This is a genomic window from Dyella marensis, from assembly GCF_900112865.1.
GTDB classification, from domain to species: Bacteria; Pseudomonadota; Gammaproteobacteria; order Xanthomonadales; family Rhodanobacteraceae; genus Dyella_D; species Dyella_D marensis_A.
In genome coordinates this window covers 1-52,184 of the sequence record NZ_FONH01000024.1, presented here as the reverse complement: position 1 = coordinate 52,184, position 52,184 = coordinate 1, and the positions used below count along the sequence as shown (strand labels likewise).

36 protein-coding genes are annotated in these 52,184 nt (G+C 66.9%); 18 read left to right on the top strand and 18 right to left on the bottom strand.

The annotated features are described in order from the left end of the window. Positions 1 to 253 precede the first annotated feature (253 nt). From BM172_RS19895 to BM172_RS19885, 3 genes are read left to right on the top strand one after another with little or no spacing between them, the layout of a single operon-like run. Positions 254 to 3,460 carry an efflux RND transporter permease subunit gene (locus BM172_RS19895; protein ID WP_026633940.1) on the top strand — a complete coding sequence of 1,069 codons (3,207 nt, stop codon included), beginning with the start codon at positions 254 to 256 and terminating at the stop codon, positions 3,458 to 3,460. Next, positions 3,450 to 4,670, top strand: a complete 1,221-nt coding sequence (locus BM172_RS19890) for an efflux RND transporter periplasmic adaptor subunit (protein WP_026633939.1) — start codon at positions 3,450 to 3,452, stop codon at positions 4,668 to 4,670. Before BM172_RS19895 ends, BM172_RS19890 begins: the two co-directional genes overlap by 11 nt. After that, positions 4,654 to 6,099 (top strand): efflux transporter outer membrane subunit, encoded by a 1,446-nt coding sequence (locus BM172_RS19885; RefSeq protein ID WP_026633938.1) that lies wholly within the window; start codon positions 4,654 to 4,656, stop codon positions 6,097 to 6,099. The genes BM172_RS19890 and BM172_RS19885 overlap by 17 nt, the downstream gene beginning before the upstream one ends. Positions 6,100 to 6,217: 118 nt before the next feature. Here the strand turns inward: BM172_RS19885 and tal are convergent, their stop codons facing one another. The 4 genes from tal to BM172_RS19865 form a co-directional block, all read right to left on the bottom strand. Next, a complete protein-coding gene (gene tal / locus BM172_RS19880) occupies positions 6,218 to 7,171 on the bottom strand; it encodes a transaldolase (RefSeq protein WP_026633937.1) in 954 nt (317 codons plus the stop codon). Positions 7,172 to 7,233: 62 nt separating this feature from the next. Then, positions 7,234 to 8,505 carry an NAD(P)/FAD-dependent oxidoreductase gene (locus BM172_RS19875; protein ID WP_026633936.1) on the bottom strand — a complete coding sequence of 424 codons (1,272 nt, stop codon included), beginning with the start codon at positions 8,503 to 8,505 and terminating at the stop codon, positions 7,234 to 7,236. Positions 8,506 to 8,822: 317 nt separating this feature from the next. Next, positions 8,823 to 11,006 (bottom strand): primosomal protein N', encoded by a 2,184-nt coding sequence (locus BM172_RS19870; protein WP_026633935.1) that lies wholly within the window; start codon positions 11,004 to 11,006, stop codon positions 8,823 to 8,825. A gap of 517 nt (positions 11,007 to 11,523) precedes the next feature. Then, on the bottom strand, positions 11,524 to 12,768 hold the full coding sequence (locus tag BM172_RS19865) for a DUF3667 domain-containing protein (protein WP_026633934.1): 1,245 nt from the start codon (positions 12,766 to 12,768) through the stop codon (positions 11,524 to 11,526). A 271-nt stretch (positions 12,769 to 13,039) separates the two neighbouring features. Here BM172_RS19865 and BM172_RS19860 point away from each other — a divergent pair, with 271 nt between their 5' ends. Together BM172_RS19860 and sppA are read left to right on the top strand one after the other, a co-directional pair. Continuing rightward, entirely contained in the window at positions 13,040 to 14,422 is a 1,383-nt protein-coding gene (locus tag BM172_RS19860; RefSeq protein WP_026633933.1) for an MATE family efflux transporter, read from the top strand. A gap of 53 nt (positions 14,423 to 14,475) precedes the next feature. Continuing rightward, the gene (sppA, locus tag BM172_RS19855) at positions 14,476 to 16,338 is read left to right on the top strand and encodes a signal peptide peptidase SppA (protein WP_026633932.1); all 1,863 of its coding nucleotides are present in this window, start codon (positions 14,476 to 14,478) and stop codon (positions 16,336 to 16,338) included. A 91-nt stretch (positions 16,339 to 16,429) separates the two neighbouring features. Here the strand turns inward: sppA and BM172_RS19850 are convergent, their stop codons facing one another. Then, entirely contained in the window at positions 16,430 to 17,281 is an 852-nt protein-coding gene (locus BM172_RS19850; RefSeq protein ID WP_231504136.1) for an ABC transporter ATP-binding protein, read from the bottom strand. A gap of 5 nt (positions 17,282 to 17,286) precedes the next feature. Further along, positions 17,287 to 17,502, bottom strand: coding sequence for a hypothetical protein (locus BM172_RS19845; protein ID WP_026633930.1), 216 nt, complete (start codon positions 17,500 to 17,502; stop codon positions 17,287 to 17,289). Between the two features lie 101 nt (positions 17,503 to 17,603). Between BM172_RS19845 and BM172_RS19840 the strand changes: the two genes are divergently transcribed. Further along, a complete protein-coding gene (locus BM172_RS19840; RefSeq protein ID WP_026633929.1) occupies positions 17,604 to 18,386 on the top strand; it encodes an SDR family oxidoreductase in 783 nt (260 codons plus the stop codon). Between the two features lie 131 nt (positions 18,387 to 18,517). Here the strand turns inward: BM172_RS19840 and BM172_RS19835 are convergent, their stop codons facing one another. Next, positions 18,518 to 19,147 carry a DUF4124 domain-containing protein gene (locus BM172_RS19835; RefSeq protein WP_026633928.1) on the bottom strand — a complete coding sequence of 210 codons (630 nt, stop codon included), beginning with the start codon at positions 19,145 to 19,147 and terminating at the stop codon, positions 18,518 to 18,520. A 35-nt stretch (positions 19,148 to 19,182) separates the two neighbouring features. Beyond that, complete coding sequence (locus BM172_RS19830; RefSeq protein WP_026633927.1) at positions 19,183 to 20,127, bottom strand: DegV family protein; 945 nt, start codon at positions 20,125 to 20,127, stop codon at positions 19,183 to 19,185. 414 nt (positions 20,128 to 20,541) lie between these two features. On the opposite strand from BM172_RS19830, the gene BM172_RS19825 reads away from it, so the two are divergent. Beyond that, a complete protein-coding gene (locus BM172_RS19825) occupies positions 20,542 to 21,327 on the top strand; it encodes an AMP nucleosidase (RefSeq protein ID WP_026633926.1) in 786 nt (261 codons plus the stop codon). A 403-nt stretch (positions 21,328 to 21,730) separates the two neighbouring features. On the opposite strand, the gene BM172_RS22335 is transcribed toward BM172_RS19825, so the two are convergent. Next, a complete protein-coding gene (locus tag BM172_RS22335; RefSeq protein ID WP_143096565.1) occupies positions 21,731 to 21,910 on the bottom strand; it encodes a hypothetical protein in 180 nt (59 codons plus the stop codon). 304 nt (positions 21,911 to 22,214) lie between these two features. Between BM172_RS22335 and BM172_RS19820 the strand changes: the two genes are divergently transcribed. From BM172_RS19820 to BM172_RS19805, 5 genes are all read left to right on the top strand, one after another. After that, the gene (locus BM172_RS19820; RefSeq protein ID WP_026633925.1) at positions 22,215 to 25,304 is read left to right on the top strand and encodes a TonB-dependent receptor; all 3,090 of its coding nucleotides are present in this window, start codon (positions 22,215 to 22,217) and stop codon (positions 25,302 to 25,304) included. Between the two features lie 838 nt (positions 25,305 to 26,142). Continuing rightward, positions 26,143 to 26,421, top strand: coding sequence for a hypothetical protein (locus BM172_RS19815; RefSeq protein WP_026633924.1), 279 nt, complete (start codon positions 26,143 to 26,145; stop codon positions 26,419 to 26,421). Between the two features lie 176 nt (positions 26,422 to 26,597). After that, positions 26,598 to 31,067, top strand: a complete 4,470-nt coding sequence (locus BM172_RS19810) for an RHS repeat-associated core domain-containing protein (protein ID WP_143096564.1) — start codon at positions 26,598 to 26,600, stop codon at positions 31,065 to 31,067. A gap of 9 nt (positions 31,068 to 31,076) precedes the next feature. After that, positions 31,077 to 31,544 carry a hypothetical protein gene (locus BM172_RS22330; RefSeq protein WP_143096563.1) on the top strand — a complete coding sequence of 156 codons (468 nt, stop codon included), beginning with the start codon at positions 31,077 to 31,079 and terminating at the stop codon, positions 31,542 to 31,544. Between the two features lie 150 nt (positions 31,545 to 31,694). Beyond that, entirely contained in the window at positions 31,695 to 32,339 is a 645-nt protein-coding gene (locus BM172_RS19805; protein ID WP_051548362.1) for a hypothetical protein, read from the top strand. A gap of 635 nt (positions 32,340 to 32,974) precedes the next feature. Here BM172_RS19805 and BM172_RS19800 read toward each other — a convergent pair. The 5 genes from BM172_RS19800 to BM172_RS19780 all read right to left on the bottom strand — a co-directional run bounded on the left by BM172_RS19800 (position 32,975) and on the right by BM172_RS19780 (position 40,629). After that, a complete protein-coding gene (locus BM172_RS19800) occupies positions 32,975 to 36,046 on the bottom strand; it encodes a TonB-dependent receptor (protein ID WP_051548361.1) in 3,072 nt (1,023 codons plus the stop codon). A 548-nt stretch (positions 36,047 to 36,594) separates the two neighbouring features. Next, entirely contained in the window at positions 36,595 to 37,518 is a 924-nt protein-coding gene (gene grxD / locus BM172_RS19795; RefSeq protein WP_026633922.1) for a Grx4 family monothiol glutaredoxin, read from the bottom strand. A gap of 312 nt (positions 37,519 to 37,830) precedes the next feature. After that, the gene (locus BM172_RS19790; RefSeq protein WP_026633921.1) at positions 37,831 to 38,688 is read right to left on the bottom strand and encodes a UDP-2,3-diacylglucosamine diphosphatase; all 858 of its coding nucleotides are present in this window, start codon (positions 38,686 to 38,688) and stop codon (positions 37,831 to 37,833) included. Between the two features lie 103 nt (positions 38,689 to 38,791). After that, positions 38,792 to 39,388, bottom strand: a complete 597-nt coding sequence (locus BM172_RS19785) for an SGNH/GDSL hydrolase family protein (RefSeq protein ID WP_090423622.1) — start codon at positions 39,386 to 39,388, stop codon at positions 38,792 to 38,794. 8 nt (positions 39,389 to 39,396) lie between these two features. Further along, the gene (locus BM172_RS19780; RefSeq protein WP_177218846.1) at positions 39,397 to 40,629 is read right to left on the bottom strand and encodes an aminotransferase class I/II-fold pyridoxal phosphate-dependent enzyme; all 1,233 of its coding nucleotides are present in this window, start codon (positions 40,627 to 40,629) and stop codon (positions 39,397 to 39,399) included. A 146-nt stretch (positions 40,630 to 40,775) separates the two neighbouring features. On the opposite strand from BM172_RS19780, the gene rsgA reads away from it, so the two are divergent. From rsgA to aceE, 5 genes are all read left to right on the top strand, one after another. Beyond that, positions 40,776 to 41,831 carry a ribosome small subunit-dependent GTPase A gene (gene rsgA / locus BM172_RS19775; protein WP_026633918.1) on the top strand — a complete coding sequence of 352 codons (1,056 nt, stop codon included), beginning with the start codon at positions 40,776 to 40,778 and terminating at the stop codon, positions 41,829 to 41,831. A gap of 53 nt (positions 41,832 to 41,884) precedes the next feature. Continuing rightward, complete coding sequence (locus tag BM172_RS19770; RefSeq protein ID WP_026633917.1) at positions 41,885 to 42,373, top strand: hypothetical protein; 489 nt, start codon at positions 41,885 to 41,887, stop codon at positions 42,371 to 42,373. After that, positions 42,370 to 43,644, top strand: coding sequence for a peptidase MATCAP family protein (locus tag BM172_RS19765; RefSeq protein ID WP_026633916.1), 1,275 nt, complete (start codon positions 42,370 to 42,372; stop codon positions 43,642 to 43,644). The genes BM172_RS19770 and BM172_RS19765 overlap by 4 nt, the downstream gene beginning before the upstream one ends. Positions 43,645 to 43,832: 188 nt before the next feature. Continuing rightward, positions 43,833 to 46,118 (top strand): NADP-dependent malic enzyme, encoded by a 2,286-nt coding sequence (locus tag BM172_RS19760; RefSeq protein WP_026633915.1) that lies wholly within the window; start codon positions 43,833 to 43,835, stop codon positions 46,116 to 46,118. 343 nt (positions 46,119 to 46,461) lie between these two features. Next, entirely contained in the window at positions 46,462 to 49,155 is a 2,694-nt protein-coding gene (gene aceE, locus BM172_RS19755; protein ID WP_026633914.1) for a pyruvate dehydrogenase (acetyl-transferring), homodimeric type, read from the top strand. Between the two features lie 74 nt (positions 49,156 to 49,229). On the opposite strand, the gene BM172_RS19750 is transcribed toward aceE, so the two are convergent. The 4 genes from BM172_RS19750 to BM172_RS22900 all read right to left on the bottom strand — a co-directional run bounded on the left by BM172_RS19750 (position 49,230) and on the right by BM172_RS22900 (position 51,614). Further along, positions 49,230 to 49,562 (bottom strand): hypothetical protein, encoded by a 333-nt coding sequence (locus BM172_RS19750; protein WP_026633913.1) that lies wholly within the window; start codon positions 49,560 to 49,562, stop codon positions 49,230 to 49,232. A gap of 90 nt (positions 49,563 to 49,652) precedes the next feature. Next, entirely contained in the window at positions 49,653 to 50,327 is a 675-nt protein-coding gene (locus tag BM172_RS19745) for a glutathione S-transferase family protein (RefSeq protein WP_026633912.1), read from the bottom strand. A gap of 24 nt (positions 50,328 to 50,351) precedes the next feature. Next, the gene (locus BM172_RS19740) at positions 50,352 to 51,443 is read right to left on the bottom strand and encodes an MFS transporter (RefSeq protein WP_245778731.1); all 1,092 of its coding nucleotides are present in this window, start codon (positions 51,441 to 51,443) and stop codon (positions 50,352 to 50,354) included. A 42-nt stretch (positions 51,444 to 51,485) separates the two neighbouring features. Further along, entirely contained in the window at positions 51,486 to 51,614 is a 129-nt protein-coding gene (locus BM172_RS22900) for a hypothetical protein (protein ID WP_281244987.1), read from the bottom strand. 136 nt (positions 51,615 to 51,750) lie between these two features. Here BM172_RS22900 and BM172_RS19735 point away from each other — a divergent pair, with 136 nt between their 5' ends. Then, complete coding sequence (locus BM172_RS19735) at positions 51,751 to 52,056, top strand: DUF3247 family protein (RefSeq protein ID WP_026633910.1); 306 nt, start codon at positions 51,751 to 51,753, stop codon at positions 52,054 to 52,056. Positions 52,057 to 52,184 lie beyond the last annotated feature (128 nt).

The window sequence follows — 52,184 nt, the reverse complement described above, 5'->3', positions numbered from 1 at the left end:
CTCCGGGAGAAGGTGGCGGCAGCCGGATGAGGGTACGGCCGGAGCGATGCACATCACCCTCGCGCTCCGCCCGCACCCTCACCCCACCCCCTCTCTCAGGGACTACCTTCGGGTCGCCGGGGGGAGAGGGGCTAAGTCCTCTTCAGCGTCGGATATTTCAATATGAAAATATCTTCATCCACCTGACCGGCCGCCCGGCCGGGGCGCCGTGTCAAAATTTCGCGACGCAACATTCGCGCTCGGAATCCCCCGCATGCTTGGCATCGTCCGGATCGCGCTCTCGCGGCCCTACACCTTCGTCGTCCTCGCCCTGCTGATCATGATCATCGGCCCGCTGTCCGCGCTGCGGACGCCGACCGATATCTTCCCGGACATCAAGATCCCGGTGATCAGCGTGGTGTGGCAGTACACCGGCCTGCCGCCGGACCAGATGGCCGGGCGCATCGCCTCGCCGTTCGAGCGCGTGCTCACCACCACGGTGAACGACGTCGAACACATCGAAGCGCAGTCGATCAACGGCTTCGGCGTGATCAAGATCTTCTTCCAGCCGACGGTCGACATCCGCACCGCCAACGCGCAGGTGACGGCGGTGGCGCAGACCCTGCTGCGCCAGCTGCCGCCGGGCATCACGCCGCCGCTGATCCTCAACTACAACGCCTCGACCGTGCCGATCATCCAGCTGGCGTTGTCGGGCAAGGGCTTGAGCGAACAGAACCTCGGCGACCTCGGCATCAATGCGGTGCGCCCGGTGCTCACGTCGGTGGCGGGCGCTTCCATTCCGTTTCCGTTCGGCGGCAAGTCGCGCCAGGTGCAGATCGATATCGATCCTGCCGCCCTGCAAGCGCGTGGCCTGTCGGCACAGGACGTGGCCAACGCGCTGGCCGCGCAGAATCTGATCGTGCCGGTGGGCACGCAGAAGATCGGCGAGTACGAATACACGCTGCAGCTCAACAACGCGCCGTCCGACATCCGCGCGCTGGGCGACCTGCCGGTCAAGACGGTCAACGGCACCACGGTGTACATCCGCGACGTGGCCCAGGTGCGCGACGGCAATCCGCCGCAGACCAATATCGTGCACGTCGACGGCAGCCGCTCGGTGCTGATGACGGTGATGAAGAACGGCTCGGCCTCCACGCTGGCGATCATCGAGGGCGTGAAGAAAAAGCTGCTCGACGCCAAGGAGTCCTTCCCCGACACCCTGCAGATCGCGCCGATCGGCGACCAGTCGCTGTTCGTGCGCGCCGCCATCGGCGGCGTGGCGAAGGAGGGCATCATCGCCGCGGCGCTGACCAGCCTGATGATCCTGCTGTTCCTGGGCAGCTGGCGTTCCACCGTGATCATCGCCACCTCGATCCCGCTGGCGATCCTCGGTTCGATCATCGCGCTGTCCGCGGTGGGCGAGACGCTCAATATCATGACGCTGGGTGGCCTGGCGCTGGCGGTGGGCATCCTGGTCGACGACGCCACGGTGACCATCGAGAACATCAACTGGCACCTGGAACACGGCAAGGACGTGGAGACCTCGATCATGGACGGCGCACGCCAGATCGTGACGCCGGCCTTTGTCTCGCTGCTGTGCATCTGCATCGTGTTCGTGCCGATGTTCTTCCTGGAAGGCGTGGCGCGCTTCCTGTTCGTGCCGATGGCCGAAGCGGTGATGTTCGCCATGATCTGCTCGTTCATCCTGTCGCGCACCCTGGTGCCGACGATGGCGAAGTACCTGCTCAAGCCGCATGCGCCGCACACCGACGAGCACGGCTCCGACGCCGCGCTGCCGCCGTCGCGCAATCCGCTGGTGCGCTTCCAGCGCGGCTTCGAGGCGCGCTTCGAGCGGGTGCGCGCGGCCTACCGCGACCTGCTGGCGATGGCACTGGAGCATCGCCGCGTATTCGTCGGCGGCTTCCTCGCCTTCGTGGTCGCCTCGTTCGCGCTGGTGCCGTTCCTGGGCCGCAACTTCTTCCCGTCGGTGGACGCCGGCCAGATCCTGATGCACGTGCGCGCACCGATCGGCACGCGCGTGGAGGAAAGCGCCACCATCTTCGCCAACGTGCAGGCGGCGATCCGCCGCATCGTGCCGCCGGAAGAGTTGGGCACGGTGGTCGACAACATCGGCCAGCCGATCAGCGGCATCAACACCGCCTACAACAACACCGGCACCATCGGTTCCTGGGACGGCGATATCCAGATCGCGCTCAACGAAGGCCACCGTCCCACCGCCGACTACGTGCGCCGCATGCGCGAGGAACTGCCGCGCCAGTTCCCGGGCGTGACGTTCTCGTTCCCGCCGGCGGACATCATCAGTCAGATCCTCAACTTCGGCTCGCCCGCGCCGATCGACCTGCAGGTCCGCGGCAACAACCTGCCGCAGAACTTCGTCTACGCCAACAAGCTGCTGCGCGAGATCCGCCGCGTGCCGGGCGTGGCCGACGCGCGCATCCAGCAGTCGCAGGCCAATCCCACCTTCGCCGTGGACGTGGACCGCACGCGCGCGCAGCTGCTGGGCGTGACCGAGCGTGACGTTACCAACAGCCTGGTGGTGAACCTGGCCGGCTCCAGCCAGGTGGCGCCGACTTTCTGGCTGAATCCGCAGAACCAGATCTCCTACCCGATCGTGATGCAGACGCCGCAGTACAAGCTCGATTCGCTGTCGGCACTGGAGAACATCCCGGTCACCTCCAGCGGCGGCGGCAGCTCGCAGCTGCTCGGTGGCCTGGCCACCATCCGGCGCGGCGCCAGCAGCGCGGTGGTGAGCCAGTACAACATCCAGCCGATGGTGGAGATCTTCGCCACCACGCAGGGGCGCGACCTCGGCGCCGTGGCCGCGGATATCCAGAACATCGTCGCCGCGCACGCCAAGGAACTGCCCAAGGGCTCCTCCACCGCGCTGCTGGGCCAGGTGCAGACCATGAACAACGCCTTCTCCGGCCTGATCCTCGGCCTGCTCGGCGCGGCGGTGCTGATCTACCTGCTGATCGTGGTGAATTTCCAGTCGTGGAGCGATCCGTTCGTGATCGTCACTGCGCTGCCCGCCGCGCTGGCCGGCATCGTGTGGATGCTGTTCGCCACCGGCACCACGCTGTCGGTGCCCGCGCTCACCGGCGCCATCATGTGCATGGGCGTGGCCACGGCGAACTCGATCCTGGTGGTGAGCTTCTGCCGCGAGCGCCTGGCCGAGCACGGCGACGCGCACCTGGCGGCGATGGAAGCCGGCTTCGTGCGCTTCCGTCCCGTGTTGATGACCGCGCTGGCCATGATCATCGGCATGGCGCCGATGGCGCTGGGCCTGGGCGAGGGCGGCGAGCAGAATGCCCCGCTGGGCCGCGCCGTGATCGGCGGCCTGATCTTCGCCACGGTCGCCACGCTGTTCTTCGTTCCCGTCGTCTTCCGCATCATCCACGCGCGGCATGGCCGCGCATCCGACCCGGCTTCGGTTTCCGGAGAGCCCGCTCATGTCGTCTGATCATTCCAACGCGTCTCCCCATACCCCTCGCCCCGTGCCGGCGCATCGCCTGCGCCGCGCCGGCATCATCGGTGCCGTCGTCGTCGTGGCGGTGGTCGCTACCGGCGTGGTCACCCGCGCCAACGACGCGCGCAAGCTGAAGGACTGGACCGACCGGCAGGCCGTGCCCACGGTCAGCGTGGTGCCGGTAGAGCGCAGCGCCGCGGGCGCCTCGCTCGACCTGCCGGGCCGCCTCGAAGCCTATGCGCGCGCACCGATCTACGCGCGCGTCAGCGGTTACCTGAAGTCCTGGAAAGTGGACATCGGCGCGCCGGTGAAGGCCGGCCAGCTGCTGGCCGAGATCGAGACGCCCGACCTGGACCAGCAGCTGCTGCAGGCCAAGGCGGACCTCGCCAGCGCCGAGGCGAACGCCGCGCTGGCCGCCACCACCGCCAAGCGCTGGCAGGCGATGCTCGGTTCGGATTCGGTGTCGCGCCAGGAGGTGGACGAGAAGACCGGCGACTTCACCGCCAAGCAGGCGATCGCCAAGGCGGCCCGGGCCAATGTCGATCGCATCGAGGCGCTCAAGGGCTTCACCCGCATCGTCGCGCCGTTCGACGGCATGGTCACCGCGCGCGAGACCGACGTCGGCGCGCTGATCAATGCCGGCAGCGGCAGCGGTCCGGAACTGTTCGTGGTGTCCGACGTGCGCAAGCTGCGCGTGTACGTGCGCGTGCCGCAGAACTACGCGCCGTCGATCAAGCCCGGCCAGGTCGCCACGCTGTCGCTGCCGGAATATCCGGGCCGCACGTTCCAGGCGCGCGTCGAAGCCTCCGCCGGCGCCGTCGCCGCCGAATCCGGCACCACCCTGATCCAGCTCGCCGTCGACAATGCCGACGGCAAGCTGATGCCCGGCAGCTTCGCCAGCGTGCGGCTGGACCGTCCCGGCGACGCCACCGCGCTACGCGTGCCGGCCAGCGCGCTGATCTTCGACGACAAGGGCATGCGGGTGGCGACGCTGGGCGCGGACCACAAGATCGTCTTCAAGCAGGTCACCATCCTGCGCGACTACGGCAAGACCGTGGAGATCGGCTCCGGCCTCGGCGCGGACGACCAGGTGATCGAAAGCCCGCCGGACGGCCTGGTCGACGGCGACACCGTGCGCACCGCCGCGAAGGACGACACCGAGCTGGCCAAGAACCGGGGGCGCGCCAATGAAAAGAAGGCCTGAGCGCGTCCTCGCGTTCGCGCTGGCGGCCGCGCTGGCCGGTTGTTCGCTGGCGCCGGCGTACAAGGTGCCGGAGACGCCGGTGGCCGGGCAGTACCAGGAACACGGCGAGGCCTACGGCAAGAGCTGGGTGGCGGCGCAGCCGTCCGACCAGCTGCCGCGCGACGGCTGGTGGACGCTGTACGGCGATGCGCGGCTGAGCGATCTGCAGCAGCGTCTGCTCAAGAACAACGCCGACCTCGCCGCCGCGCTGGCGCATTACCAGCAGGCGCAGGCGTTCAGCCGGCAGGCGCGTGCAGGGCTGTTCCCGCAGGTGGGCGTCAACGCCAATGCGCAGCGCGACCGCCAGTCGGATACGCGCCCGCTGCGCGGCGCCACCTCGCCGGCCAACTACGACAGCTACACGCTGGGCGCCGAGGTCGATTACGAAGTCGATCTGTGGGGCCGCGTGCGCAATACTGTCGAAGCGGGCAAGGACGATGCGCTGGCGGCGGCGGCGGATCTCGCTTCCGCGCGCCTGAGCCTGCAGGCGCAGCTGGCCGATAACTATCTGGTGCTGCGTGGCCTCGATCAGCAGATCCAGCTGCTGAAGGAAAGCATCGCCGCTTACCAGAAGGCACTGGAGCTGACGCAGACGCGGCACAGCGGCGGCATCGCTTCGGGTCTGGATGTGGCGCGTGCACAGACGCAGCTGTCCTCGACCAAGTCGCAGTGGTCGCAGACGCAGGCGCAGCGCGCGCTGGTCGAGCATGCGATCGCGTCGCTGGTGGGCGAGTCGGCGTCGAACTTCAACCTGCCGGCCGACATCGCGGTAGTGCCACTGCCGACCGTGCCGGTGAGCCTGCCGTCGACGCTGCTGCAGCGGCGTCCCGACGTCGCCGCCGCCGAGCGCCGCGTCGCCGCCGCGAACGCACGCATCGGCATCGCGCGTGCGGCGTACTTTCCCTCGCTGGGCTTGAGCGCGCAGGGCGGTTTTCAGAGCGACCGCTACGGCGGCCTGTTCACCGCGCCGAACCAGTTCTGGGCGATCGGCCCGACCGCGCTGCTGACCCTGTTCGACGGCGGCCGCCGCAAGGCCGGCGTCGAGGCCGCCAAGGCGGCGACCGAGGAAGCCGGCGCGCGCTATCGCGGCGTCGTGCTCAATGCGTTCCAGCAGGTGGAGGACAACCTCGCCCAGCTCGATCACTACGGCGCGGCGCGCAACGACCAGCAGGATGCGGCGGACGCGGCGAAGCGCTCGCTGGATATCGCGATGGACCGATATCGCCAGGGCGCGGTGGGTTATCTCGACGTGGTGCAGGCGCAGACGGCGTCGCTGGATGCGCAGCGCAGCCTGCTGGACCTGGATACGCGGCAGCTGCGGGCGAGTGTGCAGCTGGTGAGGGCGTTGGGTGGCGGGTGGACGGCGGAAGATCTGGCGTCGGCCAAATAACCCGGCGGCGTAGGTTGGGGTGAGCCGCAGGCGAACCCCAACATGACCACATCCAGCCGTTGCGCATTGTTGGGGTTCGCCTGCGGCTCACCCCAACCTACGCCGGGAGGCGCCGGTGTTAGAGCCTTGCCGCCAGCATCGCCTCCAGCTTGCGCTGGTCGGCGGCGAACTTGCGGATGCCGTCGGCGAGCTTCTCCGTCGCCATCGCATCTTCGTTATGGCCCCAGCGGAACGCGGCCTCGTCCAGCGGCTGCAGGCGCGCTTCGCGCTCGCCGTTGTCCTGCAGCGCACGCGGCAGCGGTTCGCTGGTCGCTTCCAGCTTCTCCAGCAGGTCCGGGCTGATGGTCAGGCGGTCGCAGCCCGCCAGCGCCTGGATCTGGCCGATGTTGCGGAAGCTCGCGCCCATCACCACGGTGTCGAAGCCGTGCTGCTTGTACCAGCTGTAGATGCGGCGCACCGACAGCACGCCCGGGTCTTCGGCCGGCGCATAGGTCTTGGTCGAGGTATTGGCCACGTACCAGTCCATGATGCGGCCGACGAACGGCGAGATCAGGTACACGCCGGCCTCGGCGCAGGCCACCGCCTGCTCGAACGAGAACAGCAGGGTGAGGTTGCACTGGATGCCGCGGCGCTCCAGCGCCTCGGCGGCGCGGATGCCTTCCCAGGTGGAGGCGATCTTGATCAGGATGCGCTCGCGCTGCACGCCGGCCGCGGCGTACAGGCCGATCAGGCGCTCGGCCTTGGTGATGGTGGCGTTGGTGTCGAACGACAGGCGCGCATCCACTTCGGTGGAGACGCGGCCGGGCACCAGCTCGGCGATCTTGCGGCCGGCGGCGACGGCGAGGTAGTCGCTGGCATCGACCAGTTGCTGCTCGCGCGAGGCGCTCTGGCCCTTGGCCCACTGCACGGCTTCGTCGATCAGCGGCGCGTAGGCCGGCAGCTCGGTCGCCTTCAGCAGCAGCGAGGGATTGGTGGTGGCGTCGACCGGGCGATAGCGGGCGATCGCGTCGATGTCGCCGGTGTCGGCGACCACGGTGGTGTACTGGCGCAGCTGTTCGAGTTGGTTGGACACGGCGGAATCCGTCAGAGGGAACGGTCTATTGTCGCCGCCCGGCGGCGCCGGGCAAAGCGCGCTCAGCTTTCGTCTGCAGGTTCGGAACCGGTGACGATGCGTGCATGGCGCTGGTAGGTCCAGTACGACCAGGCCCAGTCCAGCAGCACCACCAGGCGGTTGCGGAAGCCGATCAGGAAATACACGTGGGCCACCAGCCAGACCCACCAGGCCAGCACGCCGGACAGCTTCACCTTGCCGAACTGCGCCACCGCGGCCATGCGGCCGATGGTGGCCAGAGTGCCGTCGTCGCGGTAGCGGAACGGCCCCGGGGCGGCGCGGCCGCGGATGCGCTCGAGTATCGCGTCCGCCACGTAGCGGCCCATCTGCTTGGCCGCCGGGGCGATGCCGGGCACGGGCTTGCCGTCGGGCCGGGTGACGCTGGCCAGGTCGCCGACCACGAACACCTCCGCATGCCCCGGCACCGCCAGTTCCGGTGTCACCAGCACTCGGCCGGCGCGGTCCAGCGGCACGCCCAGCTGCTGGCCGAGCGGGGAGGCGGCGACGCCGGCCGCCCACAGCACGGTGCGCGAGGCCAGGGTCTCGTCGCCGAACTTGACGCTGTCGGGCCCGATCGCGGTGACCGCGGTGCCGGTGCGCACCTGCACGCCGAGCTTCTCCAGCTGGCGCTGCGCCTTCGCCGACAGCTCCGGCGCGAACGCCGGCAGCACGCGCGGCCCGGCTTCCACCAGCAGGATGTTGGCGGCGCGCGGATCGCTGCGGCGGAATTCGCGCGGCAGCGTGTGGCGCGCGATCTCCGCCAGCGTGCCGGCCAGCTCCACGCCGGTGGCGCCGCCGCCGACCACCACGAAGTTGAGCCAGGCCTGCCGCCGCGCCGGATCGTCCTCGCGCTCGGCATGCTCGAAGGCAAGCAGCACGCGGCGGCGGATCGCGAAGGCATCGTCCAGCGTCTTCAGGCCGGGCGCGTAGCGGGCCCAGTCGTCGTGGCCGAAGTAGGCGTGCGTGGCGCCGGTGGCGACGATCAGGTAGTCGTAGTCGAGCGGTCCCTGCGCCAGCCGGACGCGCTTGTCGGCCAGGTCGATGCCCTGCGCCTCGTCCATCAACACCGTGACGTTCTGCTGCTTGCGCAGGATCTGCCGCAGCGGCGCGGCGATCGACGGTGCGGACAGGCCCGCCGTGGCGACCTGGTAGAGCAGGGGCTGGAACAGGTGATGGTTGCGCCGGTCGACCAGGGTGACGCGGAGCGCGGGATCGTCGAGCCGGTGCGCGGCGGCCATGCCGCCGAAACCGCCGCCGAGGATGACGATGTGCGGCCGGGGATCGGGCTGGGACATCGGGGGGGCTCGTTGGGGAAGGGCGCCGCGTATTTTACCGGGCTGCTTGCGCTCAGTCCGGGAGAAGGTGGCGGCGGGTGGATGAGGGGGCGGGCGGAGCGGTGCACATCACTCTAGCGCTCCGCCCGTACCCTCACCCCTACCCCTCTCCCGGAGGGAGAGGGGATCACCTCTCCGTTCCAAATAGGAACCCTTCTCCCTCCGGGAGAAGGTGGCGGCAGCCGGATGAGGGTGCGGGCGGAGCGATGCACATCACTTCCGCGCTCCGCCCGTACCCTCACCCCCTCTCCCGGTGGGAGAGGGGCTTTACGCATCGCTCAGTACAGATCCACCGGATCCACATCCAACGACCACCGCACCCGCCGCGCCGACGGCAATGCCGACAAACCCCGCGCCCACGGCCGCAGCGCCGCATGCAGGACCGCGCGGCTACCCGCCTCGACCAGCAATTGCCCGCGATGCCGCCCCGCGCGCAGCGGCATCGGTGCGGGCATCGGGCCGGCGATGGCCAGTTCCGCCTGCGCCGCTGCCGGTAACAGCATGCCGTACGCCTCATGCAGGAACGCTTCCACATGCTCGCGCTGGTGCGCATCGGCGCGCAGCAGCACCTGGTGCATATACGGCGGTAGCTGCACCGAGCGGCGCTCGGCCAGCAGTTCCTTCGCCGCGGCGGCATAGCCCTGCGCCAGCAGCTGGCGCAGCAGCGGGTGGTCCGGATGGTGGGTCTGCAGGATCACCCGGCCCGGCTTGCTGGCGCGCCCGGCGCGGCCGGCCACCTGCACGATCAGCTGCGCCAGGCGCTCGCTGGCGCGGAAGTCCACGCTGTGCAGGCCCTCGTCCACGCCGACGATGGCGACCAGGGTCAGGTTGGGCAGGTCGTGGCCCTTGGCCAGCATCTGCGTGCCGACCAGGATGGCCGGGCCCTCACCGCGCAGGCGCTCGAGCAGTTCGTCGAAGGCGTCGCGGCGGCGCGTGGTCTCGCGGTCGATGCGCAGCACCGGCGTGTCCGGGAAGCGCGCCGCCAGCGCTTCTTCCAGGCGCTCGGTGCCCTGGCCTTGCGGCTTGAGGTCCGGCGCGTCGCAGGAAGGGCAGTGCTCGGGCAGGCGCGCGTGGTAGTCGCAGTGATGGCAGATCAGCTGGCGGCGGCCTGCGTGCAGGGTGAGCGGATGCTCGCAGCGTGGGCATTCGGCATGCCAGCCGCATTGATGGCACAGCAGCACCGGCGCGTAGCCGCGGCGGTTGCGGAACACCAGGGCCTGCTCGCCACGCGCGACGGCGTCGGCCACCGCGGCCAGCAGGGTGGGCGAGAGGCCGTGCTCCAGCCGCTGCGCGCGCATGTCGACGATCTGCACCTGCGGCGGCCGGATCGCGCCCGGCCGCGCGCGCAGGTGCAGCGCGCGGTAGCGGCCGGCTTCCACGTTGGCCAGCGATTCCAGCGATGGTGTGGCCGAGCCCAGCAGCACCGGCACGCCCAGCGCGCGGCCGCGCAGCAGGGCCAGGTCGCGCGCGTGGTAGCGGAAGCCTTCCTGCTGCTTGTAGGCGCCGTCGTGCTCCTCGTCGACCACGATCAGGCCGGCGCGCGGCAAGGGCGTGAACACCGCCGAGCGGGTGCCCAGGATCACCCGCGCCTCGCCGTCGCGCGCGCGCAGCCAGGCGCGCGCGCGGTCGCCCTCGGCCAGGTTGGAATGCAGCACCTCCACCGGCACACCCAGGCGTTCGCGCACGCGGCGCACGGTCTGCGGCGCCAGGCCGATTTCAGGCACCAGCAGCAGCGCCTGTTTGCCTTCGGCGATCACGCGTTCGATCAGGGCGAGATACACCTCGGTCTTGCCGCTGCCGGTGACGCCGTCGAGCAGGAAGGGCTGGAAGCGGCCCAGCTCCGCGCCGACCGCGTCCACCGCAGCGTGCTGCTCGGCGCTGAGCGCGGGCGCGGCGGTGACCGGTTGCGGCGCGGCGTCGGCTTCGCGGCGCACGCGTTCGATCAGCCCGGCGGCGGCCAGCCGGCGCGCGGCGTCGCGCCAGTCCGGCAGGCGCTCGTGCAATTCGGCGGCGCCCAGCGGCGCCGCCGCCAGGGTTTCCAGCAGGCGCCGGCTGCCGCCCTTGCGGCTGCCGGCGTCGAGCGCGCTGCGGCCGGCGACGGTCAGCGCCCACACTTCCTCGTGGGTATCCGGCAGCGGCTTGTCTTCGCGCAGGGCCAGCGGCAGCGCATTGGCGTAGGCCTCGCCGGGCGCGCCCAGCCAGTAGTCGGCGGCCCAGGCCAGGGTCTTCATCAGTTCTGCGTCGAGCAGCGGCGTGTCGTCGAGCAGGCGCAGCGCCTGCTTCAGGCGCGCGCCGCCCAGCGCGGACTCGACCTCCGTTTCCACCACCACGCCCACCGCCTTGCCGCGCCCGAACGGCACCAGCACCCGACTGCCCGGCCGCGCCTCGCCCGCCGCGGGCGGCAGGTAGTCGAACAGGGTCGGCAGGGGGACGGGCAGGGCGACGCGAAGAACGGAAGGCATGGCGATCCTCAAGGCCGGCCAGTGTAACGACCGTTCCGCTACTCCGCGGCGTAGGTTGGGGTGAGCCACAGGCGAACCCCAACAAACCTCCCACGTGGCCGCCATGTTGGGGTTCGCCTGCGGCTCACCCCAACCTACGCCTTCCCTGTCGGCCCCCTGCTTGCCCCCGGTCGAGAAGTACCCGGTAAGTGGCTCAGCAACCGGAAGAATTTGCCTTATCCACAAGAGCTGTGGATAAGTCTGTGGATGCGCCGGGGAAGGGTGCCCTCAAAGCCAGAAAAATAGGACTTTCCGACGAGCTGTCGAACTTTTAGCCAACTTGTAATGCTATTTGGATTCAATAAGTTACAGAGGCCGCTCGGCTGGTGTTCATCCAATTGACATAGCGATGGTCAATCTATTGACAGTCCTGTGATGCTGTGCAAAACCCTCGCTGGCCCGATTCTGGCAGGGCTCGATGCGTCGGCCACTGCCCGGTTTCGTCGTGATCTTGGTCACAGAATCCAAGGGCATCGCGCTAGTGCGCGACACCCAGCACCAGCGCGCTCATCAGGGCGAATCCGAGCAGCCACGTGTAGCACCAGCCGATCATCAGGTACTTCAGGACGGTCATCGGCCAGCCCTGCCGGTAGACCCGTTTCTGCATCAGCAGCAGGTACACCGGCGCCCATATCGCCAGGGCGAATTCCAGCCAGCCCAGCAGGTACCCGGCCCAGGCCGCATGCGGCGCGATCCAGGCCTTGAGCAGGGCCAGCAGCACCCACAGCAGCACGTTGGCGAACAGGAAGGCGTGGCTGTGCAGCGCCACGATCAAGTGCTCCATGAACAGCCGGCGCTTGAACAGGTAAAACAGCTTCAGCAGCAGGGCGAACGCTGGCATCAGCACGAACATGGTCTGTGGCAGCGCGCTGAAGATGCCAGCCTTCATGCGCTCGATGGCCTGGTCGCGCACTTCCGGGTTGGAACTCTTCAGGCCCTTCACGTTGGCGCGCAGGTTGGCCGCCGCGTGCGCCAGCCGCGCGTTCATGAATTCGGGCAGCCAGGAGATGCGGGCATTGGTCGGCTTGGCCAGCCAGTCTTCCGCTTCGATGTCTTCGTCCTTGGCCGGCTTCGATGCGACCGTGGAGGCAGCGGCCGGTGCGGATGCGACCGGCGCGGAGGCGGCTGCCGCCGGTGTCGCGGCCGACTTGCCCGCTGCCGGCGCATCCTCCGCCGCCAGGGTCGCGATGCGCCGGTCCGCCTGCTTGCGCAATTCCTTCTGGGCCTTGACCAGGCCGGCGTCGGCGCCGGGCACGTTGGCCACGGTCGAACGGGCCTGGTCCAGGCTGGCCAGCTGCTCGTCCAGCGCATGCCGGACTTCGTCCGGCGTATTCAGATCGTCGAACTGGTGCCGGTCCACATGCACGCCCGGCGCGAGGTCCTTGCCGTGCGAGACCAGCACGTCGACCGCGATATGCGTAAGAAAGAACGCCAGCAGGCACAGCACGAACATCAGCCGGAACGGCGGCACGTAGCGCTGGCGGCGGCCGGAGAAATATTCCAGGGTGAGGAAGCCCGGCTTGGTCACCAGCGGCGGCAAGGTGTGCAGCACGCGGCCGTCCACGTGGAGGAAGGTCTCCAGCGTGTCCTCGAACATGTGGTGCACCGGCTTGAGCACGGTGTGGATCGATTGCCCGCAGTCGTGGCAGTACTCGCCCTGCATGGGCGTTGTGCAATTGGCGCAGTGCACGCCCTCGTACGAGACGATTTCTTTCCCGCTCACCTTGACCCCTCCCCTCGCAAGCGGGCGATCTTGGCATAAGAGCTTGACCGATAGCAGCGCGCATCGGTCACCCCATGCCGGCCACGCCTTTGCTCGTCATCCCGGCGCAGGCCGGGATCCAGTGGCGATACCGTCGGGTTTTCGCGGTAACGCTCAAGAGCCATGCTTTTCGACGCCCTCGCCCGTGCGTAGCTTGTCGCCACTGGATCCCGGCCTGCGCCGGGATGACGGATCGAGAGCCTGTAGAATGCCCGGCCCTGGAGTCCCGCCTATGTTCCTTTCCCCTTCCGATCGCGCCCGCGTGGCGCACGAGATCGGCGCCACGGTTCGCCTCGCGCTGCCCCTCATCGCCGCCCAGCTGGCCGCGGTGGGCACCAACGTGGTCGATGCCGTGCTCGCCGGCCACTACAGCGCGCATGTGCTCGGCGCGGTGGCCGTCGGCGCCAGCATCTGGGCGCTGGCCATCGTCAGCGGCATCGGAATGATGATGGCGGTGCCGCCGTCGGTGTCGCAGCTGGACGGCGCCGGCCGCCGCGCCGAGGTCGGTGCGGTGTTCCGCCAGGCGCTGTGGCTGGCGGCGGGCATGGGCGTGCTGCTGTGGTTCGGCGTGCGCCATGCCGGTCCGCTGATCGACCTGATCGGCGTGGACCCGGGCCTGCGCCGGGACGTCGACGCCTTCCTGCACGCGATCAGCTGGGGCGCGCCGGCGCTGACCTGCTACTTCGCGCTGCGCGGCCTGTCCGAAGGCCTGTCGATGACCCTGCCGTCGATGTTCTTCGCCCTGGCCGGCCTGTGCGTGCTGGCGCCGCTGGGCTATGTGCTGATGTTCGGCAAGCTCGGCCTTGAGCCGCAGGGCGCGCGCGGCGTCGGCATGGCCACGGCGCTGGTGCTGTGGCTGGAGATGCTGGGCTTCGCGCTGTACATCGCGCGCCATCGCAACTACCGCGGCCTGAACCTGGGCCAGCGCTTCGACCTGCCCGACCCGCGCCGCATCCGCGAGCTGCTCTCGATCGGCCTGCCGATGGCGATCACCCTGCTGGCCGAGGGCGGCCTGTTCGTGGCGGTGGCGCTGGCGCTGGGCACCCTGGGCGAGACCGTGGTGGCCAGCCACCAGGTGGCGCTGAACATCGCCTCGGTGTTCTTCATGATCCCGCTGGGCCTGGCCATGGCGATCACCGTGCGCGTGGGCAACGCGGTCGGCCGCGGTGACGCGCAGGGCGTGCGCTATGCCGGCTTCTGCGGCATCGGCCTGGCCCTGCTGACCCAGGTCGTCTCGGCCAGCCTGATGCTCGGCCTGCCGCATTTGATCGCCTCGCTGTACACGCGCGACGCGGCGGTGATCGCGCTGGCCACCCAGCTGATCGTGCTGGCCGGCGTGTTCCAGTTCTCCGACGGCATCCAGGTCGCCTCCAACGGCGCGCTGCGCGGCCTCAAGGACACCCGCGTGCCGATGGCGATGACGCTGTTCGCCTACTGGATGATCGGCATGCCGTTCGGCTGGTGGCTGGCGTTCCGCCAGGGGCTGGGCGCGCGCGGCATGTGGATGGGCCTGGTGGCGGGCCTGAGCGTGGCCGCGCTGCTGCTGTTCACCCGCTTCTGGCGCAATTCGGCGACCGAGCGCTGGCGTCGCCAGACCAGCACTTCTCCCACATGACCTGTAAGGGACGACGGGTTACGCTGCCGCCGTCTTCTCGAGGATAAGTACGAATGACGGAGCGTGGCACCAACGGTTTCTGGGCGTTCCTGCGCGTGTTCGGGCGCGGGATCAACATGGTCAGGCTGGTCATCCTCAACCTGGTCTTCTTCGCCTTCTTCGGCCTGTTCCTGTTGCTCCTGCTGGCTTTCTGGGCCGGCAGCCACATGGAGCTGGGCATCCAGAACGACACCGTGCTGGTGCTCAAGCCGCAGGGCGAGCTGGTCGAGCAGTTCAGCATCGAGCCGCTGGAGCGTGCGGTGCAGAGCCTGTCCGGCAATGCGCCCAAGCAGGTGCAGGTGCGCGATCTGGTCGGCGCGATCGACGCCGCCACCACCGACAACCGCATCAGCCGCATCCTGCTCGAGCCGCAGGACCTGCACGGCGGCGGCTTCGCCTCGCTGCGCGAAGTGGCCGATGCGCTCGACCGCTTCCGCGCGGCCGGCAAGCCGGTGGTGGTGTGGGCAGCCAGCATGGACCAGGGCCAGTACTACCTGGCCGCGCACGCCGACCGCATCCTGCTCGATCCGATGGGCGGCGTGGTGCTGACCGGCCTGGCCAACTACCGCCTGTTCTACAAGGACCTGCTCGACCGCCTGGGCGTGGACGTGCACCTGTTCCGCGTCGGCCAGTTCAAGAGCGCGGCCGAGCCATACATCCTCGACCACGCCTCGCCCGAATCGAAGGAAGCCGACGCCTACTGGATGGGCGGCCTGTGGGACCGCTACATCGACGAGGTGGCCAAGCTGCGCAAGCTCCAGCCGGCCGCGCTGCGCGCCGCCGTCGACGGCCTGCCGGAGGCGATCGCCGGCACCAAGGGCGACCTCGGCCAGCTGGCCTTCAACGAACACCTGGTCGACGGCCTCGCCACGCGCGACGACCTCGAGAACATGATGCGCAAGGAAGGCGTCCCCGCCGGCCGCAAGGGCGAAGGCTTCCGCCAGGTCGACCTGCGCCGCTACGGGGCCGGCCTGTCGGTCGAGAACCTGATGGAGCCGGGCGTGGCGGTGGTGGTGGCCGAAGGCGAGATCGTCGGCGGCAAACAGCCGCAGGGCACCGTCGGCGGCGAATCCACCGCGGCGCTGATCCGCGCCGCGCGCGAGGACCGCCGCACCAAGGCGCTGGTGCTGCGCGTGAACTCGCCGGGCGGCGAGGTGTATGCGGCCGAGCAGATCCGCCGCGAAGTCGCGCTGACCAAGGACGCCGGCATCCCGGTGGTGGTCTCGATGGGCAACGTGGCCGCCAGCGGCGGCTACTGGATCTCGATGAATGCCGATCGCATCTTCGCCGAGCCGAACACCATCACCGGCTCGATCGGCATCTTCGGCATGTACTTCACCGTGCCGGGCACGCTGGACAAGCTCGGCGTGAAGACCGATGGCGTCGGTACCGGCCCGCTGGCCGGCGCGTTCAGCATCACCCGTCCGCTGGACCCGAAGGTCGGCACGCTGATCCAGGCGATCATCGACAAGGGCTACCGCGATTTCGTCGGCGGCGTGGCCAAGGCGCGCGGCAAGGAATACGACGCCATCGACACCATCGCCCAGGGCCGCGTGTGGACCGGCCAGCAGGCGCAGGAGCGCGGCCTGGTCGACCAGCTCGGCGGCCTGCGCGAAGCCATCGCCGACGCCGCGCAGCGCGCCAAGCTGGGCAAGACCCCGGCGGTGCACTACGTCGAGGCGCCGGTAAGCGCGATCACGCAGATGATGATCAACGCCAGCGACAGCTCGGCCAGCATCGCCCTGCGTGCCTACGGCGTGCAGCTGCCGTCGTGGGTGGCCCAGCTGCCGGCGATGGCGCCGGAACTGAAGCTGCTGAAGAACGCGCAGTCGGGCAAGCCGAACGTGTACGCCTACTGCTTCTGCGAACCGCGTTGAGCGGGGAATAGGGAATCGGGAATAGGGAATAGGAAAAGCAGGCTTCGCTAGCGCGCGATGTTCGCTCTTCCTATTCCCGACTCTCTATTCCCTATTCCCTCACAGAGGCACTGAAGTAATCCCCTTCGCGCCCCACCCGCACGCGCATGCCGAACGCCTCGCTCAGCGCGTCATCGGTGAGCACGCCGGCCTTGTCGCCGTGGCGCAGCGCCTTGCCCTCGCGCAGCAGCAGCACGCGGCCGATCTCCGGCACGATTTCCTCGATGTGGTGGGTCACCAGCAACAGCGTGGTGCCGCCGCGCGCCAGCGTGCGCAGGCTTTCCAGGAAATGGCGGCGGGTGGCCAGGTCCAGGCCGGCGCTGGGTTCGTCCAGCAGCAGCGCGCGCGGACGGTGCACCAAGGCACGGGCGATCAGCACGCGGCGCGCCTCGCCGGTGGAAAGCGTGGCCAGCTCGCGGCCGCGCAGGTGCGCGATGCCCATCTGCGCCAGCGCCTCCTGTGCGCGCTCGCGCATCGCCGGCGTCGGGCGATGGTCGGGGCCCAGGCCGCGCGCGGCGAAGAAGCCGGAGACCACCGCGTCGAATACTTCCAGCGGCGTGTCGGTGGTGTAGTCCAGCTGCAATGCGGGCGAGACGATGCCGAGCAGGCTGCGCAGCTCGGCCACGTGCCAGCGCTCGCGGCCGAACACGCGCACGCTGGGGCGGCCGTCCTGGCGCGCCAGCGGATAGAGCTGGCGGGTGATCAGCTTCACCAGGGTCGACTTGCCCGAGCCGTTGGCACCGAGGATCGCAGTGTGTTCCCCGGCGCCGACGCGCAGGCTCAGCGCTTCCAGGATCAGGCGCTCGCCGCGCAGCACGCTGGCCTGGTCCAGTTCCAGCACCGGGGCGTCGAGTACGGGCAGGCCGTGCGGAGGAAATCCGACGGCGACGGATTCGCGCTGCACGTCGCTCACTGCTCCGCCGCGTCGATCTGCTTGCGCTGCTCGTCGGCCTGCTTGTCGACCACTTTCTGCACGTCCTTGGCCTTCTGTTCCTGCTTCTTCAGGTCGTCGAAGGGCGTGGCGACGCGCGGCGCGGGCGCGGCTTCGGCTTTCGGGGTCGGCGGCTTGCCTGAGCAGGCGGCGAGGGCGAGCAGGCTGAGCGGGAGGATGAGCCAGCGTTTCATGGTGGATGCTCCGGAGGGACCTGCCCGGAGTGTCCTGCGCGATGGGCGAGGCGGCAACCTCGGGCTGGCCCGGGCGTGACGCAGGTTCTAAGCTCGCCGGCATGAACAACCGCATCGACGCCTGGCAGCTGCAAGGCCATACCGCATTGATCACGGGCGCCAGCAAGGGCATCGGCTACGCCGTCGCGCGTGAGCTGGCCGGGCTCGGCGCCAACCTGCTGCTGGTGGCGCGCGACGACGATCACCTGGAGCAGGTGCGGGTCGAGCTGGCCGACGACTTCGACCACATCGAGGTGCTGGCCTTCGCCGCCGACCTGAGCATGCAGGAGGACCGGCTGGCGGTGTTCGACTGGATCGCCGACCTCGGCGCGCCGCTGTCCCTGCTGGTCAACAACGCCGGCGGCAATACGCCGGCGGCGGTGCTGGAATACAGCGAGCGCGACTACCGCGCGATCTTCGAACTGAACCTGTTTTCCGCTTTCGAGATGTGCCGCCTGGCGCATCCGCAGCTGGTGCAGCACGCCAACGCGGCGATCGTGAACGTAGGTTCCGTCTCCGGCATCACCCATGTGCGCACCGGCGCGGCCTACGGCATGAGCAAGGCCGCGCTGCACCAGCTGACGCGCAACCTCGCGGCGGAATGGGCCACCGACGGCATCCGCGTCAATGCGGTGGCGCCGTGGTACATCCGCACGCAGCGTTCGGAGCCGGCGCTGGCGGACGACGAATACCTCGACGAAGTGCTCGACCACACCCCGCTGCGCCGCATCGGCGAGCCGGAGGAAGTGGCCGCGGCGATCGCCTTCCTGTGCCTGCCGGCGGCCAGCTACATCACCGGGCAGGTGCTGGCGGTGGATGGCGGGTTTCTCAATTACGGGTTCTGAAGGCCGGGCCGCGTGGCCGGCGCACCGTACCGGCGTAGGTTGGGGTGAGCCGCAGGCGAACCCCAACAGAGGCATGGACGGAGCGCCTGTTGGGGTTCGCCTGCGGCTCACCCCAACCTACGGTGAGTGATTCAGCGGCAATTCGTCAGCTGCCCGCGCAGCTCCTCGTCCCGCCGCTCCAGCGGCGGCCGGTCGCTCTTGAAAGCGCGGCGCAGCTTGCGCGCGTTGTCGTCGTAGTCGTCCTGCAGCGCGTGGCAGGTTTCGGCGAAGGTCAGCGGGCGGCACTGGTCCTGCACCCAGACGTAGTTGTTCGATACCAGCCCGGAAGTGACCTTGCCGCGGTTGAGCTCCGGCGCCGATACACCGCCGGCCCCGCCGCGCGCCAGCGGCACCTGGGTCATGCCGACCATGCCGAACGGCGCCAGATAGGGCTGCGGATTGCCGTTGCGGCTGATGTAGAACTTGCCGTCGGTGGCGTTGGTGCAGGCATACAGTCCGGGCAGGGGCGCCGAGGGTTCCGGCGGCGGTGCGGGCGGCGGCGAGGGCGGGCTGGGATCGCGCTCGTCGCTGGCGGGGCGCGGCGGCGGCGGCGCGGCCGGCGCGGGATCGGCCAGCTCGACGATGTCCTGCCGCTGCGAGCGGGCGCAGGGCCGGTCCTGGAAGGTCACCCGTCCATCGGCGCCGGTGCATTTGTACACGGTGGCGGCGCCGGCGGCCGGGGCGGCCAGCGTCAGCAACAGCAGCAGGAAGAAGGAGCGCATCGGCAGGATTCTATGCGCGCGGATGCGGGGCCGACTCAGAACTCCGCCTCATGTTCCTCGGCGGCGAAGCCCAGGGTGATCGCGCCCTCGCCGACATTGACCATGCCGGTGATGCTCATCGGCGCCTCCATCAGCTCCACGCCGTGCTCCGCGCAGGCGGCGCGCAGGCCGGCGTAGCCGGGCAGGCGCTGCAGTTCGGCCAGGTCGCCGCCGTAGCTGACGCACATCACCGGCACCAGCAGCCCCGCGCGCACGCGCTGCACCGCGTAGCCGAACAGCGTCTCCGCGCCGTGCTCGAAGCCGCGCACCTTGCCCACCGGCCCGGTCTCGCCGCGGAAACAGCGCAGCAGCGGCTTGATGTCCAGCGCCGAGCCCAGCACCGCGCTGAACAGGCCCACGCTGCGGTCGCCCTTCTTCTTGGCGCGGGCGCGCAGGTAGTACAGGTCGCGCGGCAGCATGTAGCCGTAGGAATGGTTGGCGATATAGGTGACGCGCTCGCGGATCGCCGGTGGCGTCTCGCCGGCCTTGACCAGGCGGGCGGCCTCGACGATGGCCGGCGCGGTGCCGGCGAACAGGTTGCGGGTGTCGATCACGCGCATCAGGAACTGGCCGGAGAGGCCGCCCTTCTCGCGCGCCTCGCGGTAGTGCTTGAGCACCGCGAAGCTGGCCTTGTTGACGTGGTCGTTGATCGGGCTGCGCGTGGCGGTAACGGTGAGGCAGAACACGCAGTCCTGCTCCAGCACCAGCTTCTCCAGGAACAGCTTCTGCACTTCCTCGACGGAGCAGGGCTCGGTCTCGGCCGAATGGCCGCGGTCGCCCAGCTTGCGGTCGATGAAGCGGCGGACCTCTTCCGTGCCGCGGTCGTCCAGGAAGGTCTCGCTGTCGACCCGTACGGTGATCGGCATCACCGTGACGCGGTTTGCCTCCAGGAAACCCTGCGGAATATCGCAGGACGCATCGATGGCCAGGCCCATGCGCATCTCGTCACCCCCCAAGAGCCTGTTTATGACCTTCCCGTAGCCCGCGCCGATCCCGGCCCTTCGGGTTGCCGTTGAATGGCCACCAGGCGGTAGCGCGCGGCTTGCCCTGGCAGCCAGCCAGGCCTGCGCCACGCACTACCACCTGGCGGCCATTCAACAACAACGCGGGCCACGGGAAGGTCATAAACAGGCTCTCGGCTGGACTGCGGCGGCAACATACCATGGCCCGCCGCGCCACTGACGACCCCATCACAGAATCGACAGGCCGGCGTCAGTCATGCGGCAGTGCGCCATACAGCTGACCGGCAGGCGCTTGCCGCTAGAATGGTTGGAATCATTCGGCCATTCGCCGGCGTGGCGTCGCCGGTAACGCGGCGCGGGAGGCTCCCGCGCGCATCGACCTCGAAGGGTCCCATGAAAGACAAACAGGAAATCGTCTCCAACTGGCTGCCGCGCTACACCGGCACGTCGCTGGAGCAGTTCGGCGACTACGTGCTGCTCACCAATTTCGGCCACTACGTGGACCTGTTCGCGCAGTGGCATGGCGTGGAAGTGCAGGGACGCGACCGTCCCATGCCCAACGCCACCGCCGACGGCATCACCCTGATCAACTTCGGCATGGGCAGCCCCAATGCCGCCACCGTGATGGACCTGCTCAGCGCGATCTCGCCCAAGGCGGCGCTGTTCCTGGGCAAGTGCGGCGGCCTGAAGAAGAAGAACGCGATCGGCGACCTGGTGCTGCCGATCGCCGCGATCCGTGGCGAAGGCACCTCCAACGACTACCTGCCGCCGGAAGTACCGGCACTGCCGGCGTTCCAGCTGCAGCGTGGCGTGTCCACCATGATCCGCGACCTCGGCTACGACTACTGGACCGGCACGGTGTACACCACCAACCGCCGCGTGTGGGAGCACGACGAGCACTTCAAGGACTACCTGCGCCGCACGCGTTGCATGGCGGTGGACATGGAGACCGCGACCATCTTCGCCGCGGGCTTCCACAACGAGATCCCCTGCGGCGCGCTGCTGCTGGTGTCGGACCAGCCGATGATCCCGGAAGGGGTGAAGACCGAAGCCAGCGACCGCAGCGTGACGGCGCAGTTCGTGGAGCGCCACATCCGCATCGGCATCGAGGCGCTGAAGCTGGTGCGCCGCAACGGGCGCAGCGTGAAGCATCTGCGCTTTGAGGAAAATGTCGAGTGAGTGCGGCCAGCCTTTGACTCTCTCAGTGAAAGTCGCGAGCGCACACATCTCCCTCTCCCCTCCGGGGAGAGGGGGCGCGCATGAAAAAAGAAGGGCCGCAGCGCGGCCCTAGTGGGGAGATCCAACATTATCGGCATGCGGCATCGTCCTGATGCCCGCATGCGCTTTGTGATGAGTCCATGCCGTCGTGGCTCCGCCGCACCATGGGCGGCGGAGCTCGGGCGAAGCGTGTCTTGTTGCGTTGAATGCCGTTCCGAATGCGTGCGAAACGGTGGAGTGGTGGCCGGCTGGGTGATAAATGGCGGCGATCAAATGCCGGACTTGTATTTTTATGCAATGGCAGTGCCGCACTGTCAAGCGCGATTAATTGACGCAAGTTAATGCCTGGCGGCTGGCCGCGTATTTATTGGCGCATGGCGAAATATATTCTGTAAACAAAGGTTGCGTTTTGTTTTGTTGATGCAGTCGCCATGGATAATCGGAGCGCAAATATACCGGTGCGACCCGCGCCATTTGCGTGTTTTGCCGGGGCTGGCGGGGCATCGCTTTTATTTGCCGCAATGGCCTCGATCTTGCGCTTCATTCGCAAGCCCGTGGCGCGCTTTCGCAGGAACAAAGTTAATGCGACGCGGCGTAATTTCCCGGCGTTAAGCGCGCAATAAATCATTGTTGACTCGCCGTTATTCGCCCGATTAGGGTGGCGCCGGATCGCGTTGCCAGAGTTCGGTTTCGGCGTTATTGCAAAAGCGCCGCTGCGATCGTTGGACGCAAAGGACTCAAGACATCCGGTGTTGATCGAAGCGCCATGGCCGACGGTTATGGCGAGTGGGGCGTTTTTCTCTGAATTAACTCATTGGCTGTTTTTTCTCTGCTCGGGGGAGTATCGAATGACCCATCCATCCCATCGGCCGCTCCACGGCCATGTATCCATTCGCCGCACCGCGCTGGCGCTCGCCATCGCGGCGGGCTGTGCCCTCGCGGGGCAGGTCTACGCGCAGGCTTCCACCGGCGCGATCTTCGGCACCGCCCCGGCAGCGCCGGGCGAGACGGTGCTGATCCAGAGCGACAGCGGCGTTACCCGCGAGGTGCCGGTCGACGCCAGCGGCCGCTATTCGGCCGCCAGCCTGCCGCTGGGCAGCTACAAGGTCAGCCTCAAGAAGGACGGCGCCGTGGTCGAGTCCCGCGAGAACGTGGGCCTGACCGTCGGCGCCGGCACCCAGGTGGTGTTCGCCGGCGCCTCCGCGGCGAATGCGACCAACCTCGGCAGCGTCACCGTGGTGGGCAATGCCCTGCCGGCGATCGACGTGAGCCAGGTCGACTCGCGCACGGTGATCAACAGCGAACAGCTGGCCAAGCTGCCGATCGCGCGCAGCGCGGAATCGGTGGCGATCCTGGCGCCGGGCGTCAACACCGGCAGCAGCTACTTCACCAGCCCGACCGGCCAGGTGCTGGTCTCGTTCGGCGGTTCGTCGGTGGCGGAGAACGCGTATTACATCAACGGTTTCAACACCAGCGATCCGCTGCATAACTTCGGCGGCCTGACCCTGCCCTATGGCGCGATCGACCAGGAGCAGGTCATGACCGGCGGCTACGGCGCCGCTTATGGCCGTTCCGACGGCGGCGTGATCAACCAGGTCGGCAAGCGCGGCACCAACGAATGGCACTTCGGTGCGCAGGTGGTGTGGCAGCCGAAGTTCGCCGAGTCCGATCCGGACAATGCGATGTACCCGACCGGCCCGGCCTTCCTGTCCGGCCCCAATGGCCGGCAGGGGCAGATGTTCTGGACGCGGCAGGACAACAAATCCTGGGAGCATGTCGAGGACGCCTATTTCGGCGGCCCGCTGATCAAGGACAAGCTGTACATCTTCGGCGCGGTGGAAGCCGATCACATCGACAGCGGCGTCAACGTCTCCGACCGCATCACCAACACCGAGCAGACCTATTCGTACTCGCGGCCGAAGTGGTACGGCAAGATCGACTGGAACATCACCGACAGCAACATCCTCGAGCTGACCGGCGCCTCCAACAAGAGCACGTACTCCGGCAACACCTACGCCTACGCGTACACCCCTGACAGCGCGAAGGGCACGCGCGGCGACTACCTCGGGCCGGCGACCTACACCAAGGACGGCGCCGACATGTGGGTGGCCAAGTACACCGGCTACATCACCGACAGCCTCACAGTGGAAGCGCTGTACGGCAAGATGACGCAGACCGACTACAGCAATGCCGAAGGCGGCGACGCGGCGTACATCACCAACTCCAGCTTCCAGAATCCCGCGTTGCTGCCGGCCGGTTCCAGCGGCATCAACGGCACGCAGATCAACCAGACCGTCGACGATCCGCGCTCGCACGACAAGACCTCGAACCTGCGCCTGGACGTCAACTACAAGATCGGCAGCCACTCGATCACCGCGGGCATCGACAACCTCAGCGTCAACGCGATCGACATCGGCACCACGCCCTCGGGCCCGGGCTATTACTGGGTCTATGGCCAGGGCGACCCGAACACGCCGATCAGTACCCTGCCGGGCGAAGGAGTGGGCGCACCGGGCGGAGCCGGCTACTATGTGGCGCAGACGATCTACTCCAACTCGGCCAGCGCACGCGTCAAGCAGCATGCGCAGTTCATCGAGGACGCCTGGCAGATCAACGACCGCATCCTGCTGAACATCGGCATTCGCAACGACCAGTTCACCAACTACAACCCCGACGGCGTGCCCTACCTGCGCCTGACCCGGCCGCAGTGGGCGCCGCGCCTGGGCGCCAGCTGGGATGTGTTCGGCGATTCCAGCCTGAAGATCTACGGCAACGCCGGCCGCTACTACCTCGACGAGCCCGCCAACGTGGCGATCCGCGGCGCGGCAGGAAGCACCTTCACCTCGCAGTACTTCACCTACAGCGGCATCGATCCGGTCACCGGCGCGCCGACCGGCCTGGTGCAGATTCCGCAGGACCGCTATCCGGGCGTGTCGGCCAACAACGAGTTCGGCATTCCGCCCGACCCGAAGACGGTGACCAGCCGCAACGCCAAGGCCGAATACCAGGACGAGTACATCGCCGGCTTCGACAAGACGCTCGATGCGTTCGGCCAGAAGTGGGTGTACGGCGCGAAGGGCACCTACCGCGTGCTGCGCAACGACCTGGACGACGTCTGCGACGACAACACCATCCAGGCCTACGCCGTGCAGCAGGGGCTGGACCCGGTGGCGGCGCTGGGCTCGACCGGCTGCTACATCATGAATCCCGGTAAGAGCGCGCAGATCAACGTCTCCAACGGCGCCGGCGGCTACAGCATCCTCAACATCCCCTGGTCGGCCTGGGGCATGCCGGACCTGAAGCGCAAGTACGTGGCGTTGAACACCTACCTGGAGCATCCGTTCGACGGCAAGTGGTACGGCCGCATCGACTATGTGTGGTCGCACAACTTCGGCAATACCGAAGGCTCGGTGCGTTCGGATATCGGCCAGACCGACGTCTCGCAGACCGAGGACTGGGACAACGCCGGCGTGATGACCAACTCCAACGGCTCGCTGGCCAACGATCGCCGGCACCAGCTGAAAATGGTCGGCTACTACCAGGTGACGCCGGAGTGGATGATCGGCGGCAACGTGCAGATCCTGTCGGGCACGCCGAAGACCTGCCTGAGCTACTTCGGTCCGGATCAGACCGATCCGTTCGGCTACGGCGTGGCTTATCACTTCTGCGGACCGGACGGCACGCCGGCGCCTTACGGCTCCACCGGCCGCACGCCGTGGCAGGAGATCGTGAGCTTGAACGGCGAGTACCGCCCGGAATGGGCCGGCAAGAAGCTGGCGTTTGACGTGATGGTCTACAACATCTTCGACAAGCAGGTGGTCACGCAGTATCGCCAGGGTTCGGTGTCCGGTCCCGGCACGCCGAGCGTGAACTGGCAGACGCCGTTGTCGTATACGACGCCGCGGTATGTGCGGTTCTCGGTGAGTTACGACTTCTGACGCGAGCGTAGAAAGCTGGCCGTTGTTGATGAAGAAGCCCTCGCCTATGGCGGGGGCTTTTTCTTGAGCGCCTCTCCCTTGCCGTCATCCCGGCGCAGGCCGGGATCCAGTGAGGAGGACGACGGATTTTCGCGATAGAACTTATGTGGATTCTGGCGAAAATCGAGCGATGTCGTTACTGGATCCCGGCCTACGCCGGGATGACGGCTGATTTCGCGAGGTAGGTTGGGGTGAGCCGAAGGCGAACCCCAACATCGGTGCATCTGATGTGCATCGCGGCGTTGGGCTTCGCCTTCGGCTCACCCCAACCTACGCCCGACAAACTTTTTCGGGCAATTACTACAGACAACCGCCGGTTGCCTTTGCTAGCGTGGTTCTCGTTATCCGCGGTGTGTTTCTGCGCCTTGCGGACAACCATGGCAGCAATGCTATGAAAGCGCGGGCCGCAGGAGTTCAGACCTCCTACGACCCGCTGACCATCACCAACTTAGGAGAGTTGATCATGGCTAAGCCAGATCATACGGGACTTCCGCGCTCGCCGATCCCCTCGGCGACACACCCACCGACCATCCGGGCCGTCCGACGATTACGCGGACACGGTTGAAGAACCTCGGACTAAGAGTTTTCTCCGCCAGTTTTCCGAGCCGTCCTACCCGGCACGTAGCTCTGCGCGACCACGAAAACTACTGACTCCGTATCCACTTCCTCAATCAAGCCGCCCGGCGCTCACCCTTTGAGCTTCCGGTGAACCCTCGAATCCGTGTGATCGCGGCATGCCGTGCTGTCTGCGGCATGCCGTTTACGGAGCGAGGCTGCGGCGCTTAGCAAGGAGTTGCTCATGAACAACGTCTTCGGCGAACCCTGGATCATCCGCCACACCAGTTATTTCTCCGACCCCGCTGCGGGCCCGGACGAACTCCTAAACGACGCCACCGAGTGGCTGCACTACGCCTACAACTCGCTAAAGTTGCTCGCCGAGCTGGTGGACGAGCGCGGCAGCATCGATGCCCATCGCCTGCCGATCATGCTCGACGGCATTGCCGCCTTCGTCGAGATGGGCACGCGTTGCGCGACGCAGGCGCACCTGCGCATGCAATGGCAACAACAACCGGCATGAACAACCGGCGTAGGTTGGGGTGAGCCGCAGGCGAACCCCAACGTTGCCGTGCGTATCGATGTGCCGACGTTGGGGTTCGCTGCGCTCACCCCAACCTACGCACTGCCTCTCACCCTTGGAGCGCCGGACGGTGTTCACCTCAAACCTCGCCCCTGTCTCCACGTCTGAGATCGGGATTGCGTAAACTCATCGCTGCAGGCAATGACCAGATGTTTGCTATAAGTCACGCCGATGATGCTCGTGAAGTCTCGACCTTCCGGGCATGGAGCAACAACAGGGGAAGCAAGATGGATTTGGTTCGGCGTATTGCGCTGGTATTTGTATGCCTGGCGCTGGGGTTTAGCTCGGTTGGTGCTAAGGCACAAACCTATTACGGGGCGCCATATTACCCGGCGTTTTCGCAGTACAAGGGGCCGTTCAATACGGTTGCCGAGGCGGCTCAAGCCTGGTTTGCCTACTACAACGTGCACTACGGGCTCCATCCGCCGGACTGCAACATGTTCTGGACGCCCTATAGCGAGCCGGGGTCGGCTACCGCGGGGTTGGTGTGGCTGACCAGTCCCAATCATTCCTGTGGCGGTGGCGCCAACGGTATTAACGCGACGGCCTACCTCTACAACCCCGGTAAAAGCATCGGGCACCCCGGCTGCCTCTGCGCCGGCGATCCGATCCAGTTGGCGAGCGGCAACGAGTTCCATCAGGACGTCGACTTCAAGCAGGGCTGGCTGACGTTCGAGCGCTACTACAACAGCGATGCCAGCACGGCATCGACGGCGATGGGCAGCAAGTGGCGACACAGCTTCGATCGATCCTTGTGGCTGCAGAACTCGAACACCACGCCGACCTCCGGTCCCTTGCCGCCTACCCGGGCGGTGCTTTATCGCCCCGATGGCGCGCAGCTGGTGTTCACCAAGGCCAATGGGCAGTGGTCGACGGACACGGATGTGGCCGACCAGCTGAGCGAAGTCCTGGACGGCCAAGGGGCGGTGACGGGCTATACGGTGTTCATCGCGTCGTCCCGGCAGTTCGAGAACTACGATGCGTCCGGCCAGCTGCAGTCGATCACCGATCAGGCGGGGGTCGGCGTCACGCTGACGTACAGCACCTCATTGACCGACCCGACCATCGCGCCCACGTCCGGCTTGCTGTTGACGGTGACGGATGCCAACGGCCGCCAGCTCCAGCTGGCCTACGACAGTGCTGGCAAGCTGCGGCAGGTCACCCAGCCGGATAGCGGCGTGCTGACCTATGCGCATGAGGCGAGCACCGGCAACCTGCTCTCGGTGACCTATCCCGATGCGTCGTTGCTGCAATACGCCTACACCGTGGTGCAGCTGAATACGGGCAACACCAACCCCAGCGCGCTGTCCGGGATCATCGACGAAACCGGCACCACCTACGCCAGCATTCTCTACAACAACTACGGCGCGGCCATCCAATCGAGCCTGGCCGGTGGCGTCGAACTGACCCAGATCAGCTTCGATACGACGGGCTCGACCACCGTGACCTACGCCCTCGGCCTGACTTCTCAAGTCAACTTCTCCAGTCTGCAAGGGCTGATGAAGGTGACCTCGGTGAATCAGGCCTGCGCTCCGGCCTGCTTGCAACCGTTCAAGGCACGGACCTACGACACCAACGGTTATCCGGCGTCGACCACGGACTTCAACGGCAACGTCACGGCGACCACCTATGACGCTACGGGCCTGGTCAACCAGCAGGTTGAGGCCTCGGGTACGGCCAGCCAGCGCACCACCACCACGTCCTGGAACACCACGCTGCGCCTGCCGCTGCTGCGCACGGTCAGCGACGCGAACGCCAATGTGGTGGCTCGCAGTGGTTGGGTCTATAACAGCGCCGGCCAGGTGCTGGCCCGCTGCGAGATCGATGTCTCGGTGGCTGGCAGCTACATCTGCACCGCGACGGGCACTGTTCCCGCCGGCGTGCGCCGCTGGACCTATACCTACTGCACGGCCGTCGACAGCATCCAGTGCCCGATCAAGGGGCTGTTGCTGAGTGCCACCGGTCCGCGCACCGACCTGAGCCAGACGACCACCTACAGCTACTACCTCACCAGCAGCGCGGTGGGCTGTGGCACGCCGGGAGCCGCCTGCTATCAGGCTGGCGATCTTCACACCGTGACCGACGCCCTCGGCCGTAGCACAACCATCGTCTCTTACGACGGCGCAGGCCGCGTCACTCGCAGCACGGACGCCAACGGCGTCACCACGGATCTCACCTACACGCCACGTGGGTGGCTGGCCTCGCGTACCGTAGGCGGGGCCACGACGAGCTTCACCTATACGCCCTACGGCGCGATCGCCTCGGTCACCGATCCCGACCAGGTCACTACCAGTTATACCTACGACGGGGCCCATCGGCTGACCCGCATCACCGATGCGCTGGGCAACTACGTGCAGTACACGCTGGACGCCGCGAACAACAAGACGGCCGAACAGGTGTACGACAGCAGCGGTACGGTGCGTAAGAGCCTGTCGCACACCTTCAATGCCCTGAGCCAGCTCACCGCGACGGTCGACGGCCTGAACAAGACGGTGTTCTCGGCCGCCTTCAGCGACGGCTACGACGCCAACGGCCACCTGGTGCACAGTGCCGATGCACTGGGTGTCCAGCGCAAGCAGGGTTACGATGCGCTCAATCGCCTGGTCAGCACCATCGAGAACTACAACGGCACCGATACCGCCACACAGAACACCCAGAGCGTGTTCGCCTACGGTCCGCGGGACGAACTGCAGGGCGTGAGCGACCCGGACGGTCTCAACACGACCTACGACTACGATGGCCTGCGCAACGCTACGGCGGTGCACAGCCCCGACACCGGCACGTCCAGCTACGTCTACGACGCGGCGGGCAATCGCATCCAGGCCACCGATGCAAGGAACATCGTCAGCCACAGCACTTACGACGCCCTCGATCGCCTTACTGCGACGACGTATCCGACCAGCACTGAAAACATCAGCTACCGCTACGACGAAGCCGACAGCGTCACCGGCTGCGTGGGATCCGCCCCGATCGGCCACCTGACCCGCGTGCTGGAGACCGCCGTCACCACGGTCTATTGCTACGACATGCGCGGCAACGTGGCGCAGAAGCGCCAGACCCAGGGCACGAACGTCGATACGGTCGGCTACACCTACACCGCGGCCGATCGCTTGGCGAGCACGCTGACACCCGACGGCACGGCCATCCAGTACGGCCGTGACGGCGCAGGACGCATCAACGCCATCACCGTGCTGCCGCCAGGCACCAGCGGGGCAGGCGCTGGCAACGTCGTCACCAACGTCACCTATCTGCCGTTCGGCCCCATCCTCAGCTACACGCTGGGCAACGGCCAGACCATCACGCGCACCTACGATGCCAACTACGCTGTGATGGACGTCGTCAGCCCGGCGCTGAACCTGCACTTCGCCCGCGACGCGATGGGCAATATCACGGCGCTAGGTAATGCGTCGGGAGCCAATCCGGCGATCGAAACCTATAGCTATGACCCGCTGTATCGCCTCACCGGCCTCAAGGATGCCCAAGGCCAAGCCATTGAGGCTTACGCGTACAACAAGACGGGTGACCGCCTCAGCAAGGTGAGCAATGGCCTGGCGACTGGCACCTATGGCTATCAGGCGGGTACGCACTGGCTGACGAGTATCGGCAGCAGTGCGCGGACCTACGACGCCAATGGCAATACGACGGGTAGCTCAACCGGTGGCGACACCTTTGGTTACGGCTATAACGACCGCAATCGCATGGCGGTGGTGCAGCGGAACGGGCAGATCGTCGCCAACTACACTTACAACGCGATGGGGCAGCGCGTAACCAAGGCGGCGGCGGCTAATCAGCGCTTCGCCTACGACGAAGGCAGTCAGCTCATCGGCGAGTACGGAGCGACAAGCCGTAGCTATGTTTGGTTAGACAACTTGCCTGTCGCGGTAGTGGATACAACCGACACCGCCAGCATCGTGAGCTATGTGCATTCAGATGGGCTAAATACGCCACGTGTGGTCACAGATGGTACGGGAGCCACCATTTGGCAGTGGGGCTATCAGGCAAATCCGTTTGGTGAGAAGACTCCATCAACGGCTGGTATGGCTTTAAACCTAAGGCACCCCGGCCAGTACTACGATGCAGAAAGTGGGGGGTACCACAACCAGCAGCGCGACTACGATCCAGCGACCGGTCGGTATAGGCAAAGCGACCCGATCGGACAGCAAGGTGGCCGGAATACCTATGCTTATGTAGCGGGTAATCCATTGCGCTATACCGATCCAACTGGCACTCAAGCAACGATGCCTTGGGTAGAACCCTGGATAGGAGGAAGAATTGGGGCTCCAATTGATGTGACACCATGGATGGAATCGCGAGCGCGAGGTCAAACCGACCCTATTCAAGACGTGCTGCCAACGGATCCGGGGCGTGATTGCAATGGAAACTGTAAGCCCTGTCCTCCTGGCTGGTCGTGGGCAGCCCCTGGCGACGAGCATGGATCTACGAGTGATTGGCATTGGCACTGGATTGAATACAATCAAAATCCAAAGACATGCGTTTGCTACCCATTCCGCAGAAGTTCTCCGAGCCAGCCGCCGAACGTGCCCGTGCACCCTTTGTCGCCCCTACAAACATTCCCCATGACATAGGTAAATTCCATGCAGAACGTGACGGAACTGATGTCCGACTATCGAAACGCGCTGGTTACTCTGTGGAACTTTTTTTTTAGGAAGCATTATGTATCACTTATGAGTTGCGGCCCCTTGGATGACTACGAATCCATCGAAAGAAAGCTTTTTGCCGGACTGGTGCTGAAGCCAGCGCTGGGCTCTGATGGCGCGGTCGCTCGTCTTGGTGCTGAGGCCAAAGCTGTCTTGGTGAACCCTAACAGCGACAACGTGGAAGTCATGCTTGGCGATTTGGTTGATGGCTATTATAAATGGTCATTACCGATCAGCATTCGTACTGATGCATACTCCTTCGGTTATATCGAATTGTTTGAATTCGATAGATATGGGCAAATCACATTGCCGTATGTCAAATGTCAAATCATTAGCTCTGGCAAGAGTGTGGAGTCTGCAAGCTTCGCGTTGCTTAAATATGAGGATTGTCAATTCTTTCTTTAGGCAGGTCTATGTCTATACGGATGAAAATAAGTCTAAAGGGAGAGATGTCTTTAACTGTATCGGGCGACTATTGAGGCATGGCTGACTATTTGCGCAGCCTCGTATGGTGTGCTGCGCACCATTGAGCGCTGGTCGAGAGAAGACTGCTACATGAATCTTACTGAGTTCACAAACTATCTATTTGAGCGCCCGACTGATGGCCTTGAATGGTATTTCCGCGATGAGCATGAAGATCCGTCTGTCGCGAAGGAGCTGCTTGTCGAATTGACGGCGGGCGTATTCATGCAGGCTGCCAGCATGGGCAGCCAATTTAGTGAGGGGCAGGTATGCATGGGGCTGCGCTGCTTGGTGAATCCAAGTTGCGGTCCGATCGCATACCTATATTTGGACGCGTCGATCGATTTTGAGGTCCGCAAGCGGGCGATTGCTGGTATGCGATTTGTGTTTTCCGACTTGTTTGCGCAGAAGTTGGAAGGGAATGGCGCCTATCGAGAGCATGGTGGCCTGCCGCAGAGCTACGGAGAGACGTGCTACATGTGGTGGGATATGTTTCCCAGGCATGGCATCCCTAGGCGCGCAGATATGGAGGACGTCGACTCTGTTATTTGCCAGACGATCGGCTCCGTTCTGGAGGTTGACGTTCTGGCTTGTCAGGAGTCCGCCTTGCATGGCCTTGGGCACTGGTTTTCATCTCGGCCCGACGAGGTCGAGACGGCCGTGAAGTCGTTTTTGCCTCGAGCGCCGTTTGCTCTTCAGCAATACGCCTTCGAGGCAATGCAAGGTCTGGTGCAGTGAGTTCGCTTCTCGGTCATCTACGGCTTTGATTCACTAACTTCGGAGCTGATGCAGCGGTTAGCGCGCCTTGGCGTTTCTCTGTCATTCGATATCTATCCGTTCGAAGAGACTTAAAGGGGCCGGAGGCGTTAGATGTCCCTCGTCCCCGTCATCATTCATCGAGATGGACTCCCGCTGCGTCACGAAGGCGCGTCTACGCATGCAGTGCCAACGCCAGCCGGCGTAAACAACCGGCGTAGGTTGGGGTAAGCCGCAGGCGCACCCCAACGTGCGGTGCGCATCGATGTGCCGATGTTGGGGTTCGCTGCGCTCACCCCAACCTACGCCGGCTCTTTTGCTCGTCATTCCGGCGCAGGCCGGAATCCAGTAACGACACCGCTCGAAGGTCGCGAGTAGCCAAACTGACGCTATCGCGAAAATCCAGGGTTTGCGCTACTGGATTCCGGCCTGCGCCGGAATGACGAGCAATGGGCTTGGCGCTCCACAGACAATGCACGGACATCGTCACCCGCAGCAACGCAGCATCGATAAAAAAAGAGCCGCCTCTCGGCGGCCCATATGGGGAGATACCAGCTGTTCTTGGCGCGGGAACCTCCATCCAAAGGTTCCCGCGCACTTTGTGATGACTTAAGTGCTCACAGCGAGAAGTCGTAACGCGCGCCGAGGCGGACGTAGCGCGGGTCCTGGAACGAGCGCGGGCGGAAGCAGTTGATGGTGGTGTTGCCCGAGGGGTCTTCGCAGGTCTCGTTGAGCTGGGTGATGCGCTGCTTGCCGAGCAGGTTGAACACGTCGGCCGACAGGGTCAGCTTGTGGTCCAGGAAGGCCGGCTGCCAGGCAGCGCTGAGGTTGATGGTGTAGGTCCACGGCGTGCGGCCGTACGAACCGCGCGGAGCGGGCTTGCCGTTGCACCAGAAGTACGCCGCCTGGTAGCCCACCGGGTCGCCGCCCGCGGATTCCGGACGGGCGCCGATGCAGCTGATCGGCGTGCCGGAGGCGATGCGGGTGACAGTGGAGAGGCGCCATTCCGGCGTCGGCTGGTACACGCCCAGGATGCGCAGCTGGTGCGTCTGGTCGTTGGCCAGCGGGCCGTTGGTGTTCTCCATCAGTTCCGGCGCATCCCAGCTCTCGGTGGTCGACACGTCCGCCTGCACGATGTCGGAGTCGAGCTGGCCTTCGGAGTTGCCGTAGCTGCGCGAGAAGGTGTACTCGACCTTGGCGTACCACTTGTCGCTGAACTGGTGCTCGGCATACAGGTCGAGCATGTAGTAGCGGCGCTTGGCCTTCGGCTCGCCGATCTCCTTGGCGGTCAGCGGCACTTCGAAGTACTGGCCGGCGGCGGGCGACAGGATGAAGGTGTTGGCGTTGCCCGGGTTGTACAGCCAGCACTGCGTGCTGTTGGCGATACCGGCGGCGACCGCGGCGCTCATGCCGTGCGCGTCGCCCCAGGCCTGGATCGGACGGCTGTCGCAGTCGTCGTCGATCAGGTTGCGCAGCACGCGGAACATGGCCTTCGCGCCGACCGTCCAGTTGTTCGCCAGCTGCTTGTCGAAGCCGAGGATGTACTCGTCCTGGTAGTAGGTCTTCAGGTCCTTTACCGACACCGTCCTGGCATCCGGCGGGGTGCCGTTGGCGCCGTTGTTGTAGAAGGTCTGCGACCACGGCGCGCCCACGCTCAGGCCCTGCGGCACGCCGGTGACCGGGTCGATGCTGGTGAACGAGTAGTAGGTGGACGGGAAGGTGGAGGGACCTGCGCCGCGCACGGCCACGCTGGTGGGCAGGCCGAGGTGGTAGCGGCCGGCGTTGCCGTAGACCTTCAGCGAGCTGTCGCCGTACACGTCCCAGGCGAAGCCCAGGCGCGGGTCGAGCTGGTTGCGCTCCTTGGCATAGGCGGCGCCGACGCCGTTGTAGTTGGTGAACTGCTCGTTGCGCAGGCCCAGGTAGATGTTCCAGCGGTCGGTCAGCTGCCAGTGGTCTTCGATGAACTCCGAGCGCTGCGCGGTGCGCGCCGAGGTGCCGGTGCTCAGGCCGGTGGATTCGGCGTAGTAGCCGTTGGCGAACGAGGCCGGGTTGTACAGGGCCGGATCCAGGCCGAGGTTGGTCAGGCGCTGGGTGATCGCCTGGCCGCTGCCGAGGTCGAAGTAGCGCCAGCCGGTGCCGGTCACCGGCGCGCTGCCCCAGGTGGCGCGCAGGATGTAGTTGTCCATGCCGCCGCGGAAGTCATGGCTGCCCAGGCGGTACTCGATGTTGAAGCTCCAGCCGTTGGTGCGGTCCTGCGAGCCGGGGCGCAAGGTGGTGGTGGCGCCGAACTGGCAGCTGGGCGCCGGGTTGGTCGCGGCGATCGCGCGGTTGTCGGTGATCGCCGGGCAGGGCGTGCCGCCGGCGCCGGTGATGCTCTGGATATGGTCCGAACGGCTCTTGCCGTACATCGCGTTGACGGTCAGGTCGTCGGTGATGTAGCCGGTGTAGTGGCCGATGTAGATGTTGCCGCCCGGCGTGCCGTTGGTCTGGGTGCCGTTGTAGTTCTTGGTGTACTGGTGGCCCTTGTAGCCGGTGTTCGACAGGGTGGAATAGTTGTAACCGTAGATCTGCGAGTCGGTGGTCTCGTCGTCGCCGATCGCGGTGAATTCCACGATGTGGTTGTCGGTGATGTTCCAGTCGAACTTGGTCAGCCAGCGGGTGATCTTGTTGGTGTCGTTCTGCACGGTCGAGTTGTTCGACTGCGTGCCGTAGGCGACATCGGTCTGGCGCACCGCGTCCGCGGCGCCGAAGAAGAACAGCTTGTCCTTGATCAGCGCGCCGCCGATCGAGCCCGAGTACTGGATCTCGTCGCGGTCGCGCGGCGAGAAGGCATTGCCGACCTGATACAGCGTGCCGTTGCGGCGATACACGTTGCGCGGCTGCTGCGCCAGGTCGCTGGGCGACCAGAACGCCTGGATGTCGCCCTTCCACTGGTTGGTGCCGCGCTTGGTCACCACGTTGATCACGCCGCCGGTGGAACGGCCGTATTCGGCGCCGTAGCCGCCGATCAGCACCTGCTCCTGGTCGATCGCGTCATACGGCAGCTGGCGCGAGCTCACGCCGGTCAGCGGGTTGGTGGCCGAGAAACCGTTGATGTAGTACGCGTTCTCCGAGGCCGACGAACCGCCGAACGACAGCGCGTTGCCGTAGCCCCTCGCGGCCGGCGTGGTGCCTGGCGCGAGCAGGGCGATCGAGCTGATCGAGGTGCGCGCGATCGGCAGCTTGGCCAGCTGGTCGGCGGTGAGCACGGCGCGCGAGTCCACCGACGACACGTCAATCGCCGGCAGTACGTTGCCCACGACCTGCACCGCGCCCAGCGTCTGCGCATTGGCGGCGTTGGCGGAGAAGGACACCTCGGTACCGCTGCTGATGGTGGTCTGCACGTCATTGCGGCTGTCCACCACCTTGCCGTCCTTCACCAGCGACACGGTGTAGGTGCCGATCGGCAGCGACGCGGCGCGGTAGCGGCCCTGCGCGTCGGCGGTGAGGTCGCGCTTGAGGCCGGTCTGCAGGCTTTCGATGTGGATCGTTTCTCCCGGCGCGGCCTGGCCGAAGATCACGCCCGTCGCGTTGGACTGGGCAAGCGCGACGCCGCTGCTCGCAAGGCCCAGGCCAAGGGCCAGGGCGAGAGTGAGCGGGCGCAGCGGCAGCGGAAAACCACCGGAGCGATTGGCTTTGCTGGAAGTCATGGTCGAACCTCGGTTGATGATGTTTTGGTCTCGAAGACTGAGCGAGTCGTTTCATCGAACCGGAATGCCGCCCACGGCAAAGCCATGCCCGGAGCGGGATGCCCCTGTCATGCCTGCCTTGGTAAGCCTTACTCCCCCGATTCGTCCGGATGTCCCCACACCCGGAGGCCTTTCATGGCGTGCCCCGCCGTGACTAGTGGCCTAGACCGAAGCTACGAACCACGCATTTGTTATGCAATGGTTACGGGGCGTGAGAAAAAACGTATGGGCGCTGCGATGGCGCGCTTCATGCGTACGAAAAATCTCGCATTTCAGACGCAAGTAATTGCGGTATTCGGAGATATCGCAAGCTCGTAGCAAGGAAGCCGAAGACCTTTGCGGCCAGTGCTCACAGCTTCTCGCGGCGAGTCCGAGCACGTTTCGCACGAAACTGCGAATCAAATAAACAAATGCTGAATAACAGGCGCGTTTTGCCCTGTTTTTTTGCCCTTCGCGAACGAAGACGGGGCCCGAAGGCCCCGTTTTTTATAGGAAATTTTCCTAGGTGTTCAGTAGCGCGGCACGCTCGGATCGATCTCCTCCGCCCATGCATCCATGCCGCCCTGCACGTTGTAGACGTTGCTGAAGCCGTGCGCGGCGAAGCGCTCGGCCACGCCGCGGCTGGACACGCCGTGGTGGCAGATGAAGGCGATGGCGGTGTCCTTGGGCAGGGCGGCCAGCGTGTCGTAGCCCTCTTCCTCAAGCACGCGGGCCTGGGCCAGCGGTGCGGCTTGGGCGCGGCCATGGGCCGGGCGCACATCGACCAGCACCAGGTCGCCGGCGGCCAGGCGGGCCTTGAGCTCCTGCACGGTCAGGTTCTTGATCTCCTGCGCACCGGGGAACTTCAGGCTCAGGCCCTCGCCCTGCACGGTGGAGACCCAGTCGATCACGATGCCTTTGGCGCGCTGGGCACTGCCCGGGTCGAAATGCACGTCGATGCCGTTGCTGCTGGAGACGATGTCGTGGTCGCCGGCCGGGGCCAGCTGGAAGCCGGCGCTGTGGTCCGGACCGATCTCCAGGTGCAGGGCCAGGCCCTTGGCGTTGGCGGTGCCCTGGCGGATCGCCTCGGCGGCCTTGTCGGTGATGGTGATCTCCGGTGCGCTGCGGTCCGGCGGGGTGGCGCCGAACAGGCTGTGCAGCTCGCCGCTGGTGTACATCTGGCGAATGATGTCGGCGCCGCCGACCAGCTCGCCTTCCACGTACAGCTGCGGGATGGTCGGCCACTCGCCGTAGGCCTTGATGCCCTCGCGGATCTCCGGGTCTTCCAGCACGTTGACCGTGTGGTAGTCAGGCAGCAGCTCGTTGAGCGTGTTGGTCGCCGCGGCGGAGAAGCCGCACATCGGCTGCTGGCGGGTGCCCTTCATGAACAGCACCACGCGGTGGTTCTTGAGCAGGGTTTCGATGCGTTCGCGGGTGGCGCTGTCGAGGGACATCAGTGGGACTCCGGCAAAGAGGGTCAATGATACGCCCCTCCATATGCCGCCGCCTTCGGGCAGCTTCAACGTCCTCACCCTTCGAGGAGAGGCCTTCTCCCTCCGGGAGAAGGTGGCGGCAGCCGGATGAGGGTACGGGCGGAGCGGTGCGCATCAGCCTTGCGCTCTGCCCGTACCCTCACCCCAACCCCTCTCCCGAGGGGAGAGGGGCTTCAGGAACGAGCGGCGAGGACGCGGCCCGCATCCCTGCGGCGGCGCGTCCTGTCGCCCCGCGTCCTCGCCGCTCGTCCCTGGCGAAAGTTTCCCCGGGGATCAGGCGGCCGGGCGCAGTTCCGCCAGGCTGCGCCGGTGCCGGGCCAGCGGCGCCAGCGCCAGGCCGGAGGCGGGCGAGGGCAGCACCAGCTCGCGGCTGGCGCGGCCGAGCGCGGCCGGCTGCTCGCTCCAGTGGATCAGTTCCATCGCGCCGGTATGGTCCTCGACCAGGGCGGTGCAGTGCTCGACCCAGTCGCCGTCGTTGAGGTACAGCACGCCGTCCATGTCGCGCACATGGCCGAAGTGGATGTGCCCACAGATATGGCCATCGAAGCCGCGCTCGCGCGCATCGGTCGCCACGCGCTCCTCGTAGGCGCGGATATAGGCCAGCGCCTTGCGGATGTGCGATTTCACGATGATCGACAGCGGCAGGTACGGCAGCTCCAGCCGGCGCCGCATGGCGTGCACGCGGCGGTTGGTCCAGCAGATGAAGCGGTGCATCACCTCGCCCAGGTGCAGCATCCAGGTGCGGCCGATCCGCTCGGGATCGAACTCGTCGCCGTGGCTGACCCGGTAGCGGCGGCCGTCGGCGCCTTCGTGCACGGCGTCCAGCTCGATGCGCACGCCGCCGAAGCTCTGTCCGGCCAGGCCGCGCAGCGGCGCGTCGTGGTTGCCGGGGATGTAGATCACCTCGATGCCACGCCGCGCCATGTCCAGCACCTCGGCCAGTACGGCGCCATGATCGGCGTGCCACCAGATGCGCTTGGCCAGCGATTCCATGTCGATGATGTCGCCGACGAGATAAAGCTTCTCGCAGCGGAGCTTGCGCAGGAAGTCGAGCAGGTACGAAGCCTTGCAGTCGGGCGTGCCAAGGTGCACGTCGGAGATGAAGGCGCTGCGGCAGTGAAAGGTCGCCATGGCGGTCTCTCCCGGTGTGGTATCCGGGAGCTCAGTCTGCGCGGGGCAGGTCACCGGCTCGTGGCGGCGCGGTTGCAGCTTTGTTGCGGCGCGGAAGGTGCGCTCAGGCCAGCAGGCGGCGGGCGACCGGCAACGCGGCCTCGGCCCACAGCGCGTATTGCGCGGCGGAGGGGTGCAGGCCGTCGCCGGCGAGCAGGGAGGGGAACTCGCGGGAAATTGGTGCGATGTCGACGAAGGCGGCGCCGGCGCGGCGGCTTTCCTCGCCGGCGATGGCGTTGAAGGCGTCCAGCTCGGCGGCGATCCGCGCGGTATCGCGGCCGCTGTCGCGGGCGAACGGGGTGACGCCCCAGTCGGGAATCGACAGCACCAGAGTGCGGCCGGGACGGTCGCCGGCCAGGGCGATCGCGCGTTCCAGCAGGCGGCGGAACTCGCCGCGGTAGTCGTCGGCGGAACGTCCGCGGTACTGGTTGTTGACGCCGATCAGCAGGCTGACCAGGTCGTAAGGTGGGGCGAATTCGGCGGCATCCATCGCCGCCGACAGCTCGTCGGTGGTCCAGCCGGTGGTGGCGAGGATGGCTGGATCGGCCAGCGCCACGCCCTGCATGCGCAGGGCAGCGGCCAGGCGCATCGGCCAGCGGCCTTCGGCGGGGACGCCCTCGCCGATGGTGTAGGAGTCGCCTAGCGCGAGATAAGCCAGCACGCGTGCGGTCAGGCGACCGCGCGCGCGTGCTGCCCTTCGGCCATGCGCGCGAGCACGCGCTCGATGCGCACGAACACCTCGCGCAGCTGCTCCGGCGGCGGCAGCAGGGTCAGGCGCAGGTGGCGGCTGTCCGGCACGTTGAAGCTGCTGCCGGGCACCACCAGCACCGATTCCTCTTCCAGCAGGCGCAGCGCGAAGGCGTTGTCGTCGAAGCGCGGCACGCGGTCGGCGCGCACGCGCGGGAACGCGTACAGCGCGCCGCCCGGCGTGGCCAGGTCGAGGAACTCGCTGTTGGCCACGCCTTCCAGGATCATCCGGCGCGCCTCGTGCAGGCGCCCGCCGGGCGAGGTCAGCGCGCCGATGGTCGGCTTGCTTTCCAGCGCCGGACGCACCGCCCATTGCGCGGTGACATTGGCGCACAGGCGCAGCGCGGCGAGCAGCTGCAGCGCGTCGCGGTAGTCGTGGGTGCGCACCGGGTCGCCGGAAAGGCTCATCCAGCCCACGCGATAGCCGCAGGCGCGGTGCACCTTGCTCAGGCCACCGAAGCTCACGCAGGGCACGTCGCCGGCCACCGTCGCCAGCGGCACGAACTGCGCGCCGTCGTAGAGGATCTCGTCGTAGATCTCGTCGGTGAGCAGCAGCAGGTGATGGCGCTCGGCGATGCGCACGATGCGCTCCAGCAGCTCGCGCGGATACACGGCGCCGGTCGGGTTGTTCGGATTGATCAGTACGATCGCGCGGGTGCGCGCGGTGACCAGCGCCTCGATCTCGTCCGGATCGGGCAGGTGGCCGTTTTCGGCCAGGCAGCGGTAATAGCGCGGCTGGCCGTCGTTGAGGATGGTGGCGGCGCTCCACAGCGGATAGTCCGGGCTGGGCAGCAGCACTTCGTCGCCCGGCTGCAGCAGGGCGCGCAGGCTCAGGTCGATCAGTTCGCTGACGCCGTTGCCGACGAAGATGCGCTCCACTTCCACGCCGCGCGCGCCGCGCGCGCGCTGCTGCGCGGCGATGGTCTCGCGCGCTTCTTCCAGGCCCTGTTCGTGGCCATAGGCCTCGCTGTCGCGCAGATGGGCGGCGATGGCATCGCGCAGGTGGGGCGGGGTTTCGAAGCCGTAGCGGCCCGGGTTGCCGATATTCAGCTTGATGATCGGCAGGCCGGCGGCCTCCAGTTCACGCGAGCGGCGGGTGAGTGCGCCGCGGATTTCGTAGCGCACTTCGGCCAGGTGCGCGCTGGGTCGGATCATCGGGGCCAACGTCTTGGGTCCTTCGTCTGCTGGGCGCCGTGCGGCGCTCTGGGGTACGTCCGCATGCTAGCAGCGCCCGGCAGGGCGTGCGAGGCGTGCGCCAGCGCGATTCCGGGCAGCCTTCAGGCAGGGCATAATCGCCCCTCATGACCGAGGCCGAGACCATCGAACGCCTGCGCAGCGTCGGCTGGCGCGGCGATGCCCTGCCGGCAGGCCAGCTGCGGCTGGCCCGGGTGGTCGCCCAGCATCGCGCGGGCTACGAGCTGCACGACGGCGTCGCGCTGTTCGGGGCCCAGCCGGCCGGACATTTCCTAAAACGTGGCCTGGATCCCGCCGAACGCCCCGCCGTGGGCGATTTCGTGGAGCTGGAGCCGGGCAACCCGCCGCATATCGCCAAGGTGCTGCCGCGCCGTTCGGTGCTGTCCCGTGCCGCCGCCGGCGAGCGCTACGAGCGGCAGATCATCGCCACCAATATCGACTACGTGCTGGTGCTGACCGGCCTGGATGGCGACTTCAATCCCGCGCGCATCGAGCGCTATCTGTCGCTGACCGAGGACTCCGGCGCGCAGCCGGTGGTGCTGCTGAGCAAGCTGGATATCCGCGACGACGCGGACGCCTTGCTCGCAACCCTGCGTTCGCGCCTGCCCGCCGGCACGCCGATCCACGCCATCAACGGCAAGGACCCGGCCAGCGTGGCCGAGCTTTCGCGCTATCTGCAGCCCGGCGACAGCGCGGTGCTGGTGGGTTCCTCCGGCGCGGGCAAGTCCACGCTTACGAATACCCTGCTCGGCACCCAGCGCATGGCCACCGGCGAAGTGCGCGCGCACGACAGCCGCGGCCGCCACACCACCACGCACCGCGCCCTGCTGCAGCTGCCCAGCGGCGGCTGCCTGATCGACACGCCCGGCATGCGCGAGCTCAAGCTCACCGGCGAGGAAAACCTCGACCTGTTCGCCGACATCGACGAACTGGCCCAGCGCTGCCGTTTCGCCGACTGCGGCCACGGCAGCGAGCCCGGCTGCGCGGTGCAGGCGGCGCTGGACAATGGCGAACTCTCGGCCGAGCGCTGGCGCAATTACCTGAAGCTGCGCGACGAGCGCGAAGAACAGGCGGCCACGCTGGAGGCGCGCCTGCGCCGGCAGCGTGGCGGACGTCCGCCGACCAAGCCGCATGGGCATCGCGGCGGGCGGGAGCGGGAGTAGCTTGTTCTTAGGATTGCTTTACTAATAAGGCCATCGCGGCCAGGGGTGCGGGAATGCAGCGGCTGTCGTCGTCCAAGACGTTCTTCTACAAGCGGATCTTTCCCGTGATGTGGTTCGGTTTCATCGCGGTGTTCGCGCTTATCTGGATTTTTGACAACGGCGCCGCCCGTGCCGCCGCGGATCCCGGTCAGTGGATGGGCCTGTTCGTGCCCTTCGTGATGTGCATTGTCGGTGGCCTGCTGCTCAAGCGCCTGATCTTCAATCTGTCCGACGAGGTCTGGCTGGAGGGCGACACCCTGGTGGTGAAGAACCGCGGGGAGAGCACGCGCCTGGCGCTGGGTGAGGTCATCAACGTCAACAGCACCACCATGACCAACCCGCCGCGCATCACCCTGACGCTGCGCACGGAATCCTCGCGGCTGGGGTCTGAAGTGAATTTCATCCCCGCCGGCATGCGCGGTCCGTTCAGCGCCTTCAAGGCCAGCCCGATCGCCACGGACCTGATCCGGCGCATCGACGCCCTGCGCCGGAGGTCGGCATGAGCGTCGCCGGCGTCGAGCTGTCGCCAGCCTTGCAACGCTACGCCACGCTGGACCAGCGCCTGCTCGCCGCGGTCAAAGGCATCCGCATCCTGCCCACCGTGGCCTGGCCGGCGACCCTGGAAAACCGCCTGATCGCGGCCTTCAGCAAGGGCGACTACAGCCTGCCCCAGGTCGACTACCCGCGCCCGGACCTGTCCGAGGCGCGCGCCGAGCTGGCCAGGATCGAGCGCGAGGCCGGCCACGACGACCCGATGGGCGAATATCTGTGCCGCACCGCCGAGTCCTGGCGCATCGCCGCCGAAATGCTCGAGGCGGTGGGTACGGCGGGTTTCACCGCGCCGTCGATCGTGCTGTATGGCCGTCCGGGCGATCCGATCCCGGGCAGCGACCGCAGCAATCTCGATGCGGCGCGCTACTTCGTCGAGCTGTCGGACGAGCTGGGCTCGGACCTGCTCGGTGACGACGACAGCCAGAGCATGCAGGCCGACGTGCTGCGCGCCGATCTGGCCGCGACGCTGGACCGGTTCTTCGGCGACGGCGTGATCCACGTCGAGGTCGACGACGAACTGACCGCGAAGGCCGCGGCCGGCGCCACCCGCATCCGCCTGCGCGGCGGCACCCATTTCAGCGAATACGACCGCCACCAGCTGCTGGCCCACGAGGCCTACGTGCATTCGCTGACTGCGCTCAATGGCCGTGCCCAGCCGGTGCTGGCCTCGCTGGCGCGCACCTCGCCGCGGGTCACGGCGACGCAGGAAGGCCTGGCCGTGTTCGCCGAGCTGATGTCCGGCGCGATCGACATCGCCCGGCTCAAGCGCATCAGCCTGCGCATCCTGGCCATCGACATGGCGCTCAACGGGGCCGACTTCGTCGAGGTCTACAAGTATTTCTCCAGCTGCGGACAGAACCCGTTCGACAGCTTCCACTCGGCCCAGCGCGTGTTCCGCGGCGTGCCGCTGGGCGGCGGCGCGGCCTTCGCCAAGGACAACGTGTACCTGAGCGGCCTGCTCACCGTGCACACCTTCTTCCGCTGGGCACTCAAGCAGCGGCGCATGGACATGCTGCGGCACCTGTTCGCCGGCAAGCTGGCGCTGCATGACGTGCTGAGCCTGCAGCCGCATTTCGAATCCGGCGCGATCGTGCCGCCGCGCTGGCTGCCGCCGTGGATGCAGCATGTGCATGGGCTGGCGGGCAAGCTGGCGTTCTCGCTGTTCGTCAACCGCATCCACATGGGGCGGGTGCAGGCCGAGAGCCTCTCGCTCAGCCTCTAATACATTCGGGCTAAGCGTCGATCCGCGAGCTGCATGGCGTGGCTTAATGCCGCACATCCGCGCTCGCCATACGCGTACGTTCTTGCGCATTGCGCAAGGGAATCGCACCGGCGCGGTGCTACCATCCCGCGATGTTGCCGCAAGCGGCACGCCCATTCCCTCACGCATCCTCAGCGAATCGCGCACTCATGGCACTCCCCGAAGAACTTCGACTCGCCGCCCTCGAATATCACCGCCTGCCGCGCCCCGGCAAAATCAAGGTTTCGGCCACCAAGGCCATGGTCACCCAGCGCGATCTGTCGCTGGCCTATTCGCCCGGCGTGGCCTACGCCTGCGAAGCCATCGTCGAGGACGCCAACGCCGCCAGCGAGATGACCGCGCGCGGCAACCTGGTGGCGGTGATCACCAACGGCACCGCGGTGCTGGGCCTGGGCGACATCGGTCCGCTGGCCGGCAAGCCGGTGATGGAAGGCAAGGGCGTGCTGTTCCAGAAGTTCGCCGGCATCGACGTGTTCGACATCGAGATCGACGAGCGCGACCCGGACAAGCTGGTCGACATCATCGCCAGCCTGGAGCCGACCTTCGGCGGCATCAACCTCGAGGACATCAAGGCGCCGGAATGCTTCATCGTCGAGCGCAAGCTGCGCGAGCGCATGAAGATCCCGGTATTCCACGACGACCAGCACGGCACCGCGATCATCGTCGGCGCCGCCGTGCTCAACGCGCTGGAAGTGGTGGGCAAGAAGATCGAGGACGTGAAGCTGGCCACCGCCGGCGCCGGCGCGGCCGGCATCGCCTGTTTGGACATGCTGGTGGCGCTGGGCCTCAAGCCTGAGCACATCCTCGCCTACGACCGCGAGGGCGTGCTGTACACCGGCCGCGACCACATGGACCCGGACAAGCAGCGCTACGCGCGCGACACCAAGGCGCGCACGCTGGCCGAGATCGTCGACGGCGCGGACATCTTCCTGGGCCTGTCCGCCGGCGGCGTGCTGAAGCCGGAGATGGTCGCCACCATGGGCCGGCAGCCGATCATCCTGGCGCTGGCCAATCCCAACCCCGAGATCCTGCCGGAGGACGCCCAGCGCGTGCGTCCGGACTGCATCATCGCGACGGGCCGCTCGGACTATCCGAACCAGGTCAACAACGCGCTGTGCTTCCCGTACATCTTCCGCGGCGCGCTGGACGTCGGCGCCACCGGCATCAACGAGGCGATGAAGACCGCCTGCGTGCGCGCCATCGCCCAGCTGGCCCGCATGGAAGCCGGCGACCTGGCCAGCGCCTATGGCGGCGACGTGCCCACCTTCGGCCCGGATTACCTGATCCCGCGCCCGTTCGACCCGCGCCTGCTGGTGATGCTGGCGCCCGCGGTGGCGCAGGCGGCGATGGATTCGGGCGTGGCCACGCGTCCGATCACCGACATGGACGCCTACAAGGAAAAGCTCGGCCAGTTCATCTACCGCACCGGCCTGCTGATGAAGCCGGTGTACGAGCGCGCGCGCGCCGACCGCAAGCGCGTGGTCTACGCCGAGGGCGAGGAAGAGACCGTGCTGCGCGCAGTGCAGACGGTGATCGACGAGCGCCTGGCCTTCCCGATCCTGATCGGCCGCCCCAGCGTGATCGAGACGCGCATCCAGCGCCTGGGCCTGCGCATGAAGGAAGGCGTCGATTTCGAGCTGACCAATATCGACGACGATCCGCGCTTCAACGACTACTGGCAGCAGTACCACGCGCTGACCGAGCGCCGCGGCGTGTCGCCGGCGGCGGCCAAGAACCTGCTGCGCTCGCGGCCCACGCTGATCGCCTCGCTGATGGTCGAGCGCGGCGAGGCGGACGCGATGATCTGCGGCCTGGTGGGACGCTTCCACAAGAAGCTCGGCTACATGCGCAGCGTGTTCGGGCTGGATCCGGGCGTGCAGTGCACCTCGGCCATGACCGGCGTGATCAACGACCAGGGCGCCTGGTTCTTCCTCGACACCCACGTGCAGGTCGACCCCAGCGCCGAGCAGATCGCCGAGGCGACCCTGCAGGCCAGCTATCGCCTGAAGCTGTTCGGCATCGAGCCGAAGGTGGCGCTGCTGTCGCATTCCAACTACGGCAGCCACGACAACCCCAGCGCGGCCAAGATGCGCAAGGTCTACGAGCTGCTGAAGTCGCGCCTGCCCAAGCTTGAGATGGACGGCGAAATGCAGGCCGATACCGCCTGGGACGAGGGCCTGCGCACGCGCATGTTCCCCAACACCACGCTGACCGGCCGCGCCAACCTGTTCGTGATGCCGAACCTGGACGCCGCCAACATCACCTACAACATGGTGCGCGTGATGACCGACGGCGTCGCCATCGGCCCGATCCTGATGGGCATCGACAAGCCGGCGCACATCCTGACCCCGGCCTCGACGCCGCGCCGCGTGGTCAATATGACCGCCATCGCCGCGGTGGACGCGCAGATCCGCGGGCAGCAGAAGAGCCGCTGACGCTTTGAGCCCCTCTCCCTCCGGGAGAGGGGTTGGGGTGAGGGGGCGGGCGGAGCGCAAGAGTGATGCGCACCGCTCCGCCCGTACCCTCATCCGGCTGCCGCCACCTTCTCCCGGAGGGAGAAGGATTCCACTTTGAAAGGTTATCCAAGAACCGGCGCTCACCCGCCGGTTCTTTTTTTGCCTTTTCTAAATCGCCCCACCCCCTCCATGCGGCGCCGTATCGACCCCAGTCGAATTGGCGGCCAGACCCCGCCGGAGCTAAACTCGGAGGGTTCCCCGCATCCCCGATGCGCCACCTGCAGCCACGCCGGTTCCCGGCGTCGCGGAGAGAAGACTCCCCATGGATCAGCTCGACGACATCCTCCACCAGGACCTCGACCCCACCGAAACCCAGGAATGGGTCGATTCGCTCAATGCAGTCATCAACCATGACGGCACCGAGCGCGCGCATTACCTGCTGGAAAAGATGGTCGACTCGACCCGTCGCGCCGGCGGCTACCTGCCGTTCAATCCGACCACCGAATACGTCAACACCATCGCGCCGGCCAACGAGGCGAAGATGACCGGCGATGCGGCGATCGAGTGGCGCATCCGCACCCTGGTCCGCTGGAACGCGATGGCCATGGTGGTGCGTGCCAACCGCAAGCCGGGCGAGCTGGGCGGCCATATCGCCAGCTTCGCGTCCTCGGCCACGCTGTACGACGTGGGCTTCAATCATTTCTGGCGCGCGCCGAGCGCCGACCATCCGGGCGACCTGGTGTTCCACCAGGGCCATTCCAGCCCGGGCATCTATGCGCGCTCCTTCCTGGAAGGCCGCATCGGCGAGGACCAGCTCGACCTGTTCCGCATGGAAGTGGCGGGCAAGGGCCATGGCCTGTCTTCTTATCCGCACCCCTGGCTGATGCCGGACTACTGGCAGGTGCCGACGGTGTCGATGGGCCTGGGCCCGATCCAGGCGATCTACCAGGCGCAGTTCTGGAAGTACCTGGAGCACCGCGGCCTGGTGCCGAAGTCCGACCGCAAGATCTGGTGCTTCATGGGCGACGGCGAGACGGACGAGCCGGAATCGCTCGGCGCCATCTCGCTGGCCGGTCGCGAAGGCCTGGACAACCTGGTGTTCGTGATCAACTGCAACCTGCAGCGCCTGGACGGTCCGGTGCGCGGCAACGGCAAGATCATCCAGGAGCTGGAAGGCGTGTTCCGCGGCGCCGGCTGGAACGCCATCAAGGTGATCTGGGGCAGCTACTGGGATCCGCTCCTGGCGCGCGACAAGGACGGCGTGCTGCAGAAGCTGATGATGGAAACCATCGACGGCGAGTACCAGGCCTGCAAGGCCTTCGGCGGCGCGTACACGCGCGAGCATTTCTTCGGCAAGTATCCCCAGACGCGCGAGATGGTCGCCAACCTGAGCGACGACGACATCTGGCGCCTCAACCGCGGCGGCCATGATCCGCACAAGGTCTACGCGGCCTATCACCAGGCGGTGAACACCAAGGGCATGCCCACGGTGATCCTGGCCAAGACGGTGAAGGGCTACGGCATGGGCGCGGCCGGCGAGTCGCAGAACCCGACGCACCAGCAGAAGAAGCTGGACGACGAGGCCGTGCGCCACTTCCGCGACCGCTTCAACATCCCGGTGCCGGACGGCAAGCTCAAGGACGTGCCGTACTACCACCCCGGCAAGGATTCGCCGGAAGTGCAGTACATGCTCGAGCGCCGCCGCGCGCTGGGCGGCTCGCTGCCGCAGCGCCGCCGCACCTCGGACGTCAAGCTGAAGGCGCCGGAGCTGGCCGCGTTCGAGCAGATCACCAAGGGCACCGGCGAGCGCGAGATCTCCACCACCATGGCGCTGGTGCGCGGCATGAACCTGCTGCTGCGCGACAAGCAGATCGGCGAGCGCATCGTGCCGATCGTGGCCGACGAGGCGCGCACCTTCGGCATGGAAGGCATGTTCCGCCAGATCGGCATCTACGCGCCGTTCGGCCAGAAGTATCGTCCGCAGGACGCCGACCAGCTGCTGTACTACCGCGAAGACCAGAAGGGCCAGGTGCTGCAGGAAGGCATCTCGGAGGCCGGCGGCATGGCCGCCTGGATGGCCGCGGCCACCAGCTACAGCATCAGCAACCAGCCGATGCTGCCGTTCTTCATCTACTACTCGATGTTTGGTTTCCAGCGCATCGGCGACCTGGCCTGGGCCGCCGGCGACATGCGCGCGCGCGGCTTCCTGATCGGCGGCACCTCCGGCCGCACCACGCTCAACGGCGAGGGCCTGCAGCACGAGGACGGTCATTCGCACCTGCTGTCCGGCGCGATCCCGAACGTGAAGTCGTACGACCCGACCTTCTCCTACGAAGTGGCCGTGATCATGCAGGACGGTACGCGCCGCATGCTGCAGGAGCAGGAGGACGTGTACTACTACATCACCGTGATGAACGAGAACTACAGCCATCCCGACCTGCCGGCCGGCGTGGAAGAGCACATCATCAAGGGCATGTACCTGTTCAAGGATGCCGGCAAGCCGAAGAAGGGCGAGCCGCGCGTGCAGTTGCTGGGCTCCGGCACCATCCTGCGCGAAGTCATCGCCGCCGCCGAGCTGCTGGAGAAGGATTTCGGCGTCACCGCCGACATCTGGTCGGTGCCGAGCTTCAGCGAAGTGCGCCGCGACGGTTTCGACGCCGAGCGCTGGAACCGCCTGCATCCGGAAGCCGAGCAGCGCGTGCCGCACGTTACGGCCATGCTGCAGGGCCGGCAGGGCCCGGCCATCGCCGCCACCGACTACGTGCGCGAGTTCGCCGACCAGGTCCGCGCCTTCATTCCGGACGGCATGCGCTACACGGTGCTGGGCACCGACGGCTTCGGCCGCTCGGATACGCGCGAGCACCTGCGCGGTTTCTTCGAGGTCGACCGCTACTGGATCGCGCAGGCCGCGCTGTCGGCGCTGGCGAAGGAAGGCAAGGTCAATCCGAAGGACGTGGCGCGCGCCATGAAGGAATACAAGCTGGATCCGGAGAAGCCGAATCCGCTGTACGTCTGAGGCGCCCCGGTGCAGAACGCAAAAAACCCGCCGGAAGGCGGGTTTTTTGTCTGGACGTCCAATTGAAAGTGCGCTCAGTCGTCTTCGTCGCGGAATGCCCGCCGCAGCAGCAGGAAGGCGCCGATGGTGCCGGCCACGATGGCGGCGGTGGCCACCGGATGGCGGCTGACGTGGCGGCGCAGGCGGCGGTACTGGTAGTTCGCCTCGTCGGCCATGTCCTCGGCGGCGTGCGACAGGCGGCGGGCGTAGTCGCCCTTGTTGCGGCCGAAGCGGCGGTGCAGTTCGCGGCCGCGTTCCATCAGGCCGTCCGCGCGGTCGCCGGCGACGTCCGCATAGTGGCGAGCGCGGTCGCGCATCTGGTCGCCGATGCCGTTGATGGTGCTTTCGAGATCGCGGTGACGGCCCATGGCAGCTTCTCCTTCTGTGCAGGGTAACGACCATGCCAGCGCCATCGTGAGCGGTGCGTAAACAGGGCCGGCGTGACGGTATTTCTGGCGTCAATCGACCATGGCATAGGGGCCGCCGCGCTCCAGTGCGCGCCGATACGCCGGCCGCGCATGGATGCGCTCGAGGAAGTCCCACAGGCGCGGATGGCTGCTTGCCGTCAGGCCTGCGCGCGACGTGGCGGCCTCCAGCGGAAAGCTCATCTGGATGTCCGCTGCGCCGAACTGCGCGCCGCCGAACCAGGGCGCATGCGCCAGTTCGCCTTCCAGGTAATCCAGGTGCGTCTTCAGCTGCGGATCGACGAACACCCGTTGCACCTTGCCCGCGATGCCGCGCAGCAGCGGCTTGACAAAGAACGGCGCCGGGCTATTGGGCAGGCGCGAGAACACCAGCTTCAGCAGCAGCGGCGGCATCGCCGAGCCTTCGGCGTAATGCAGCCAGTAGGTGCTGCGCAGGCGCTCGGGCGTGCCGGGCGGCGGCAGCAGGCGGCCCTGGCCGTAGCGGTCGGCCAGGTATTCGATGATCGCGCCGGACTCGGCCAGGGCCAGCTTGCCGTCGCTGATCACCGGCGACTTGCCCAGCGGGTGGATCCGGCGCAGTTCCGGCGGCGCCAGCAGGGTCCTGGGGTCGCGCTGGTAGTGCTTGATCTCGTACGGCAGCTCCAGCTCTTCCAGCATCCACAGGATGCGCTGCGAGCGGGAGTTATTGAGGTGGTGGACGGTGATCATGGCTTCCCCTTCGATGGCGATGGATTACAGCGTATCCGCCGCCGGTTCGCTCAGCTCGTTCGGCTCGGCATGCAGCTTCTGGCGCTGCCGCAGCGTGGGGAACATCCACATCCACAGTCCCACCACCACCAGGGTGCCGATGCCGCCGATCAAGGTGGCGTTGACCGCGCCCAGCCACGCCGCCAGCAGGCCGGATTCGAACTCGCCCAGCTGGTTGGAGGTATTGATGAAGATCGCGTTGACCGCGCTGACCCGTCCGCGCATGTCGTCCGGCGTATCCAGCTGCACCAGCGCGCCGCGGATCACCATGCTGACCATGTCGAACGCACCCAGCGCGAACAGCGCCACCAGCGACACCCACAACCAGGTGGACACGGCGAACACCAGCGTCGCCACGCCGAAGCCGGCCACGGAGGCGAACATCAGCGTGCCCACGCGCCGCTCCAGGTTGTGCCGCGCCAGCCACAGCGACATCAGCAGCGCGCCCACCGCGGGCGCGGCGCGCAGCAGGCCCAGGCCCCAGGGGCCGGTGTGCAGCACGTCCTTGGCGAAGATCGGCAGCAACGCGGTGGCGCCGCCGAGCAGCACCGCGAACAGGTCCAGCGAGATCACGCCCAGCACGTCCGGCCGCGCGCGGATGAAGTGCACGCCGGCGAACAGCGTCTTCAGCGTGGCCGGCTCGCGCTTCGGCTGCGCCTGCTCGTAGCGCAGGCGGCTCATCAGCAGCACCGCGGCGAGATAGAGCAGGGCGCACACCACGTACACCACGCCAGGACCGGCCACATAGAGCAGGCCGCCCAGTGCTGGACCCATGATCATCGCCGCCTGGCCGGCCGAAGCGTTCACCGCCATCGCGCGGCCCAGCAGCGGCGGCGGCACCAGCGCCGGCAGCATCGACTGCATGGCGGGAAACTCGAAGGCCTTGGCCACGCCGATCACGAACACCAGGGCGAGGATGCTGGCCTCGTGCGCCGCATGCCGCAGGCTGAGCGCGGCCAGCACCGCGATCGCGACAAGGTCGACGATCTGCCCCAGCAGCACGATGCGGCGCCGCTCGAACTGGTCGGCCACGTGGCCCGCGGGCAGCGCCAGCAGAACCGAGGGAATGAACTGCACCAGGCCGATCAGGCCGAGGTCGAGCGCGCGACCGGTGATCTTTTATTTTTGCCAGCCGGCCGCCACCGAGAGCATCTGGAAACCGAAGCCGGAAGCGATGCGCGCGAACCAGAACTGCACGAACGCGGGGTGATGCCGCAGCGACGCGGCGGGCGAGGTCGAGTTCGACATGGGAATCCTTGCCGGGGAGCGCGCATTGTAGTCGCGTCCCCCGGCAAGCTTGACGCCATCGTGCCGCGGATTTGATCCGGGGTTGCCCCGCGCGCCGCTACGGTGGCCGCAAGTTCAAGCGCGGAGAGCTGATCCCATGGCCCGGACCGCCGCACACGTCTACACCGACGAGACCACCATCCTGGCGCTGGAAGCGCTGGTGCGCGAATTGCCGACCAATGGCCACGTGCGCCTGGAGCTGACCAGCGGCGACAGCTGCGAGGGCGTGATCGTGGAACGCCCGAACGTGCAGCTCTATTTCGACCCCAGCGACCGGCGCGAGGGCATCAACGGCGAAGTATGCCTGGAGCGTCCCGAGGTGCCGGACTGGCATCGCTGGATCTGGCTGGACGAGATCGCGCGGGTGGAGCATCTGGATTCGACCATGGGCAGCGAATGCTGACCATGCCTCGCCGCCGAGGTAGGTTAGGGTGAGCCGCAGGCGACTGCGAAGGCAGGATGCCGTAGCGAACATCCGCGTAGCGGATGGCCCGAAGGGCGGGCTGCCGATGCAGCCCGTAACCCCAACAT

Bases quoted from the DNA above. Each gene is read 5' to 3' on its own strand.
- BM172_RS19895 (WP_026633940.1), top strand. From the start codon at position 254: ATGCTTGGCATCGTCCGGATCGCGCTCTCGCGGCCCTACACCTTCGTC.
- BM172_RS19890 (WP_026633939.1), top strand. From the start codon at position 3,450: ATGTCGTCTGATCATTCCAACGCGTCTCCCCATACCCCTCGCCCCGTG.
- BM172_RS19885 (WP_026633938.1), top strand. From the start codon at position 4,654: ATGAAAAGAAGGCCTGAGCGCGTCCTCGCGTTCGCGCTGGCGGCCGCG.
- BM172_RS19875 (WP_026633936.1), bottom strand. From the start codon at position 8,505: ATGTCCCAGCCCGATCCCCGGCCGCACATCGTCATCCTCGGCGGCGGT.
- BM172_RS19870 (WP_026633935.1), bottom strand. From the start codon at position 11,006: ATGCCTTCCGTTCTTCGCGTCGCCCTGCCCGTCCCCCTGCCGACCCTG.
- BM172_RS19860 (WP_026633933.1), top strand. From the start codon at position 13,040: ATGTTCCTTTCCCCTTCCGATCGCGCCCGCGTGGCGCACGAGATCGGC.
- sppA (WP_026633932.1), top strand. From the start codon at position 14,476: ATGACGGAGCGTGGCACCAACGGTTTCTGGGCGTTCCTGCGCGTGTTC.
- BM172_RS19845 (WP_026633930.1), bottom strand. From the start codon at position 17,502: ATGAAACGCTGGCTCATCCTCCCGCTCAGCCTGCTCGCCCTCGCCGCC.
- BM172_RS19840 (WP_026633929.1), top strand. From the start codon at position 17,604: ATGAACAACCGCATCGACGCCTGGCAGCTGCAAGGCCATACCGCATTG.
- BM172_RS19835 (WP_026633928.1), bottom strand. From the start codon at position 19,147: ATGCGCTCCTTCTTCCTGCTGCTGTTGCTGACGCTGGCCGCCCCGGCC.
- BM172_RS19830 (WP_026633927.1), bottom strand. From the start codon at position 20,127: ATGCGCATGGGCCTGGCCATCGATGCGTCCTGCGATATTCCGCAGGGT.
- BM172_RS19825 (WP_026633926.1), top strand. From the start codon at position 20,542: ATGAAAGACAAACAGGAAATCGTCTCCAACTGGCTGCCGCGCTACACC.
- BM172_RS22335 (WP_143096565.1), bottom strand. From the start codon at position 21,910: ATGAAGCGCAAGATCGAGGCCATTGCGGCAAATAAAAGCGATGCCCCG.
- BM172_RS19820 (WP_026633925.1), top strand. From the start codon at position 22,215: ATGACCCATCCATCCCATCGGCCGCTCCACGGCCATGTATCCATTCGC.
- BM172_RS19815 (WP_026633924.1), top strand. From the start codon at position 26,143: ATGAACAACGTCTTCGGCGAACCCTGGATCATCCGCCACACCAGTTAT.
- BM172_RS22330 (WP_143096563.1), top strand. From the start codon at position 31,077: ATGCAGAACGTGACGGAACTGATGTCCGACTATCGAAACGCGCTGGTT.
- BM172_RS19805 (WP_051548362.1), top strand. From the start codon at position 31,695: ATGAATCTTACTGAGTTCACAAACTATCTATTTGAGCGCCCGACTGAT.
- BM172_RS19800 (WP_051548361.1), bottom strand. From the start codon at position 36,046: ATGACTTCCAGCAAAGCCAATCGCTCCGGTGGTTTTCCGCTGCCGCTG.
- grxD (WP_026633922.1), bottom strand. From the start codon at position 37,518: ATGTCCCTCGACAGCGCCACCCGCGAACGCATCGAAACCCTGCTCAAG.
- BM172_RS19790 (WP_026633921.1), bottom strand. From the start codon at position 38,688: ATGGCGACCTTTCACTGCCGCAGCGCCTTCATCTCCGACGTGCACCTT.
- BM172_RS19780 (WP_177218846.1), bottom strand. From the start codon at position 40,629: ATGATCCGACCCAGCGCGCACCTGGCCGAAGTGCGCTACGAAATCCGC.
- rsgA (WP_026633918.1), top strand. From the start codon at position 40,776: ATGACCGAGGCCGAGACCATCGAACGCCTGCGCAGCGTCGGCTGGCGC.
- BM172_RS19770 (WP_026633917.1), top strand. From the start codon at position 41,885: ATGCAGCGGCTGTCGTCGTCCAAGACGTTCTTCTACAAGCGGATCTTT.
- BM172_RS19765 (WP_026633916.1), top strand. From the start codon at position 42,370: ATGAGCGTCGCCGGCGTCGAGCTGTCGCCAGCCTTGCAACGCTACGCC.
- BM172_RS19760 (WP_026633915.1), top strand. From the start codon at position 43,833: ATGGCACTCCCCGAAGAACTTCGACTCGCCGCCCTCGAATATCACCGC.
- aceE (WP_026633914.1), top strand. From the start codon at position 46,462: ATGGATCAGCTCGACGACATCCTCCACCAGGACCTCGACCCCACCGAA.
- BM172_RS19750 (WP_026633913.1), bottom strand. From the start codon at position 49,562: ATGGGCCGTCACCGCGATCTCGAAAGCACCATCAACGGCATCGGCGAC.
- BM172_RS19745 (WP_026633912.1), bottom strand. From the start codon at position 50,327: ATGATCACCGTCCACCACCTCAATAACTCCCGCTCGCAGCGCATCCTG.
- BM172_RS22900 (WP_281244987.1), bottom strand. From the start codon at position 51,614: ATGTCGAACTCGACCTCGCCCGCCGCGTCGCTGCGGCATCACCCCGCG.
- BM172_RS19735 (WP_026633910.1), top strand. From the start codon at position 51,751: ATGGCCCGGACCGCCGCACACGTCTACACCGACGAGACCACCATCCTG.